This is a genomic window from Streptomyces yokosukanensis, assembly GCF_001514035.1.
Classification (GTDB): domain Bacteria; phylum Actinomycetota; class Actinomycetes; order Streptomycetales; family Streptomycetaceae; genus Streptomyces; species Streptomyces yokosukanensis.
This window is the reverse complement of sequence record NZ_KQ948229.1, coordinates 1-55622: the sequence shown is the minus strand read 5'-3', so window position 1 is coordinate 55622 and position 55622 is coordinate 1. Positions and strand designations below refer to the sequence as shown.

53 protein-coding genes and 12 pseudogenes (1 of these 65 running past the window's edge) are annotated in these 55622 nt (G+C 68.7%); 30 read left to right on the top strand and 35 right to left on the bottom strand.

Translation table 11 applies throughout. The features are described 5' to 3' along the window. From AQI95_RS38840 to AQI95_RS38815, 6 genes are all read left to right on the top strand, one after another. A protein-coding gene (locus AQI95_RS38840; protein WP_067135325.1) for an alpha/beta hydrolase crosses the window boundary here: on the top strand, positions 1-726 show its 3' portion. The gene continues 399 nt to the left of window position 1, outside the view; only the last 726 of its 1125 coding nucleotides appear in the window; the start codon falls outside the window, past its left edge; it ends in the stop codon at positions 724-726. Positions 727-1257: 531 nt separating this feature from the next. Then, on the top strand, positions 1258-2235 hold the full coding sequence (locus tag AQI95_RS38835; protein WP_067135323.1) for a metal ABC transporter solute-binding protein, Zn/Mn family: 978 nt from the start codon (positions 1258-1260) through the stop codon (positions 2233-2235). Between the two features lie 8 nt (positions 2236-2243). Next, complete coding sequence (locus tag AQI95_RS38830; RefSeq protein ID WP_079071818.1) at positions 2244-3185, top strand: metal ABC transporter ATP-binding protein; 942 nt, start codon at positions 2244-2246, stop codon at positions 3183-3185. Further along, entirely contained in the window at positions 3172-4080 is a 909-nt protein-coding gene (locus AQI95_RS38825) for a metal ABC transporter permease (protein ID WP_067135321.1), read from the top strand. Before AQI95_RS38830 ends, AQI95_RS38825 begins: the two co-directional genes overlap by 14 nt. Beyond that, positions 4077-4946: a metal ABC transporter permease gene (locus AQI95_RS38820; RefSeq protein ID WP_067135319.1), complete on the top strand. Its 870-nt coding sequence runs from the start codon at positions 4077-4079 to the stop codon at positions 4944-4946. The genes AQI95_RS38825 and AQI95_RS38820 overlap by 4 nt, the downstream gene beginning before the upstream one ends. Before the next feature lie 13 nt (positions 4947-4959). Continuing rightward, positions 4960-5418, top strand: a complete 459-nt coding sequence (locus AQI95_RS38815; RefSeq protein ID WP_067135317.1) for a Fur family transcriptional regulator — start codon at positions 4960-4962, stop codon at positions 5416-5418. A gap of 60 nt (positions 5419-5478) precedes the next feature. On the opposite strand, the gene AQI95_RS38810 is transcribed toward AQI95_RS38815, so the two are convergent. Then, complete coding sequence (locus tag AQI95_RS38810) at positions 5479-6186, bottom strand: cation efflux transmembrane domain-containing protein (RefSeq protein ID WP_067135494.1); 708 nt, start codon at positions 6184-6186, stop codon at positions 5479-5481. Positions 6187-6188: 2 nt separating this feature from the next. Beyond that, positions 6189-6524: an ArsR/SmtB family transcription factor gene (locus AQI95_RS38805; RefSeq protein WP_067135492.1), complete on the bottom strand. Its 336-nt coding sequence runs from the start codon at positions 6522-6524 to the stop codon at positions 6189-6191. Positions 6525-6633: 109 nt separating this feature from the next. Between AQI95_RS38805 and rpmF the strand changes: the two genes are divergently transcribed. The 3 genes and pseudogenes from rpmF to AQI95_RS38790 all read left to right on the top strand — a co-directional run bounded on the left by rpmF (position 6634) and on the right by AQI95_RS38790 (position 8929). Then, positions 6634-6804, top strand: coding sequence for a 50S ribosomal protein L32 (gene rpmF / locus AQI95_RS38800; protein ID WP_067135315.1), 171 nt, complete (start codon positions 6634-6636; stop codon positions 6802-6804). Between the two features lie 6 nt (positions 6805-6810). Then, positions 6811-7984, top strand: a pseudogene (locus AQI95_RS49965) (GTP-binding protein). Positions 7985-8356: 372 nt separating this feature from the next. Further along, complete coding sequence (locus AQI95_RS38790; protein WP_244188998.1) at positions 8357-8929, top strand: AAA family ATPase; 573 nt, start codon at positions 8357-8359, stop codon at positions 8927-8929. Here AQI95_RS38790 and AQI95_RS38785 read toward each other — a convergent pair. The 8 genes from AQI95_RS38785 to AQI95_RS38765 all read right to left on the bottom strand — a co-directional run bounded on the left by AQI95_RS38785 (position 8916) and on the right by AQI95_RS38765 (position 14420). Further along, complete coding sequence (locus AQI95_RS38785) at positions 8916-9401, bottom strand: DUF5994 family protein (protein ID WP_067135311.1); 486 nt, start codon at positions 9399-9401, stop codon at positions 8916-8918. The two genes, AQI95_RS38790 and AQI95_RS38785, sit on opposite strands and share 14 nt — an antisense overlap. A gap of 283 nt (positions 9402-9684) precedes the next feature. Then, the gene (locus AQI95_RS38780; protein ID WP_067135309.1) at positions 9685-9957 is read right to left on the bottom strand and encodes a hypothetical protein; all 273 of its coding nucleotides are present in this window, start codon (positions 9955-9957) and stop codon (positions 9685-9687) included. A 43-nt stretch (positions 9958-10000) separates the two neighbouring features. Next, a complete protein-coding gene (locus AQI95_RS38775) occupies positions 10001-10198 on the bottom strand; it encodes a hypothetical protein (protein ID WP_067135307.1) in 198 nt (65 codons plus the stop codon). 7 nt (positions 10199-10205) lie between these two features. Then, positions 10206-10742, bottom strand: coding sequence for a DUF5994 family protein (locus AQI95_RS45630; RefSeq protein ID WP_079071817.1), 537 nt, complete (start codon positions 10740-10742; stop codon positions 10206-10208). 237 nt (positions 10743-10979) lie between these two features. After that, positions 10980-11735, bottom strand: a complete 756-nt coding sequence (locus AQI95_RS49395; protein WP_244188986.1) for a transposase — start codon at positions 11733-11735, stop codon at positions 10980-10982. A gap of 262 nt (positions 11736-11997) precedes the next feature. Further along, a complete protein-coding gene (locus AQI95_RS49390) occupies positions 11998-12285 on the bottom strand; it encodes a transposase (protein WP_482255596.1) in 288 nt (95 codons plus the stop codon). Between the two features lie 84 nt (positions 12286-12369). Further along, entirely contained in the window at positions 12370-12705 is a 336-nt protein-coding gene (locus tag AQI95_RS49385; protein ID WP_079071815.1) for a hypothetical protein, read from the bottom strand. Between the two features lie 176 nt (positions 12706-12881). Continuing rightward, positions 12882-14420: a flavin-containing monooxygenase gene (locus tag AQI95_RS38765; protein ID WP_067135305.1), complete on the bottom strand. Its 1539-nt coding sequence runs from the start codon at positions 14418-14420 to the stop codon at positions 12882-12884. Between the two features lie 192 nt (positions 14421-14612). Between AQI95_RS38765 and AQI95_RS38760 the strand changes: the two genes are divergently transcribed. Next, positions 14613-15635, top strand: coding sequence for a Rieske 2Fe-2S domain-containing protein (locus AQI95_RS38760; RefSeq protein WP_079071814.1), 1023 nt, complete (start codon positions 14613-14615; stop codon positions 15633-15635). 312 nt (positions 15636-15947) lie between these two features. Here the strand turns inward: AQI95_RS38760 and AQI95_RS49375 are convergent. After that, positions 15948-16094: pseudogene (locus AQI95_RS49375) on the bottom strand (ATP-binding protein); the annotation flags it as partial. Between the two features lie 584 nt (positions 16095-16678). Between AQI95_RS49375 and AQI95_RS50455 the strand changes: the two are divergent. From AQI95_RS50455 to AQI95_RS50450, 3 genes and pseudogenes are all read left to right on the top strand, one after another. Continuing rightward, positions 16679-17097, top strand: a pseudogene (locus tag AQI95_RS50455) (PP2C family protein-serine/threonine phosphatase); the annotation flags it as partial. A gap of 148 nt (positions 17098-17245) precedes the next feature. After that, on the top strand, positions 17246-17965 hold the full coding sequence (locus AQI95_RS46830; protein ID WP_425264956.1) for an IS3 family transposase: 720 nt from the start codon (positions 17246-17248) through the stop codon (positions 17963-17965). Next, a pseudogene (locus AQI95_RS50450) lies at positions 17962-18057 on the top strand (hypothetical protein); the annotation flags it as partial. The gene AQI95_RS46830 and the pseudogene AQI95_RS50450, both read left to right, overlap by 4 nt. 216 nt (positions 18058-18273) lie before the next feature. Here the strand turns inward: AQI95_RS50450 and AQI95_RS38745 are convergent. The 3 genes and pseudogenes from AQI95_RS38745 to AQI95_RS38735 form a co-directional block, all read right to left on the bottom strand. Then, positions 18274-19149 carry a CPBP family intramembrane glutamic endopeptidase gene (locus AQI95_RS38745; protein WP_067135297.1) on the bottom strand — a complete coding sequence of 292 codons (876 nt, stop codon included), beginning with the start codon at positions 19147-19149 and terminating at the stop codon, positions 18274-18276. Positions 19150-19310: 161 nt separating this feature from the next. Further along, complete coding sequence (locus tag AQI95_RS47600) at positions 19311-19970, bottom strand: hypothetical protein (protein ID WP_159056662.1); 660 nt, start codon at positions 19968-19970, stop codon at positions 19311-19313. A 132-nt stretch (positions 19971-20102) separates the two neighbouring features. Then, positions 20103-20372: pseudogene (locus AQI95_RS38735) on the bottom strand (transposase); the annotation flags it as partial. Between the two features lie 482 nt (positions 20373-20854). On the opposite strand from AQI95_RS38735, the gene AQI95_RS38730 reads away from it, so the two are divergent. After that, a complete protein-coding gene (locus AQI95_RS38730; protein ID WP_159056661.1) occupies positions 20855-22153 on the top strand; it encodes an alpha/beta fold hydrolase in 1299 nt (432 codons plus the stop codon). A 577-nt stretch (positions 22154-22730) separates the two neighbouring features. Here the strand turns inward: AQI95_RS38730 and AQI95_RS38725 are convergent. Both AQI95_RS38725 and AQI95_RS38720 read right to left on the bottom strand, forming a co-directional pair. Continuing rightward, positions 22731-23297, bottom strand: a complete 567-nt coding sequence (locus AQI95_RS38725; RefSeq protein ID WP_067135291.1) for a dihydrofolate reductase family protein — start codon at positions 23295-23297, stop codon at positions 22731-22733. Positions 23298-24131: 834 nt separating this feature from the next. Next, entirely contained in the window at positions 24132-24971 is an 840-nt protein-coding gene (locus tag AQI95_RS38720) for a patatin-like phospholipase family protein (protein ID WP_067135289.1), read from the bottom strand. A 138-nt stretch (positions 24972-25109) separates the two neighbouring features. Here AQI95_RS38720 and AQI95_RS38715 point away from each other — a divergent pair, with 138 nt between their 5' ends. Then, positions 25110-25766 (top strand): TetR/AcrR family transcriptional regulator, encoded by a 657-nt coding sequence (locus tag AQI95_RS38715; RefSeq protein ID WP_067135287.1) that lies wholly within the window; start codon positions 25110-25112, stop codon positions 25764-25766. Positions 25767-25840: 74 nt separating this feature from the next. Here AQI95_RS38715 and AQI95_RS38710 read toward each other — a convergent pair whose 3' ends face one another. Continuing rightward, on the bottom strand, positions 25841-26563 hold the full coding sequence (locus AQI95_RS38710) for a LuxR C-terminal-related transcriptional regulator (RefSeq protein WP_079071811.1): 723 nt from the start codon (positions 26561-26563) through the stop codon (positions 25841-25843). Next, complete coding sequence (locus tag AQI95_RS38705; protein WP_208614372.1) at positions 26551-27795, bottom strand: sensor histidine kinase; 1245 nt, start codon at positions 27793-27795, stop codon at positions 26551-26553. The genes AQI95_RS38710 and AQI95_RS38705 overlap by 13 nt, the downstream gene beginning before the upstream one ends. A 112-nt stretch (positions 27796-27907) precedes the next feature. On the opposite strand from AQI95_RS38705, the gene AQI95_RS38700 reads away from it, so the two are divergent. Next, a complete protein-coding gene (locus AQI95_RS38700) occupies positions 27908-28846 on the top strand; it encodes a CPBP family intramembrane glutamic endopeptidase (protein WP_079071810.1) in 939 nt (312 codons plus the stop codon). A 114-nt stretch (positions 28847-28960) separates the two neighbouring features. On the opposite strand, the gene AQI95_RS38695 is transcribed toward AQI95_RS38700, so the two are convergent. Continuing rightward, positions 28961-29638 carry a TetR/AcrR family transcriptional regulator gene (locus AQI95_RS38695; RefSeq protein WP_067135488.1) on the bottom strand — a complete coding sequence of 226 codons (678 nt, stop codon included), beginning with the start codon at positions 29636-29638 and terminating at the stop codon, positions 28961-28963. A gap of 65 nt (positions 29639-29703) precedes the next feature. Here AQI95_RS38695 and AQI95_RS38690 point away from each other — a divergent pair, with 65 nt between their 5' ends. The 3 genes and pseudogenes from AQI95_RS38690 to AQI95_RS38680 form a co-directional block, all read left to right on the top strand. Beyond that, positions 29704-31131: an FAD-dependent monooxygenase gene (locus tag AQI95_RS38690; protein WP_067135284.1), complete on the top strand. Its 1428-nt coding sequence runs from the start codon at positions 29704-29706 to the stop codon at positions 31129-31131. Between the two features lie 298 nt (positions 31132-31429). Beyond that, positions 31430-31636, top strand: a pseudogene (locus AQI95_RS50445) (IS5/IS1182 family transposase); the annotation flags it as partial. A 251-nt stretch (positions 31637-31887) separates the two neighbouring features. Next, a pseudogene (locus AQI95_RS38680) lies at positions 31888-32211 on the top strand (LLM class flavin-dependent oxidoreductase); the annotation flags it as partial. Here AQI95_RS38680 and AQI95_RS45605 read toward each other — a convergent pair. From AQI95_RS45605 to AQI95_RS45600, 4 genes and pseudogenes are all read right to left on the bottom strand, one after another. Continuing rightward, positions 32153-33144: pseudogene (locus AQI95_RS45605) on the bottom strand (IS5 family transposase). The pseudogenes AQI95_RS38680 and AQI95_RS45605 overlap by 59 nt on opposite strands. A gap of 44 nt (positions 33145-33188) precedes the next feature. After that, positions 33189-33719, bottom strand: a complete 531-nt coding sequence (gene pyrE, locus AQI95_RS38670; protein ID WP_067135278.1) for an orotate phosphoribosyltransferase — start codon at positions 33717-33719, stop codon at positions 33189-33191. Positions 33720-33889: 170 nt separating this feature from the next. Next, positions 33890-34636, bottom strand: coding sequence for a nucleotidyltransferase family protein (locus AQI95_RS38665; RefSeq protein ID WP_067135276.1), 747 nt, complete (start codon positions 34634-34636; stop codon positions 33890-33892). Beyond that, positions 34636-34858: pseudogene (locus AQI95_RS45600) on the bottom strand (IS256 family transposase); the annotation flags it as partial. The gene AQI95_RS38665 and the pseudogene AQI95_RS45600, both read right to left, overlap by 1 nt. Positions 34859-35214: 356 nt before the next feature. Between AQI95_RS45600 and AQI95_RS46820 the strand changes: the two are divergent. After that, a pseudogene (locus AQI95_RS46820) lies at positions 35215-36026 on the top strand (IS5 family transposase). Positions 36027-36738: 712 nt separating this feature from the next. Here the strand turns inward: AQI95_RS46820 and AQI95_RS38650 are convergent. Both AQI95_RS38650 and AQI95_RS47595 read right to left on the bottom strand, forming a co-directional pair. Then, a complete protein-coding gene (locus AQI95_RS38650; RefSeq protein WP_067135272.1) occupies positions 36739-36933 on the bottom strand; it encodes a lamin tail domain-containing protein in 195 nt (64 codons plus the stop codon). Further along, entirely contained in the window at positions 36934-37104 is a 171-nt protein-coding gene (locus AQI95_RS47595; protein WP_159056659.1) for a hypothetical protein, read from the bottom strand. Positions 37105-37632: 528 nt separating this feature from the next. Here AQI95_RS47595 and AQI95_RS38645 point away from each other — a divergent pair. Further along, positions 37633-39714: an alkaline phosphatase family protein gene (locus AQI95_RS38645; RefSeq protein WP_067135270.1), complete on the top strand. Its 2082-nt coding sequence runs from the start codon at positions 37633-37635 to the stop codon at positions 39712-39714. Positions 39715-40024: 310 nt separating this feature from the next. Here the strand turns inward: AQI95_RS38645 and AQI95_RS38640 are convergent, their stop codons facing one another. Further along, complete coding sequence (locus AQI95_RS38640; protein ID WP_067135268.1) at positions 40025-40774, bottom strand: SDR family NAD(P)-dependent oxidoreductase; 750 nt, start codon at positions 40772-40774, stop codon at positions 40025-40027. A 60-nt stretch (positions 40775-40834) separates the two neighbouring features. Between AQI95_RS38640 and AQI95_RS45590 the strand changes: the two are divergent. After that, positions 40835-41011, top strand: a pseudogene (locus tag AQI95_RS45590) (TetR/AcrR family transcriptional regulator); the annotation flags it as partial. A gap of 117 nt (positions 41012-41128) precedes the next feature. Here AQI95_RS45590 and AQI95_RS38635 read toward each other — a convergent pair. Both AQI95_RS38635 and AQI95_RS49365 read right to left on the bottom strand, forming a co-directional pair. Continuing rightward, positions 41129-41881, bottom strand: coding sequence for a hypothetical protein (locus AQI95_RS38635; protein ID WP_244189003.1), 753 nt, complete (start codon positions 41879-41881; stop codon positions 41129-41131). Then, the gene (locus tag AQI95_RS49365) at positions 41878-42168 is read right to left on the bottom strand and encodes a hypothetical protein (RefSeq protein WP_244188984.1); all 291 of its coding nucleotides are present in this window, start codon (positions 42166-42168) and stop codon (positions 41878-41880) included. The genes AQI95_RS38635 and AQI95_RS49365 overlap by 4 nt, the downstream gene beginning before the upstream one ends. Before the next feature lie 243 nt (positions 42169-42411). On the opposite strand from AQI95_RS49365, the gene AQI95_RS38630 reads away from it, so the two are divergent. Together AQI95_RS38630 and AQI95_RS38625 are read left to right on the top strand one after the other, a co-directional pair. Continuing rightward, positions 42412-43536, top strand: a complete 1125-nt coding sequence (locus tag AQI95_RS38630; protein ID WP_067135266.1) for a glycosyl hydrolase family 18 protein — start codon at positions 42412-42414, stop codon at positions 43534-43536. A gap of 169 nt (positions 43537-43705) precedes the next feature. Beyond that, entirely contained in the window at positions 43706-44785 is a 1080-nt protein-coding gene (locus tag AQI95_RS38625) for a MerR family transcriptional regulator (protein ID WP_067135265.1), read from the top strand. Between the two features lie 508 nt (positions 44786-45293). Here AQI95_RS38625 and AQI95_RS38620 read toward each other — a convergent pair. The 3 genes from AQI95_RS38620 to AQI95_RS38610 all read right to left on the bottom strand — a co-directional run bounded on the left by AQI95_RS38620 (position 45294) and on the right by AQI95_RS38610 (position 48404). After that, on the bottom strand, positions 45294-46220 hold the full coding sequence (locus tag AQI95_RS38620) for an NADP-dependent oxidoreductase (protein ID WP_067135263.1): 927 nt from the start codon (positions 46218-46220) through the stop codon (positions 45294-45296). Between the two features lie 69 nt (positions 46221-46289). Next, positions 46290-47414 (bottom strand): FAD-dependent oxidoreductase, encoded by a 1125-nt coding sequence (locus AQI95_RS38615; RefSeq protein ID WP_067135260.1) that lies wholly within the window; start codon positions 47412-47414, stop codon positions 46290-46292. Positions 47415-47510: 96 nt separating this feature from the next. Beyond that, on the bottom strand, positions 47511-48404 hold the full coding sequence (locus AQI95_RS38610; RefSeq protein WP_067135259.1) for an NADP-dependent oxidoreductase: 894 nt from the start codon (positions 48402-48404) through the stop codon (positions 47511-47513). 71 nt (positions 48405-48475) lie between these two features. On the opposite strand from AQI95_RS38610, the gene AQI95_RS38605 reads away from it, so the two are divergent. The 5 genes and pseudogenes from AQI95_RS38605 to AQI95_RS50440 form a co-directional block, all read left to right on the top strand. Continuing rightward, positions 48476-49060 (top strand): TetR/AcrR family transcriptional regulator, encoded by a 585-nt coding sequence (locus tag AQI95_RS38605; protein WP_067135257.1) that lies wholly within the window; start codon positions 48476-48478, stop codon positions 49058-49060. A gap of 240 nt (positions 49061-49300) precedes the next feature. Continuing rightward, entirely contained in the window at positions 49301-49471 is a 171-nt protein-coding gene (locus AQI95_RS46810) for a hypothetical protein (RefSeq protein ID WP_159056658.1), read from the top strand. Between the two features lies 1 nt (position 49472). Continuing rightward, a complete protein-coding gene (locus AQI95_RS46805; RefSeq protein WP_067135253.1) occupies positions 49473-49877 on the top strand; it encodes a M1 family aminopeptidase in 405 nt (134 codons plus the stop codon). Positions 49878-50067: 190 nt separating this feature from the next. Beyond that, the gene (locus tag AQI95_RS38590) at positions 50068-50412 is read left to right on the top strand and encodes a VOC family protein (RefSeq protein WP_208614371.1); all 345 of its coding nucleotides are present in this window, start codon (positions 50068-50070) and stop codon (positions 50410-50412) included. Positions 50413-50570: 158 nt separating this feature from the next. Then, positions 50571-50792, top strand: a pseudogene (locus tag AQI95_RS50440) (transposase); the annotation flags it as partial. 103 nt (positions 50793-50895) lie between these two features. Here AQI95_RS50440 and AQI95_RS38580 read toward each other — a convergent pair. The 3 genes from AQI95_RS38580 to AQI95_RS38570 form a co-directional block, all read right to left on the bottom strand. Continuing rightward, the gene (locus tag AQI95_RS38580; RefSeq protein ID WP_067135248.1) at positions 50896-51405 is read right to left on the bottom strand and encodes a hypothetical protein; all 510 of its coding nucleotides are present in this window, start codon (positions 51403-51405) and stop codon (positions 50896-50898) included. A gap of 433 nt (positions 51406-51838) precedes the next feature. Next, positions 51839-52291, bottom strand: a complete 453-nt coding sequence (locus AQI95_RS38575) for a nuclear transport factor 2 family protein (RefSeq protein WP_067135246.1) — start codon at positions 52289-52291, stop codon at positions 51839-51841. Next, positions 52288-53136: an NmrA family NAD(P)-binding protein gene (locus tag AQI95_RS38570; RefSeq protein ID WP_067135244.1), complete on the bottom strand. Its 849-nt coding sequence runs from the start codon at positions 53134-53136 to the stop codon at positions 52288-52290. Before AQI95_RS38570 ends, AQI95_RS38575 begins: the two co-directional genes overlap by 4 nt. 110 nt (positions 53137-53246) lie before the next feature. Here AQI95_RS38570 and AQI95_RS38565 point away from each other — a divergent pair, with 110 nt between their 5' ends. Then, positions 53247-54185, top strand: a complete 939-nt coding sequence (locus AQI95_RS38565; protein WP_067135241.1) for an AraC family transcriptional regulator — start codon at positions 53247-53249, stop codon at positions 54183-54185. A 348-nt stretch (positions 54186-54533) separates the two neighbouring features. Here AQI95_RS38565 and AQI95_RS38560 read toward each other — a convergent pair whose 3' ends face one another. Further along, complete coding sequence (locus tag AQI95_RS38560) at positions 54534-55148, bottom strand: superoxide dismutase family protein (RefSeq protein WP_067135238.1); 615 nt, start codon at positions 55146-55148, stop codon at positions 54534-54536. Positions 55149-55622: the final 474 nt, after the last annotated feature.

Sequence of the window (55622 nt, the reverse complement as noted above, 5' to 3'; positions counted from 1 at the left end):
TTCGTGTACCTGCCCCCGGAGTACTTCCAACCGCAGAACCGCGCGCGTCGGTTCCCGGTGTCCGTCGTTCTCACCGGTTACCCGGGCACGGCCCAGGCGCTGGTGGACAAGCTGCACTACCCGAGCACGGCGCAGCAGCTGGCCAAAAGCGGGAAGATGCAACCGATGATCCTGGTGATGATGCGGCCGACCGTGGCGCCGCCGCGGGACACCGAGTGCGTGGACATCCCGGGCGGGCCGCAGACCGAGACGTTCTTCGCCAAGGACCTGCGCGATTCGGTGACGGCCCACTATCGGGTCGACAAAACGCCCGCCAGCTGGGGCATCGTCGGCGACTCGACCGGCGGCTACTGCGCGCTGAAGATCGCCATGCACCACCCGAAGGCGTACGCGGCCGCGGCGGGCCTGTCGCCGTACTACCGGGCGCCGCTCGACCCCACCACCGGGGACCTCTTCCGCGGGAACAAGAACCTGCAGAATCGTGCCGACCTCTTCTGGGACCTCAAGCACCTGACCGCGCCCGAGACGTCGCTGCTCGTCACCAGCAGCAGGGTCGGTGAGCACAACTACAAGGACACGCTCAAGTTCATCAAGAGCGTGCAGGGCACGAATGTGACCAGGATTTCGTCAATCATCCTTCCGAGCGGCGGGCACAACTTCAACACCTGGCAGAGGGAGATCCCGCCGATGCTGCAGTGGATGAGCGAGCGGCTGGTCGCACACTGAGCCACGGCGGTGAGGCCACGCCCAGGGTGCGCGTGATCAGAGGACTTCCGAGACCCCGGCCGGCACACCGCCACCATCGAAGCACTCAGCAAGACGATCAAGGACTGCAGCCGACGGCACGCCCGCCACCAAGAGGTGCTGCCGCACAAGCAGCTCCCGACTCCGGAGCCGCCCCAGCCGTCGCCACCCAGTGGATCCACGACGCACGACGGGACAGGGCAGCGGCATAGCCGCCGAGGATGCCAACGACCTGATCGTCGCCGTTGATCCAGGGGCTGCCGCTGGTGCCGTGGGCGAAGGCGGGGCAGTCGACGGGCTGCTGAGCCTCCCCTCCTCCGGTCGGTTCACCCCCTGAAACTCCCTGAGTGAGCGGAAGGCTATGGATGGCCGACGTCGTACACCCAGTCAAAAGATGGCAACGGTTTTCATCTCTCATTGATCTGAAAATCATTCCCATCTAGCGTCGCGAGTGTCGTCACCCCGGCCGACGCGTGTCCGCCGCGCGCCTGGTACCGCCCGAAGGAGTTCCCCATGTCCCCCGCCGCCGCCTCTCGTTTCGCCCGTCCGTCCACGAGAATCGCGCTCGTCACCGCGATGGCCGCTCTGACGGCCGCGACGGCGACCGCCTGCTCGACCTCTTCCTCGCACACCAGCGACACCGCTACGACCGGAGGCGGCGGTGGCTCCGGCAAGGCGATCCAGGTGGTGGCCGCGGAGAACTTCTGGGGCAGCATCGCCTCCCAGCTCGGCGGCAGCCATGTCAAGGTCACCAGCATCATCACCAACCCGGACACCGACCCGCACGACTACGAGCCCACCGCCGCCGACGCCCGCACCGTGGCTGGCGCCCGGTACGCCATCGTCAACGGCATCGGCTACGACGCCTGGGCCGACAAGCTCCTCGCCTCCAACCCCGGCAGCGGACGGATCGAGCTGAAGGTCGGCGACCTGGTCGGGATCAAGCCGGGGGGCAACCCGCACCGCTGGTACTCCCCGGACAACGTCCACCAGGTCATCGAGAAGATCACCGCCGACTACAAGAAGACGGACCCGGCCGACGCCTCCTACTTCGACCAGCAGAAGACGACCTTCGAGACCAAGACACTCGCCGGATGCAACAAGCTCATAGCCGACATCAAGGCGAAGTACGCGGGCACCCCGATCGGCGCCTCGGAGTCCATCGTCACGCCGCTCGCCGAGGGCCTGGGACTGAAGATGCTCACGCCGGAGACGTTCCTGGACGCGATGAGCGAGGGCTCCGACCCCACGGCCAAGGACAAGGCCACCATCGACCAGCAGATCAAGAACAAGCAGATCAAGATCTACGTCTACAACTCCCAGAATTCCACGCCCGACGTGCAGGCACAGGTCAAGGCGGCCAAGGCGCAGGGCATCCCGGTCGCAACGGTGACCGAGACCCTCGCTCCCGCCGGGGCCACCTTCCAGCAGTGGCAGACCACCGAACTGCGGGGCATCGAGCAGGCCTTGGCCAAGGCCACCGGGAAGTGAACTGAGCCGTGAACCCGATAGCGAAGGCTCGCGAGGCCGTCAGCACCCACGGCGCTCCGGCCATCCCCAAGCATCGAACCGCAGGCCACGACTCCTCCGCGGACACGGCGAACACCTCAGTGGTCGCGCTGCGCGGCACCGCCGTGCGGGTCGGCGGCCGGACACTCTGGTCGGGGGTGGACCTTCGCATCGGGGCCGGCGAGTTCACCGCCGTACTCGGCCCCAACGGTGTCGGCAAGTCCACCATGATCAAGGTCCTGCTCGGCGCGCTGCCCGCGGCGGCCGGTGACGTGCGGGTCCTCGGGGCCCGGCCGGGACAGGCCAACGACCGCATCGGCTACCTTCCCCAGCGCCGAAGCTTCGACGCCACCCTGCGCATCCGCGGCATCGACGTGGTGCGCATGGGCCTGGACGGTGACCAATGGGGCGTGCCGCTGCCGTTCCCGAGCGCGCGTCGGCGGGCCGACCGCGCACGCATGGACGAGGTGATCGAGTTGGTCGGGGCGACGGCGTACGCGCACCGGCCGATCGGGCAGTGTTCCGGCGGCGAGCAGCAGCGCCTACTGATCGCCCAGGCGCTCGTCCGCAGGCCCGAACTGCTGCTGCTGGACGAGCCGTTGGACAGCCTCGACCTGCCCAACCAGAGCGCGGTCGCCGCGCTGATCGGGCGCATCTGCCACCAGGAGGGCGTGTCGGTGGTCATGGTCGCCCACGACGTGAACCCGGTACTCCACCACCTGGACCGGGTGGTGTACCTGGCCGAGGGCGGGGCCGCCACCGGCACTCCCGGCGAGGTCATCACCTCCGGGACGCTGACCCGGCTGTACGGCACACCGGTCGAAGTGCTGCGAGCCTCCGACGGCCGACTGGTCGTGGTGGGCCAGCCGGAGGCGCCCGCGCTTCACATCGACCGGCACGACACCCCCGGGAGCAATCATGACGCTCGCTGAGACGGGGGCGCCGGCCTGGTCGTGGAACCTCCTCTCCGACTTCCAGGAGATGTGGTCGTACCCGTTCATGGTCAACGCCTTCCGCGCGGGCGCGGTCGTGGCCGTGGTCTCCGCACTCGTGGGATGGTTCGTGGTGCTGCGGCGCCAGACGTTCGCCGCGCACACCGTCTCCCTGGTCGCCTTCCCCGGCGCCGCGGGAGCAGTGCTGCTCGGAGTCAGCGCGGTCTACGGGTACTTCACGCTGTGCGTGGCCGCCGCCCTGGTCATCGCGGCCCTGCGCGGCGGCGGTGACCACCATGAGTCCGCACTCACAGGGACGGTACAGGCGTTCCTGATGGCTTCCGGCTTCCTGTTCATCGCCCTGTACAGGGGGCTGTTGGAGGGGCCGCAGACCATCCTCTTCGGCACCTTCCTGGGGATCACGCCGTCGCAGGTGACCATACTGATGGCGGTCGGTGCGGTGGTGCTCGCGGTGCTGGCTGTGATCGGGCGGCCGTTGCTGTTCGCGTCCATCGACCCGCGGGTCGCCGCCGGGCGCGGGGTGCCGGTCCGGGCCCTGTCGGTGGTCTTCCTCGTCCTGCTCGGAGTAGCCACCGCCGAGGCGAGCCAGATCACCGGGACCCTCCTGGTCTTCGCCCTCATGGTGATCCCGGCCGCCACCGCGCAACTCCTCACCGCCCGCCCGGCGCTGAGCCTGGCCCTGGCCGTGCTGATGGCGTTCGCCGCCACCTGGCTCGGCCTGACGGCCGCTTACTACTCGCCGTACCCCCTGGGCTTCTTCGTGACGTCCATCGCCTTCGCCGGATACCTGCTCGCGCTGGGCTGGCGTTCGCTGCACGCCCTGCTCGCGAGCCGGATCGGCGCCCGGCTCACCTCCGCGCAGGTGGGGGCATGACCGTCCTCCTCGCTACCTCCCCACTGTCCCAGCCGTTCTTCCAGCACGCCCTCCTCGCCGGGACCGCCATCGCGGCCGCCTGCGGACTGGTCGGCTACTTCCTCGTCCTGCGCGCGCAGGTCTTCACCGGCGACGCGCTCAGCCACGTCGCCTTCACCGGCGCGATGGCCGCCCTCGCCTTCGGCGCGGACCTCCGCCTGGGCCTGTTCGCCGCGACCATCGCGATGGCGCTGCTCTTCGGCACCCTCGGCCGCCGCGCCCGCCCCGACGACGTGGTCATCGGCAGCGTCTTCTCCTGGATCCTGGGCCTGGGCGCCTTCTTCATCACCCTCTATACGACCTCCCGCAGCACCACCAACAGCACCGCCGGCGTCAGCGTGCTGTTCGGCTCCATCTTCGGCATCTCGTCCCCCAGCGCGGTCATCGCCGCCCTGGTGGCCGTCGGGGTCGGCCTGCTGGTGGTCCTCATCGCCCGACCGCTGCTGTTCGCCACACTCGACGAGGCCGTCGCCGCAGCCCGCGGGGTACCGGTCCGCCTGCTCGGCTACGGCTTCCTCGCCCTGGCCGGGATCAGCACCGCCGAAGCCACCCAGGCGGTCGGCTCCCTGCTCCTGCTCGGCCTCCTCGCCGCCCCCGCGGGCGCCGCGATCCGGCTCACCGACCGCCCCTACCGGGCCCTCGCCCTCGCCGCCGCGCTGGCGGTGCTGGAGATGTGGGCCGGGCTGTTCGCCTCGTACGCGGTACCGAGAATGCCACCGAGCTTCGCCATCATGGCCGTCGCCACGGCCGTCTACGCCGCGACGTTCCTGATACGACGGCCCGCCTCCGGTCGTCGTACGCGAACCGCCGTCCCCACCGGCACATGAGCGAAAGCACCCGATGGAACGCAACCGACCAGCCGCCCCCACGCCCTTAGCCGACGTTACGCTGATCGGCCGCCACACCCAGCAACGCGCGGTCGTCGTCAAGGCGTTCATCCGGGCCGAGGGATTCGTCGGCGCCCAGGCACTCCACAACCGGCTCGCCGCCGACGGCTCACCGGTCGGCCTGTCCACCGTCTACCGCACCCTGACCGCCCTGGCCGACGCCGGCCGGGCCGACATGGTCCGCGACACGAGCGGCGAGCGCCTCTTCCGCTACCGCCCCGGCCCCGACCACCGCCACTACCTCCTCTGCACCGAATGCGGCCTGAGCCGGCCCGTCGACTCCGGCCCGGTGGAGGACTGGGCGGACACCATCGCACGGACCTCCGGCTTCGCGAACGTGCGGCACACGGTCGAACTTTCCGAGGTGTGCCCGGACTGCGGCCGACAACGTGCGACGGCCGAACACCGCTGAACGCGAGCGTCAGGCTCTCTCCGGCGTAACGCGCCCGGCGTTCTGGGCGTCCGTCGGAGGTCAGTCGCAGCAGCCGAACGCTTCGCCCGGCTCCGCACGGACAGCCGGCATCCCAGCGGACACAGAAGGGGCGCAGCAGCCCTTCCCCCGCCAGGCGTCACTGCCTTCCTTGACGGCGACGGCGGCGATGACGAGGGCGGCGATCGGATCGGCGGAGGACCACCCGAGTGCGGCGTTGAGGACCAGGCCGGCCAGGAGCACCGCGGACAGGTATGTGCACAGCAACGTCTGCTTGGAGTCCGCCACCACCGAGGCCGAACCGATTTCGCGCCCGGCCCGGCGCTCGGCGGCGGACAGGACCGGCATGACGGCCATGGAGAGGGCGGCCAGCACGATGCCCGGCAGGGAACGGTTGGCCTCGCCCATGCCGGTCATGGACCGTACGGCGTCGGCGGTGACGTAAGCGGCGAGCACGAAGAACGACAGCGCGATGATCCGCAACGCGGTCTTCTCCCTTGCGTCGCGCATCGCGTGATCGCGGGCGGAGAACTGCCAGGCGACAGCGGCGGCGGAGGAGACCTCGACGACAGAGTCGAGGCCGAAGCCGATCAGCGCGGTGGAAGAAGCCGTGGTTCCGGCCGCGAGGGCAACGATCGCCTCGACGGCGTTATAGGTGATGGTCGCGGCCACCAGCAGCCGTATCCGCTTGGCAAGGGTGCCTCGCCTGGCCGGGTCGGGGCCGAGAGGCATGGATGTCGCTGCGCTCATCGTCAGCAGCACCCCTCTTCGTCGGCGTCGGCACACGTCCGGTCGCCCTCGACGGCGACCACAGCGGTGCGCAGGTCGTCGAGCGCGTGACCGAGGCGTTCGTCGGCGAGTTCGTAGCGGGTGCGGCGGCCGTCGGGGACGGTGACGACCAGGCCGCAGTCGCGCAGGCACGCCAGGTGGTTCGACAGCCTGGTGCGGGAGACGTCCAGCACGTCGGCGAGGTCGGCGGGGTAGGCGGGTGCTTCACGCAGGGCCAGCAGGACGCGGCAGCGGATCGGGTCCGCGAGCGCCCGGCCGAACCTGGCCAGCACCTCGACGTCGGAAGCAACAGTCAGCACGTTCCTCACTGTACATAGATTCCTGAATTCATGAATCTATGAATCCTTGAATGGTAATGGTATTCGTTTTCATGTAGCCTCGACGTGCTCACCAACTAGGAGGACCTCCATGGCTGTTCCCAAGCGGAAGATGTCCCGCAGCAACACCCGCCACCGCCGCGCCCAGTGGAAGGCGGCCACGCCGACGCTCGTCCCGGTCGTCGTCGATGGCGTTTCGTACCTGGTGCCCCAGCGGCTGGTAAAAGCGTACGAGCGCGGGCTGCTGCGCCCGGAGGGCTGATCGTTCATGCCGTCCGACCGACTGCCCGTCACTGTCCTGTCCGGATTCCTCGGCGCGGGCAAGACCACCCTCCTCAACCACGTCCTCGCCAACCGCGAGGGACTGCGCGTGGCCGTCATCGTCAACGACATGAGCGAGGTCAACATCGACGCCGCCCTGGTGCGCGGCGGCGAGGCGGCTCTGTCGCGCACCGAGGAACGCCTCGTCGAGATGACCAACGGCTGCATCTGCTGCACCCTGCGCGACGACCTGCTCCAGGAGGTCGACCAGTTGGCCCGTGAGGGCCGCTTCGACTACCTGCTCATCGAGTCGTCCGGTATCTCCGAACCCATGCCGGTAGCCGCCACCTTCGCCTTCGCCCGCGACGACGGCGCCGCCCTCGGAGAGATCGCCCGCCTGGACACCATGGTCACGGTAGTCGACGCCGCAGGCTTCCTGCCCGAACTGGCCGGCGGCGACGAGCTCGCCGAGCGCGGCCTCGACCAGTACGAGGACGACGAACGCACCGTCAGCGACCTGCCTCATGGACCAGATCGAGTTCGCCGACGTCATCGTCCTCAACAAACTCGACCTCGTCGACAAGGCGACGGCCGACCTGCTGGGAGCGACGCTCACCCGCCTCAACCCGGCCGCACGCATCATCCCGGCCGTCCACGGCCGCGTGAAGGCCGGCGACGTGCTGGGCACCAGGCTGTTCGACCTGGAGCGCGCCCAGCAGGCTCCCGGCTGGGTGCGAGAACTCAACGGCGACCACGTCCCCGAGACGGAGGAGTACGGCATCTCCTCGACCGTCTTCCGCTCCGAACTGCCCTTCCATCCCGGCAGGCTGTGGACGTTCGTGACCGAGAAGCTCGACAGCGGCGCGTACGGGCAGATCCTGCGCTCCAAGGGCTTCTTCACGCTGGCCAGCCGTCCGCACGTGACGGGCCTGTGGTCACAGGCCGGCTCCGTCGCACGCTTCGAGCCCTCCGCCGCCCGCGACACCGGCAGCCCGGACGCCCAGGAACTGGTCTTCATCGGCACGCACCTGCACTCGGACGCCCTGCACGCGGCACTGGCCGACAGCCTTATGGCCACTGGCGAGCACCTGCCGCCCACGGACCCGTTCCCCGCCTGGGACACCTACGGCATCGACGACACCTGCGAGCACGAGCATCCGGAACTCGTGGCGGGCGCCTGAGGACCCCGGGTCGGGCGGTGAACGCAGCCACGGCACCGCCCGGCCCGGCACGGACACCAGCGCCCGGCTGTGCCGGCAGCCTTCAGGGCTCGGCGGATGTCGTCGGGCGACCGCGCCGATCGCCTGGTCCATCACGGCATGCGAGGTGACGGCCTCCTGGAACCGGCCCCGCGGCAGATGCTCGCTGCCTGTATCCCTCCGCCAGTGTCATGCCCTGAGGGGTCACCGGCAGAGGTCATGTCGACGCCCTGATGGGGCAGACTGCGGTGGCTTACCACCGCCTGAGTTCGATGTCAGATCCCGCGGCTGTCCCGCAGCCGTCTCTGCTATCGGGAGCTGTAGGGCAGGCGTGCCATCTCGCGTGCGTTCTTGATGCTGGCCCATCCCGAACTGGCCGCCCAGCACGGAGTGGAACTGCCACGGGCGGTGATGCTGTTCGGCCCGCCCGGGACCGGCAGGAGCACGTTCACGCACGCGATCGCCAACCGCCTGGGATGGCCCTTCCTCGAACTGTTCCCCGCCCGTCCGGCCGCCGAGTACGGCCTGGCGACCGGGCTGAACCGGCGCTTCGACGAGATCGCCCGGCTCGACAACGTCCTCGTCTGCATCGACGAGGTCGGGGAGATCGCCGGCGAACGCGGCGGCGCGGACGCGACCGCTGTCGGCGTCGTCAACGAACTGCTGAAGGCGATCGTCCGGTTCCGAAGCCAGGACGGACGACTGCTCGTCCAGCGAGGGATCCACCCCCGCCGACATCGCCCATGCGGTGCGCACCGTCTCCCAGGCCCAGCTCGAGCGCACCTTCGACACCGGAACCCGGACCATCCCATCACCGACGACCATCTGAACACGATCCGCGACACCACGCCTACGGTCAGCGCCGCCATGGCACAGGGATTCTCAGTAGACGGAGAAATCCGCGACGGAGGCTTCAGGTCGGCGTAGGTGGCATGTCGCCACCCGTGTCGATGAGGATCTGCTTGGCCTCGGTGACGTTGTCGGCCCGTACGGCCCTGGCCATCGCGGCGCGTGCCGCGTCGGGCGACGTGTCCGGAGGGACCAGCATCAGGGAGAAATGGTCCCGCTCGCCCCGGGTGATGAGGACGGTGTCGTCACCGACCGGGAAGGAATCGATGTGGACGACTCGGCCGTCGACCATCACCCGGGTAGGCAGTTCGTCCCAGGCGCTGCCGTCCAGACCGACCCGGGTGACAGGTCCGAGGTGCTCGGTCAACGCGGAGATCAGCGAGGGGAGCTCGGCACCGATGTCCCGGGACCGCGGCCACCATGCGCCGTCCAGGATTCCCTCGCGTGCGTGCGTCGTCTCCAGCCGCAGCAGGGCCGTCCCGGGTTTCACCGACCGGTGGACGGCATCCGGCAGAAGCCTGGGGAGGTCGGGGGTGTCTGAGTCGGCCATGGTGTCCGCCCGTCCGCAGAGAGCAGTGCGACCGCAGAGCGTGCGACCGCGATACGGCCCTGTTACTCACGGTACTCCGTACGACGCTTGCGCGAGCGCTCCGCCGCAGGGCGCGGTTACGGAAACAGGCAACGGCTCCGGCGTAGACCCGCCGGAGCCGCCCTTCCGGGTCATTGCACGTGAGAGTGCGCCGACCCGCTTTCCACGGTACGCCAAAGGGATTAATCCGACATGAACAATCCTCGCGAAAGTTCACTTCGGTCCGAGAAGCCGACGCGGCTGCTCAGCCACGCCCCTCCTCTTCAGTCTCCATCTGGCGGATCCCCTGGTGCGTCAGCGTGATCATCGCGGGCGTGTTGCCCCTCCCCCAGTCCACGACGACCCAGCCTTCGCCCGCCAGGTACATGCAGGCAGCGGCCATGTCCTGCTCAGGAATACCGAGGTCGTTGCGGAGCTTCGCCCCATCGACGCCCAGGAGGCGATTGCCCTCGGCGGCTTGGTACAGGGCCTGCATGATCCTCTCGCGGTACGTCTTCCGGTCTCGCAATATCGCCATGACATGCCTTCCTCCACCGCCCCCAGCCGGGCCCGAGCCGATGTCAACCGCGGTCGCTGTCACCGTTGGGCATGTCGGCGGCCCGTCGGCGGTGCCTCCGGAGCCGGCGGCCGATCCCCGGCAGAGCATCGCTGTAGTGGAAGGCAGCGATCCGTTCGCTGTGCTGAGCGTTGAGCCGGTGGATGAGAACGACTCCGACGGCGATCACGACAAGCAACACAGCCACGGCAATGACAGTCATGGTCCTCTCACCTCCGCTCGCCGGCGGGCAAACGCCCTGTCGAACCGATGGGCCGGGGCAGGGACGACGGCCGACCTGCTCCGCCGTCGGTCTCCCACGCTTCTTCCCTGATCCGGGCATCGATCCTGTCTGCTTCTTCCGCCCGGGCCGGGGCATCGATGCCGTGGCCCGCCATCAGCTGCGCGGCGGCATCCGCACCGGTTTCCGGTGGAATCACCAGCACGTCTCGGCGGCCATCGGCGGAGAAGAAGGTCAGTCTGTGCGGATCCTGCTCTTCGGTGGACCAGCCCACACGCACCGTGCGTCCGGCGACGGACACCCGACGCGGGATCACGGGCCAGTAGGCCGGGTGCACCGTGATTCGCGTAATGCGACCCCAGAGGTCGCCCAGTGCGGCTGTCAAGGGTGGCAACTCACGCGTGAGGGCACGGGAACGAGGCCACCACGTGCCGTCCAGCCCGCCCGGCGCGGGCGTCAGGGACAGGCGAGCCGGCAGCGACGGCGCGCGCCTGCCCGATGTCGTACGGTCGATGGTCACGGACATGGCGCGAACCTGCCCCCGGGCTCGCGATCGGCCCGGCGTTTTCGATCGCCGGAAACGGCACCCGCAGCGTAGCCGGTGCACGAAGAACTCCCGGTGCCTTCACACTACTCCGCCCACTGACCCAAGAGGCCGCGGATGACCTGGCATTTTCCTGCCTTCGGGACCCGGTCCCGGGTGCCCGAGGCGCACCTTGTCCGTGCCAGTCCTTGACTCTGTCGGGGATCTTGACAGTCGAGGTCAGGTGCCGGGGGTTCGCCAGGACTTCGACCGGTGGATCCCCTGCTGGTCCAGGAAGGTCTGGAAGGCGGTCGGCGGTCTCGGGGAAGAGGTTTCCTCGGTCACTGGCCGGCCGCTGAGTCGTTCGATGTTCACGGCGACGGCCGTGAGTACGTGCTGCAGGTGGGCATTCGGCTGTCCTCGGGAGCGGCAGCGGCGCATGCCGTGTCCGTGGGCGAACTCGTCGATGGTGCCCTCCACTCCGGAGCGGACCGCGTAGCGCACCTTCCACTCGGGTGTCTGCTGCTCGGTGCGGACGCGGCCTTGCAGGTCGCGCAGTTCTCGCGGAGGAAAGCCCACGTTGCGGGCGCTCTCGCGGGTGGGGTTGCCCGGCAGCGGCCCGCTGACGGTGACCCGGTGTTCCCGCTCGGCTCGTTCCAGGTGGATGAGAGAGGCGTCGCCGCCGTCGACCAGATGCTCGGCGGGCAGCAGTCCGCGCCGCGCCAGCCGGGTATGGATACCGGGCAGGGCCTGGGCATCGTTCGTGGCGGCCGAGGTGGTGGCCACGTCCGTGATCACATTGACGCTGTCGGAGGCACACGTCTCGGTGACATGGGCCGCGAACCCCTTCCAGCTGATGATGTGCCCGTGCCGGAAGTAGCGCGCCGTAGTGTCGTAGGGAGAGACCATCGCCGAGGAGGAGAGCGGCAGCCCGCCGTCGTCAGCAGTGCGCCAGCGCAGGCGGCCCGTCTCGTCACGGTAGTAGTTCTGCACCATGATCTGCCGCAGGGCCTGGACCCCGGGACCGAACGCACGGCCGGTGCGCCGTGCCAGCGCAGATGCTCCAGCAGCCGGACGGCGTCGTCGCCGGTGGTGTCGATCCTGGTCTTGGGCCGGGTGGGGTTCTTGCCCAACCGGACCGCACGGCCGTAGCGGCGCCCCCAGTCCTCGTCGACCAGACCGACCAGCAGATGCCCGGCGGTGCGGGCCACTTCTTCGAGCGCGGCCCGCACCGCCTCGATGACCAGCTCCAGTCGAGTCAGGTCGCGCACCGCGGCCAGGACGTGGGTGGAGTCGGTGCGCTGCGTGCTGCGCTCGCGCACCAGTCCGGCCTCCTTGAGCCGCGCCAGTGCGAGGTCCCGGAGGCGGTCGGCCCGGTCGCCTCGGCCAGGCGCTCGCGGAAATCGGCCAGCACGCTGTGGTGGAATCCCGGATCGTCCAGCTCATAAGCCATGGCGTACTTGGAGTCGATGCGGCGGCGCACCGCCTCGGCCGCCTGCCGGTCCGACAGACCGAGCAGGAACTGCAACACGCAGACGGTGGCCAACTGGGCGGGCGAAAGGCCGGGGCGTCCGTCACGCGGGTACCAGCCGACGAAGTCCTCGTCGTGCCACAGTCCGTCCAGCCGGTCTCACACCCACATCGCCGTCGTGCCGCCCGGGTTGCTCGCCCGCGCGATCTGCGCGGTCAGGGACGGGACTTGCTCACCGGAACGGGGACAGACAGTGAGCAGCTGCTGTCCGCAGCAGATGTCGACTTCGTCACCAACCTCCACAACGAAGCGATGCCCTTGGTCGTTCTGCTGCAGCCGCGAGACACGTCGGACCTGGTCGCCCGGACGCGGCCGTGCACCTGAGTTGTCGGAGGAACCGCTGTCCGGGGCCAGATAGAGGCCGACACCGGCCGCCAGCCAGTGCGGCGACTCCGGAGCCAACACTGTGGAGCAGGCCGTCGCGGCGCTGGCCACCCGCGCCCTTCGCCCCTATGCCGTGGACAACGTACGCGATGGCATCAGCGCTCTGCGACACCGCGTGACACCGGTACGGCCCCGCCTGTCGACGGCGACGCGCCCTTCACCGTCTGGCGCCGCTGGGATTCGCCAGTCCTGCCCGCCACCGCGATGTCGACGGGCGTAACCGGGACCTACTGGAGTCGGCTCGAAGGGCGAGCCGACAGCCCATCCCGCTCGGCGCCGACTTGGGCCGGCAGTGGTAGCGACCAGGTGTAGACCGCCGGGTCGAAGGAGTGCAGGCGCTTGACGAGCCTGGCGGTCGACCAGGGCCAGCAGAAGGTGTTGATGCCCGGGAGGCCGAAGTAGTAGCCGGCGGGGCCGGCGGCGTTGTAGACAGTGTTGCGCAGCGCCTCTTGCAGGGCCTGCTGGTGGGCTGCTTCGGCCTCGGGCTTGACATCCAGCGTGGTCGCCCCGCTGGTGCGCAGGTGGTTGAGCGCGGTGGTGATGTAGCGGAGTTGGGCTTCGAGGACGGTGGGGACGGCGGTGGTGCCGGTGAGCAGATTCGGGCCGATGAGCAGGAAGAGGTTGGGGTATCCGCTGACGCTGGTGCCCAGGTAGGCACGGCGGCTGTCGGCCCAGGTCTGGGCCAATGTGCCGTCGGTGCCGTGCAGATGGGGGGCCAGCGGGATGTCGCCGATGTGGTATCCGGTCGCGAGGACGATGATGTCGGCGTGGGTGCGGGTGCCGTCGGCGCCGATGACGTCGGAGCCCTCCACGGCGGTCACGCGGGTGGGATGCAGCCGCACGTTGGGCCGGGTGAGGGCGGCGTAGTAGGTGCCGGAGGTGATCAGGCGGCGGCCGCCGAAGCGGTAGTCCGGAGTGAGGGCCCGGCGCAGGGCGCGGTCCCTTACCGAGGTACGCAGATGGAAGCGGGCCAGGGCTTCCAAGGGCCGCAGCAGGTGGGGGTGACGCAAGGGTACGCCGATGGCCTCCTGGGTCCAGTGGTGCAGGCCGCGTAGTGCGCGGCGTGCTGCCGGGTGGTGTTCGAAGAAGCGGTGGAGCCCCGGAGGGAGGGGGTAGTCAGGTTTCGGAAGTACCCACTGTGGTGTGCTCTGGAAGACATCGACATGAGCCGCCTTCGGCTGGATCTCGGGCAGGAACTGGACGGTGGACGCTCCGGTGCCCACCACTGCCACGCGCCGTCCGGTCAGGTCGACTTCGTGGTTCCAACGGGCGGAGTGGAAGGCGGTGCCCGGGAAGGTGTCGAGGCCGGGAATGTCGGGATGGCGGGGCCGATGCCAGGGGCCGGTGGCGACGATCAGGGCGCGGGCGGTGTACGTGCCCGACGTGGTCTGCAGGTTCCAGCGGTGCGCTTCCGGCTCCCAGCGGCTGCTCAGCACCTCGGTGTCGTAGCGGATCGCCTCGTCCGCGCCGTGTGTCACCGCGGTGGTGTCGAGGTAGCCGAGAATCTCCGACCGGTCGGCGAAGCCCCGGCTCCATGAGTAGGGCGCGAAGGAGTATTCGTACAGCACCGACGGTACGTCGCAGCCGCATCCGGGATAGGTGTTGTCACGCCAAGTCCCGCCGAGGCGACCGGACTTCTCCAACACGACGACGTCGTTGAAACCGGCCCGGCGCAGCGCGATCACAGCGGCCACGCCGGAGAGGCCGGCCCCGATGACGACGACTTCCGCTTCATGACGAAGATTGTCGATGCTGTCGTCGGCCACCAGCGTCCGCCCCTGTCTGCCTCGGGAGCATCCCGGCGCTGATGCCGAACCGCCCCCAACCACCTACTCAGAGCGACCGATCGTAGTGTCACCCGCGATCACCTGTGGTGATATGACCGGTAGATACCTCATAAGAGTGATCTTGCTGTGTGTGCTGAATGCAGTGCGTCTTCCTGTGTTTGGCTGCCGACCATGACGATGAGGGACGAACTGCCCAGGTCTCGCAGTCCTCACGCCGCCGTCGACGAGCCAGCGCGGCATCTGCCCTACCCCAGTGGCTGGTTCTGCCTGGCGCGTTCACGAGACCTGGCCCCCGGCAAGGTCCTGACCCGCCGATTCATGGACGAGGACATCGTCCTCTACCGCACCCGCGACGGCCGGCCCCGCGCAGTGCATCCCTACTGCCCACACCTGGGTGCCCATCTGGGAGCGGGCGGCACGGTGGAGGGCCAGAACCTGGTATGCCCTTTCCATCGCTTCGCCTTCGCTCCCGATGGCACCTGCGTCGGCACGCCCGACGGCCCGCCCCCGCGCGCCCGTCTGCAGCACCACACCATCAGGGAGCGCAACGGCTTCCTCTTCGCCTGGTACGAACCGGATGGCGCTCCACCCGCCTGGGAAGTCCCCGGCACCGCCCAGCCCGGAGTCGTTCCGACAGCCGCCTGGAGCACAGAAGTGCACACCTACGCCCAAGAGATCATCGAGAACACCCTCGACTACCGGCATCTCCCGGTCCTGCACCACGTCGCCGTGCAGGAACTCGACCCGCCGACGGCCCAAGGCCCGCTCCTGCGCATGCGTCTGCGCCTCGGGCCGGACCGGCCTCCTGCCCTCAGACAGAAGGTCCAGGCCGACCATACGTTCCTCATGGCGGGGCTGGGATATCTCCGCGTCGAGCTACCGCTGCCCCCGCTCGGACTCGTCAGCTACCTGTGGGCCATGCACACACCGACCGGGCCCCGACGCACCCAGATGCTGGTCGCGACGGCCTGTGCAGACATCCATAGGCAGGACGCCACTGGAGTGTCCCTCCCGCGGCGCGGCCTGCACCGGGCCTTTGCCCACGCGATACTGCGCACCGCGGTCAGCAAGGTCCATCAGGACCTGAGGATCTGGAACACCAAACGCTACGAGCCACGACCCCGCCTCGCCGCGAGCGACGATTCCATCGGCTTGTTCCGCCACTGGGCCCGCCAGTTCTACCCGGCGCCGTGAGGGAACCTGATGGTGCCCGCGGATGGCTTGTCCCAGTGGCCGCAGCAAGGTAGACACTCCACCCGGTGCAGCGAACGCCTTGGCACGCCCTGCCGGCCCAGCACGGGATGCCGGCCCCGGAAAGGGAGTCGATGATGCCCTGGGCGCGGGCCGTACGGACGTCATCGACTATCGGGCGGTACGGGCGAGGCCCGGGCAAGATTCAGGAACGCACGGCCTCTGCCCGGTGCATGCAGCCGTTGCTGGATCTGCGTGATACCCCGCTGGCTGAAGCCGAGGATGAGCGTGGGCGCTTTTCGTGTTCGAGGTCGGCTACGCGGCGCAGCGGGGGATGTCCTGTTCGGTCCAGATGCATTTGCCGCCGTGCAGGTAGCGGGCACCCCAGCGTTCGGAAAGGGCGGCGACAAGTTGCAGGCCGCGGCCGCCCTCGTCGGTGTGGGCGGCGTGGCGGATACGGGGCCCCCATCGACGACCGGCTGCTGGCCGTCAACAGCCGGCCCACTGACAGCACCGGAGGTCCGCCCGGCAGCGCGACCACCCTGCGCGGCGCCACGGAACTACGCACACTTACCGGACGCGTGGAGGTCGCCCGAGGCCGCCTCGAACTGCCGTGCGACGCCAGCGGGACCATCAGGACCACCCTGGACATCGAGCGTACCGCCGACGAACTCGCGCAGACCCTCGTACCAGGCTTCGCCGACTACACCACCGTCGGCCTCGCCGAACCGGTCCTCGACGGTGACGCCCCCGTACCCGCCGCGCTCGGCGCCGCGGTCAAGCTACGCCGGGTGGCCGTGCGGGGCATCCGCGACGATCACCCCTTCTACCGCAAGGGCGAACTCATCAGCTTCGCCGCGCCCAGTCCTCCCGCCCGAGGCTGCAGGAAATCGCCCGCCCGCGCATCGATCTGCATCGACAACGCCCACCGCTGCACCCGCGAACACAACACCGCCGTCACACTCCAGCACAGCCTCCTGCCCCGCAGCGTGCCAGAGCAGAACGCCCTCGACATCGCCCACCGCTATCCGCACGCCGCTGCCACCATGACCCGCCTGCGCACCGCCGTACAGAACTTCTCGGCCCTCGACATGCCACCCGACGAACTCCCCGCCCGTCTCGACGATTTCGTCATACTGCTCGACCAGGAAAGCACCGCGGCCGGTCGCGAACCCGTCATGATCGGCGCCACCCGCCGCTACGCCCTCTACGCCCTCTACGCCCTCTACGCCCTCTACGATCCCACCACCGGCATCTGCGAGCTCGCACGCGCAGGCCACCCACTGCCAGCCCTCGTCCGCCCCGACGGCACCGCGGACTTCCCCAGCCTGCCCGCCGGCCCCCGATCGGCCTTGGCGGCATGCCCTTTCAGGGCGCCCGGCTCCGCCTGCCCGAAGGCAGCAGCCTCGTCCTCTGCACCGACGACGTCGTCCAGGGCCGCCAGCGCGACATCACCACCGGCCTGACCGCTTTGCGCACCGCGCTCACCCGCACCGGGCGCACACCACAGCAAACCTGCCAGGAAGGCATCGCCCACTGGGACATCCCCCTCCGACCCCGCCGCCGTCTCCGTCGCCCGGGACGACGCCACCCGGCAGCTCGCCGAGTGGGGCGTGCCGGAAGCCACGTCGGTCAGCGGGGAGCTCATCATCAGCGAACCGGTCACCAATGCCATCCGCAACGGCACCGCTCCGATCACCCTGCGCCTGCTGTACGACCGCGTGCTCACCTGGGAAGTCTCCGATACCAGCAGCACCGCACCCCACCGAAGAACGGCCGCCGGACCGGGCCCTGCTGATCGACATCGATGGCATTCCCGCGATATGACTCGGTGCCCTCGCACTTCTGAGAGAGACGACGAAGTAGCCGTGCGCTACGCGTTCATCGACGCGGTGAAGGCCGCCGAGACCTACCCCAGTGATCACGGTGCCACCCTGACGTGCAGGGTGCTGGGCGTGTCTCGCTCGGGCCATTACGCCTATGTCGCCGCGCGTCCGGCGGCCGAGGAGCAGGCCCGCCAGGAACACAAGCTGGTCGCCGAGATTCGGCACATTCACGACGCGTTGCGGCGAGCCTACGGAGCCCCGAGGATCACGGCCGCGCTGCGGAGGAACGGGCACCACGTCAACCACAAGCGGGGCGAGCGGATGATGCCTGAGCACGGCATCCGTGCGATCACCCGCCGCCGACGCCGCGGCCTGACTCGGCCGGACCGGAAAGCGGCCCCGTCACCTGATCTCGTCGGAGACTCCACCTCCGTCCAGCCCGGCGCGAAACTGGTCCCCGACATCACCTGCCCATGCCGGCCCGCTGGTGACATCTCGCCACGGTGATCGACCTGGCCACCCGTGAGGCCGTCGGCCGTGCGACGGCTGACCATCATCGGACCGAGCTCGTCGTCGACGCGCTGAGGATGGCCGTCGGCCGGGGCGGGCTGAAAGAGGGCTGCATCGCGCGCTCGGATCGCGGTTCGGAATACACAACCGCACCCGCCCGTGGCAACATCCCGTCCACGGATACGTCACTCCGATCGGAACCAGGGTCCGGGCAGCACAAGACGTCGCCCCCGCAGCGTAACCACCCCCTGTCCACGATCACGGGGGGAAGCCCGACTTCAGCGTCCGCGATTTCCCGTGTGGAGTCACCGCCGACGGCGGTCTCGGATATCCAGGGCGAGCATGACGACGACTCCGATACCGGTCAGCGTGATGGCCGCGTAATGCCAGCCCGCGGGGCCGTATTTCCCGCCCGTGCTGAGCGAAATAAGTGGGATGGCCGCAAAATTATAGGCACTGTGGATGCCGATGGCTCCCCAGATGCCGTGCCGGTACAGCACATAGAGGCCCGCGAAAGCACCGAACACCAGGCCATGCAGGACCGCCAGGGTGGTATTCGCGTCCACCAGCAGATGCAGACAGCCGAACAGCAGGGCCTGAACGGTCACCGCCTCATAAGGCCCCCAGCGTTGGGCCAGCAGCGGCAACATCCAGCCCCGGAAAATCACTTCCTCAACACCCGCCTGGAACGCGGTCACCACCATCCACAAGGGAGCGAAGGCGAGAAGTGTCGACGGCGGGACGCTCCCGCTCACCACGGTCCACCCAGCGGCGACCGCGACGACCATCGCGCCGGCGGTCCAGGCCAGCCCCAGCCCATAACCCCGGCGGAACTCACTGCTGCGTCCCGGCCCGCGCAGGCCGAGATCGACGAAGCATCGACGCTCGTGATGCACCACCCGGAAGGCCACCAGTGCCAGCAGCCCGCCGAACACGACAACGTCGCTCAGCGCCGACGCCACAGCGCCACGCAAGCTCCACAGCGGATACTCCAGGCCGTGCGTGATCGGCCGGGCCATGGTCCACGCCAGCCAGCCGAGCAACGCGTCGGCACCGAACAGAAGGAGGTAGAAGCGCAGGAACCGCCCCTGTCCGGGCGGCACCGACGCGCTGCGGTCGCGCTGTGCCCGGGAGCGGCGCGCGTGAGCGCCCCGAGGGGCGGCGACAGCAGGCTGGTCCATGATGGTTCTCCCGTCGCGGGCGAGGTGCCCGGCCCGATCGATGTCCGGTCGGACCGCGCACCTTCCCCCTGTCGTCACGCTGAACGAGGACTCTGATCAGGCGCATCAGCAGGTGGTTATGCCCCGAGTACGGGGGCTGACCCCGCGTGCCGACAAGCCGCTCAGCGAGCCCAGTCGGCGGGGATCATCGACCCGTTGTCGCCGTCCAGGTCGAACACGGGGCTTTCATTGGGGTTCGGTTCCGGGTCCGAGGGCCAGTTCACATCGTCGTCCGGAGCCATCTCCTCGTACGGCTGCTCGACGGGAACGTCGTCCGCGTAGCCGTTGTCCGAGCCCGGGAATGACACGGTCTCGTCGTCGGGGTACGCAGACTCGTCGTCCGAGTTGTTCATGTAGGCGTCGGCTTGGTGGGCCACGCTCTCGACCGTCTTCTGGGGGAGGCTGTGCGTCGGGGTAGCCAGCGGAGGCTCCCCGTCGAGGCCGAGGAGTGACTTGCCCGCCGACCAGAGACCGTCCACGATCCTCTGAGCCCCCTTTCCACTGCCCTTGAGCTGGTGACCGTCGACGGAGTTCCCGGCCACCGGGCTGCTGGCCGGCGCAGTCTCAGCCGCATGTGCGGTCGTGGCAACGAGTCCAAGACCCGTGACGCCGAGGGCGGCGGTAGCGACGCCCATACCCATGCGTCGTTGTATCTGAGAATTTGACGGCTTGCGATGTCTTGCCATGTCGTTCGTTCCTTTCTCAATGCCGACGCTCGCAATATTCCTCGCCGCGCCGGCGAACAGTGCATGCTCAGCTAAAAGGGCTCTGACGTCTTCCACAACCCAATCCGCCTACCGCCACGGTGGAAGCCAGGGCTTTGCCGGCCATGCCTGCGGAGGCCGTCGCAAATTCCTACGGAGCCAAGTGCTACAAGGGCTTAAGACCGTGTCCTACGTGGTGAGTTTGAGGAGCCGCTGGCCCAACCGTTCGCTGGACTCGATCCCTTTGCGGGCGATCCGGACTCCGATGCGCTTGCCGCGTAACTATTTCCGCAGGGCCGGGCGGTCGTATGCCTTATCCGCGTGGAGGCGCTGGGGCTTGAAGTACCGGCCGCGGTGAGGGTCGTGTTTCGTTTGGTGACCCTCGACCATCGGCTCCAGCCCTTCGCTGTCGTGGGTGTTGCCGAATGAGACGCCGACGACCAGGGGCAGTCCGTTCGCGTCCGACAGGATGTGCATCTCTCCCACAGCCCGTCCGGCACGAACCAGCTCCACGCTCCCCGCCCCATACCGGGTCAACGTCCGCCTCACCACGTAGGACAGGGTCATAGTCGATGCCTGTGCTTCAAGCGAAAGAAGCGTGCCGTGTCATCACACGCCTGGGCCGGTTGACCGAGGGTCACCGCCAGCTTTCGGCGTGGCCTGACACCCACGATCCCCACCACGACGCGGCACGGCGTCCGCCACCTGGCACAGATGTCCCACCAGCCCTCACAGAATCGCCTGGAACAGATACATCGGGTAAATATGGATGAATGATGATGCATTCCCGGACAACTCTCTCCGGTCTGTGTGCTGTCTTCGCGCTGCTCCTCGCCGCAGGGTGCGCCCCCAGCCCGACGGCTTCCTCGGTCCAGCGGCCCTCAGCGCAGCAGTCCGAGCGCAGCGGCCTCGTCTGGAAGGGCTGTGCGTTGCCGGGGCAGCCGACACGACGGTGCACGACGGTGAGTGTGCCGGTGAACCCGGCGGATCCGGAGGGACGCAAGATCGGGATCGTCGTGTCGCGGCTGCCCGCTGCCGACAGGAGCAAGAGGATCGGGGCTCTTGTCTGGAACCCCGGCGGGCCGGGGATCGCGGGGTCGTACGTCCCGGCGGCGCAGTTGCCGCCGGAACTGGCCCAGCGGTTCGATCTGATCGGTTTCGACCCTCGGGGCTCGGGACGGAGCGGGGCCGTACCCGGGTGCGGGGAGGACAACGCCGTATCGGAAGCCCTGGAGGGCGGCCAGGGCGCGGCCGCGGGCACCGCAGCGCGTAGGTACGCGGAGGCCTGCACGAAGAAGCTCGGCGCCCTGGCTGGGTACTTGGGTACGCGCGCCATGACGGAGGACCTGGACGCGATCCGTGCGGCGCTCGGTGAGGAGCGGCTGAGCTTGCTGATGGGCTCCTACGGCACACTGCTCGGCCAGCAGTACCTGGTTGCGCATCCTCAGCACGTCCGGGCCGTGGTGCTCGACGGAACGATGGACCCGGCGCTTTCGGGTGTACGGGCGGCCCTGGACGCCTCGGGGACCGCCGAAGACAAGGCGTACACGGGCGGCAACGCCGAGGAGGTGGCGCGCCAGCAGCTTCAGTCCGTGTTGTCCGGATTCACCCTGTGGTGCAAGAACAACGCTTCCCACTGCTCTGTGTACAAGGACCCGGTGGGCCGCGCGCTCGCCGCCGCCGGTGGTGATGACAAGGGCCGAAAGAAGGTCCTTTCTGCGGCGGCCGCGGCCGGGTATGTTCCGGAGCGCTGGCCGGAACTGGCCGACGCCCTCGATGCCGCGGGGCACGGCGACCGCACGGCCTTGGGCAAGCTCGCCGACAAGGGGTTCCCCGAGCAGCTGAAGTCCGAAGCAGGCTCGACCCTTGATCTGGGCTACAACCTGGGTGTCTATTGCACGGATTTCGCGTGGCCGGGCACCCCGGCCGCCATCGCCGACGCCTTCCACAAGGCCGACAAGGACTCGTCCTTCACCGCGGCCGAGTATCTGCCCTGCGCCTTCTGGCCGGGCAGGGGCGCACCACTCGGCGCGATCAAGGTTCCGCCGGCCACGCCGCGCCCGCTGGTCATCAACGGCACGGATGATCCTCGTACGGGAATCTCAGGTGCCCGGACGGTGTCGCAGCGCCTCGGCGCGCAGCTGGTGGTCTTCAAGGGGCGCACCCATGTCGCGACCCAGGGCGGAGTGGAGTGCGCGCAGCGGGCGGCGGCACGCTACTTGGTGACAGGAAGCACTCAGCGCATCCCCGGGTGCCCGTAGATGTACTGCTGGCCACCTGGAGGCACAGCCGCCGGCAACTGCGACGACGCCGATGACTGCGGGCCAGGCCACGGGCTGTGGGCACGGCCGCGGGCGGCCGAGCTTGCGAAGTCGTGTTCCCGAGGGAGAGGTCGGTCAGCGGGGGCCTCGCGTTGCTCACCTATCCCCTAACCCTCCAGGCCCGGGCAGGCACCAGACGGTCCTCACCGGCCCCGAGACCCCGGGCAGGCCGCTGCAGGACACCCTAAGGACCTGGCACAGCCGCTTGACGCCGAAGTCGGCGCGGTTGTCGGCGATGAAGTCCCAGCGGCAGGTCTTCACAAAGATCCAGATGCCACAACTGAGCCGCAAAAAGTGGGTGGTGGGGCCTCCCGATGAGGGAGCCTATGAGCCACTCCGAATGGTCAAGGGCGCCTACGGCGGCGCTCCCCGCTGGGCTCCGCCCATCCTGGACAACTCCGTCCCGGCCCGAAAATCGGCAGCTACCAGCCGGCCCCCAACGAGTGGCACCCGGCCTTTGTACGTGATCTTGTACGGACCTCTGCGCATGTCCTTGTACGCCGACAGGTGCTGCCGTTCAGCGCCTCGTCTCGTACCTGGTCAGGACCACGCCGCCGGGAAACGTCCGCGTCTCCACCATGTTCAGGTTCACCCAGCTGTCCAGCGCGGTGAAGAACGGCGTGCCGCCGCCCACCAGGACCGGATAGGCGGCGATCACGTACTCGTCGATCAGCCCGGCGCGCATGGCCGCCCCGGCGAGCGTTGCGCCGCCGATGTTCATTGGGCCGCCGTCCTCGGCCTTGAGCCGGGCAATCTCGGCGATCGCGTCGCCGGTGACCAGGCGGGTGTTCCAGGCGACCTTGTCGATCGTCGAGGAGAACACCACCTTCGGCGTGTCCCGCCAAGTCCGCGCGAACTCGATCTCCGCCGGGGTGGCGTTGGGCTGCTGGTCGCCGGTCGGCCAGTAGGCGCTCATCGTCTCCCACAGCTTGCGCCCATACAGCGACAGGCCACTCGCCCGCTCGTGGTCGAGCCACCACTGGAACAACTCGTCGCTCGGCGGTCCGCTCCAGCCGATGTCGTCGCCGGCCGCGGCGATGTAGCCGTCCAGGGTCAGGTTCATGCCGTAGATCAGTTTCCGCATGGCCCAGCCTTCCGTCCGTGGGTGTCCGGCGTATGGACCAGCGCGGCGCGGGAATCTCATCGGTGCGCGATCCGGGCTCGCCGGTAGCCCTCGTGCTCGGGGCCCAGCGTGGTGTACTCGGCCGACTCGGACAAGCCGCCTGATCTCGACCCCGCCCTCGCCGTCGCGAGGAAATGCCACGGATTTGAGACTGATCATGGGTGACAAGGCCGTGAGACAGCCAAGAACGCCCAGGTCACGCAAGATCGACATGTCACGAGCAGCGATACCCTACAACCAGTGTGGGATCTCGGATTCCGTGGCCAAATCTCACGCCCGGTGGCCACCGGGCAGCCAATCGGCCACAAACATGAAACGCGCTGGTCAGCCTGTTCACTCCTTCGAATGCGTCAGTGATGCAGACCTCCCCTGGGCAGTCTCCGTCGTGTCCGCAAAGTGGTTGGCGCGTTGGTCTGTTCATGGTGCGTCGTCATGAGCTGACTGATCAGGCGTGGGCGTGATCGAGCCGTTGCCGGCTCCGCCGCGGATGGGTGCCCTTCGAAGAACGCCCGGACATGTGACTCAACGGCCTCCGCGGCCAACACCCTCACGTCACTCACCACGCGATCATCCCACCGCGATCGACCGCCCCTGACGGCTCACTCAGCGTCATGGGGCTGCCGACGTCAGCTACGAATACGCGACACCTCAACATGCGAGCCCACCAGTCTCGCCCCCCTGCACCGTGAAGTGACCTGATCCGTGCACAGGGGCGGCGTCCGTGAGCTACCGTGGCGCCGCCTCGGTGCCAGGCTCGTTGTCGGTGGCAGCTGATAGATGGCAGATCGGCCGCAGTCACCCCTGCCAGACGTCGGCCACCGAAGGGGCCAACGCACTGGCCTGGGCGTGACCCGCGCGGGCGGCAGCCGACCGGCGGGTGTCGTCCGCCATGTTGCGGCCCATCATGCGGCGCGCAGCACGGTCCGGGGACAGCAGGACGACACGCGCTCCGTCGTCGGACAGTTCCGCGGCCTGCTGCGAGGCGCTGCGATGCGGCCCGACCGCCCGGGGCACCGGCACAACCGCCAGCACCCGGCGGTACCCGCGTGCGAGCTGGAGGTTGGCGGTCGAACGACTGCCACCATCCATCCAGCGCCGGCCCGCCACGGTGACCGGCGGCCATACGACGGGCACGGCGCAGCTCGCCGCGACCGCTTCGAGGAGGGTGGCTCCAGAGTGCGAGTGGAACACCTCGGTCTGTCCGCTCTGCGTGTCAACCGCGGCGATCCGCAGCTCCCGCTCAGGCCAGTCGCGTATCTCGCCAAGAAGCGCGCCGACCGTGTCGAAGACATCCGACTCCGGGCCGGTCCGGGCGCGGAGTGCTGCCCGGGCGAGGCGTTCGATGGACCGCTGGGGATCGCGGGAGCCGAGCGCCGCCCAGAGGAAGCGCGCCGTCTGGCGCGCTGTCACCGGCAGACGGACCGCGTCGGCTCCGGAGAGCTGACGCCCGTAGAGGTCTGCGGCCGAGACGCCGGACCGAAGCCGGGATCCGAAGACGGCACCGGCGGAGGTGCCGATCACGACGTCGGCGCTGCCGAGGTCGATCCCGGCCTCGGTGAGCCCGGCGAGCACCCCGGTCAACCAGGCTCCACCCACCGGTCCGCCGCCGCCGAGCACGAGTGCACTGCCAGGCATGCTTCCCCCTCCCCGTGAACGACCGCGGACGTCCCGCCCGCGGGAAGTAAAGCAGGGAACAGTCCCCGTTTACTCGGGCGACGATAGCATCGGTACCGGGGAGCGCTCCCCGGTACGGGGCGAGCAGAGGGAGACGTGATGGGCGACCGTTCACCGGCAGGGCGCCGTGATGCGCTGCGCAACCGGAAGCTGCTGACGGACAAAGCCCGCGAAGTCTTCGCCGAACAGGGCTTGGACGCCCCGCTCGATGCGATCGCCCGGCGGGCGGGCGTGGGCAATGCCACCCTCTACCGCCACTTCCCGACCCGTGCCGCGCTCGTCGACGAGGTCTTCCGGGATGCGCTGTCGGAGACCGCAGCAGCCGGCGAACGGGCACGGACCGCCGAGGACGCATGGACGGGACTGACGCAGTACCTACGAACAGTGTTCTCGAGCCTGGCCGCAGACCGCGGCACCAACGACCTCATGACCACGAATCTGGAAGGCGTCACTTCCCTGAAGGCGATCCACGCCCACAACCGCGAAACCATCGACGAGCTGCTCCGGCGCGGTCAGGAGCAAGCCACCATCCGCCCGGACCTCACCACCGAGGACCTGCTCCTCACCCTGGCAGCACTCGGCAGGGCCGTACCCGCGCTCACCACGGTCGCCCCGGATGCCTGGCTCCGCCCGCTCGCCCTGCTCCTCGACGGCCTTCGCACCAACCCGACCGCGCCCCCTCTGCCCGCGTCGGCCCTCACTTCCGACCAGCTCGGCAAGGTGCTGCTCGATCTCGGCCCCCACAGGCGGCGTTGAGAGGCTCCTGACTCACGCGGCTGCCCTGCTAGACCAACCCTTCACCAGGAACTTCTCCGTCTCGGGCCTCGCGATCAGGTCGGAAAGGGCTCCGCCGAGGACGCGCCGCGTGATCCGCGCCGAGAACACTCCCTGGGATGGAAGGCAGAGGCGGCTCTCTGAGGAGCGCCGAGGTAGGTGAGAACTGCGAGGACGCGCCGGTGGCCGCTGTCCTCAGGTGGGAGGTCGAGCTTCACGAAAATGTTCCCGACGTGCTTGTGCACGGCCCGCTCGGTGACAACGAGGCGATCGGCGATCTCAGAATTCCCGTATCCCTGGGCCATCATCGCGAGTACTTCGCGTTCGCGCTCCGTGAGCCGCGCCAGGGGGTTGCCGCGCGTCGCGAGCAGCTGCCGGATCACGTCAGGGTCCAGCGCCGTGCCGCCGGCCGCCACCCGGTGCAGCGCCTCGAGGAAGTCGTCGACGCGGGCGACCCGGTCCTTGAGCAGGTAGCCGACGCCGGTGCCATCCGCGATCAGCTCTCGGGCGTAGGTGTCCTCGACGTACTGCGAGAGCACGAGGATCGGGAGGCCGGGGACACGTTCCCTGGCACGCAGCGCCGCCCTGATGCCCTCGTCGGTGAAGGACGGGGGGAGGCGGACGTCCACCACGGCCACGTCCGGCCGGTGGGCAACTGCCGCCATCACGAAGGACTCGGCGTCCTCCGTCGTGGCGACCACCTCGTTCCCCAGGGCCTCCAGCATCGCGGAAAGTCCCTGCGCGAGCAGCGCGTTGTCCTCTGCGATCAGGATGCGCACGGGCACTCCACGGTGATCGCTGTGGGTCCGCCGAGCGGGCTCTGCACCCACAGCGCGCCGTCAACTGCTTCGACGCGCTGCCGCATGCCGCGCAACCCGGTGCCGCGGCCCTCGACCGCCCCGCCCCGGCCGTCGTCGGTGACCTCCGCGCGGACCGTGCCGCCGGCCCTGGCCAGGCTGACCGACACGGAAGCGGCCTGGCCATGCTTGGCCGCGTTGGTGAGCGCCTCGGTGATGGCGAAGTAGACGGCGACCTCGACCTGCGCCGGTACGTCGCCGAGTTCGCCGAGTTGCACGGTGGCGGGTATCGGGCAGCGGGCGACGAGCGCCGAGACCGCGCCGGCGAGGCCCCGGTCGGCCAGGATCGGCGGGTAGACGGAGCGCAGTACGTCGCGCAGCTCGGCCATCGCCTCCTCGGCGCCCTCCCGCGCCCGGGCCAGCAGCGGGCCCACCGCCGCAGGGTCGGAGCCGAGCGTCCGCTCGGCGAGCCCGAGCTGCATGGCGAGGGACACCAGCCGCGCCTGGGTACCGTCGTGCAGGTCCCGTTCGATGCGGCGCAGCTCGCTGCCGTGCGCGTTGATCACCCCGGTACGCGTCCGGTCCAGCGTCAAAACGCGCTCGGCGAGGATCGCGGCGGCCGACGGGGCGAGCAGCCACCGGCTCACAGACGCCGCCAGCCTGGCCACCAGGGGCGGGCCGAACAGCGCGAGCAACACGCTCAGCACGAACTGAGGCACTCCGGCGTAGACCGCGGAACCCCAGCCGTCGATCGGGACGTTCAGCATCAGCCTGAGCGGCTCGTCCACGGGGAACAGCCACCACAGGCCAACGAGCACGAGCACGGCCGCCGGGAACAGGAACAGCGCCGCACCGATGAGCCCGAGCACGCTGCCGGCGACCATCATCACGGGCGCCCAGCGCAGGTCGCGGCCGGTCGCCGGGTCCGACAACACCGCCATCAGGCGCCTTCGCGCGTGCGGTCCGGCCGGTGCCGTGGATGTCCCCGCCCACCGTCCCAACCGGTCGCGCTCGCCGTCCGCCAGCCGGCGCAGCAGCCGGAGCTCGAGCGGCAGGACGAGCAGCCCCACGCCGACCAGGCAGAGCACAGCCGAGTACATCAGCACGGGCACCAGCACGACCAGGGTCAACCCGCGGACGAACACGACCGCGCAGTACCCGGCGGCACGGACCGAACGCGACGCGCTCATCCGCGCCATCGATAACTCATTCACGACGGGCAGTCTTCCCCTCCTCGGCCTCCCGGCGCAGTGGAGCGCGCTACACCATTGGTCGGCGAGCGTGCACGATCGCCCCGGTCACCCCGCGGTTCGTAGCGTCACAGCCATGAAACGAACGACCACCCCACGCAGCTCGCGCCCCGGTCTCGTCCCCTTCATGGCGATCAGCTTTGTCGGAGCATGGATCACCATGATCCCACTCTGGCTCGACGGCCTCCGTCGGACGAGCGCCACGCAGGGGACGCCGCGGCTCGCGGCGCTGTGCATGATCCTCATGATGCTGGTGCCGGCGCTGACCGCCTTCGGTCTCACCGCGCGTCGCCGCGGGCCACGCGAGGCTCTACGGGTCCTCGGACTGGCCAGGGCCACACCGTGGCGGCACGAAATCCACTCCGTCGCGATCGCGCTCACGATCCCGCTGGGCCTCACCGCCGTCGGCCTGGCCGTTGCCACGCTCGCCGGGTGGTACACCCCCGCGCACCTGCCCGGGCTCGCCACGATCACGCCGCTCGGGCTGAGCGCGCTGGTGTCCGTTCCGCTGTACTTCGGCGAGGAACTCGGCTGGCAGGGCTACCTGCTGCCCCGGTTGCTGAGCCGCGGCAGGACCCGCGGCCTACTGATCGGCGGCGCGATCTGGGGGGCGTGGCATGCCCCGATGACCGCACTGGGCGGAAGCTACCCCGGCCATCCGGTGCTGCTGGGCATACCCGTCGCCGTGGTGACCGCCATGCTGCTCGGAACGGTGATCGCCACCGTCCGGCTGTCCACCGGGTCGGTGTGGGCGGCCGTCGCGGCGCACCTGTCGCTCAACGAGTTCGCGCTGCCGCTGACCCGCGACATCTCGGGCCACCTCGTCGACCCGCTGCTCGCCGGGCCGCTGAGCATCTCGACCTGGCCGGCGAGCGCCCTCGCCGTGCTGGGCATCTGGCTGACCCACCGGCGGCGCGCCGGGCACCGTGCGCCCGGCGCCGGCGCAGCGATCAAGTTCGGTGAGAAGACGGCTTCCGGGGTCCGCTCGCCGTCGCCTGACCGGGGTCAGGACTGACCGCATCGGGGTGCGGCTGCGGTCGGCGTCGGGGAGGACGGCTTCAGGATGCTCGACACGTTCAGCCGTACCTCGCCATAGGGCCGCGCTTGCAGTCGTTCGAACTGGTGCGGGTCAGGAATAGGCTTGCCCGCTGGAATCCCGGAGGGATCCCAGTCCGTCGCGCAGCAGGTCGAACGCGTGGTTGGCGGCTCGGGCCGCTTCCGGGTACCGGTCGGCGGCAGACGTCCCGCCGGCCAGGGCCTGGTGGTTCTGGTCGGCGAGTTCACGCATCACCGTGATCACCTGTGCTGCCGCCAGGCGCGCGGTGAGCGGATCGAAGGCCGCTTCTCGCAGTGCGGCGGCCAGGGCGTCGATCCCGCGTGACGTGTAGTGCGTCAGCCTGGCGGCCAGGCTCTCGGTGCCGCTGACCAGCTGGTAGAACGCCAGGCTCTCGGCGCTGTCGTTCAGGCCGGTGTTCGAGTCGCGCCGCTGCAGGGAGTCCAGCAGTGCTTCCCGCAGCGCGTCCAGTGGTGGCTGCCCCGATCGGCGTGCCCGGACAGCCCGGGCGGCTTCGTCCTCGTGGTCGGCGAACAGCTGCAGAACGAGGTCTTCCTTCGTGGGGAAGTACGTGAACAGGGTTCGCCGGGAGATCTCCGCCTCTTCGGCGATCTGCGTGATCGAGACCTTCTCGAACCCCGACTCCAGGAACAGGCGCAGTGCCGTGGCGGCGATGGCCTCGCGGGTGCGCGCCTTCTTCCGCTCCCGCAGCCCCGCCCCGCCGGCCGTCTGTATCGCTTGCCTGTCCCTCATGTCGTCCATCTTACTCTACGCTGCACCCAGTGCATTTTTGCATCTAGTGCATTCAGGAGGATGCGATGCAGACAGAGGTGATCGTGGCCGGAGCCGGCCCGACCGGGCTGATGCTGGCCCATGAACTCGCACTGGCCGGGATACCGGCCGTGGTGCTGGAGAAGGAGCGCACGCCCAACCCGCAGTCCCGGGCCGGACAACTCCAGCCGCGCACCGCGGAGGTGCTCGACCTTCGCGGGCTGCTGGATCCGCTGATCGAGGACATGCCATCCGGCAACCAGTCCGGCGGCCATTTCGCGGGGCTGCCCGTCGAGCTGGACTGCCGACCGTGGCGGACCCGCCACCCGTACCCGGTCGCGGTCTCGCAGGCCCGGCTCGAGGCATTCCTCGAACAGCGCCTGGCCGGCCTGGGCGTGCCCGTACTCCGCGGACACGAGGTGACAGTGGTCGAGCAGGATCGCGACGGCGTCAGCGTCGGGGACGTCCGCGGCAGTTACCTCGTCGCGTGCGACGGCGGGCACAGCACCGTCCGCAGGCTGCTGGGCGTTCCCTTCCCCGGCCGGGCAGGCAGGACGACCTCCGTGGCCGCCGACATCACCCTGGCCTCCCGATCCGAGGACGTTCCCGCCGCGGCCGGGCATGTGAGCCGGTACACCAGGTCCGCCGGCGGGTACTTCACCGTCCTTGCTCCCCTCGGCACAGACCTGTACCGGCTGATCTTCGGGAAGCTCACCGGAGACGGCCCGGACCGGAAAGTTCCGGTCGCCGCCGAAGAGATCCGCGAAGCGCTGCAGGCCGTGTACGGGCCCGAGACGGAACTGGGCGAGCTTCGCGCGGCATCACGCTTCAGCGACGCCGTACGCCAGGTGGACCGCTACCGTGAAGGGCGGGTCCTCTTCGCCGGAGACGCGGCCCACATCCACATGCCCATCGGTGGCCAGGGCGTGAACCTGGGCATCCAGGACGCCGTCAACCTGGGCTGGAAACTCGCCGCCACCGTACGCGGTTGGGCACCAGCGGGGCTGCTGGACAGCTACCACACCGAACGCCACCCCGTCGCCGCGCAAGTCCTGCAGCACACCCGGGCCCAGGCCGTACTGCTGAACACCGGGCGGGACGAAGAGGTCGCCGCAGTCCGCGACATGGTCACCGACCTCCTCCGACTGCCCGAGGTCAACCGCCACGTCGCGGGCATGATGGCGGGCCTCGACGTCCAGTACCCCGGGCTTGGCCCCCGCATGATCGACCTGGACCTGCTCACCCAGGCCGGCCGGACACGGGTGAGCGCGCTGATGCACTCCGGCCGCGGCCTGCTGCTGTCCCTCGACGGGAACAACCGAACGACCGGAGGACGGGGCGACCGGGTCGACCACGTCACAGCCGAGTCCGACGACGACATGGACGCCGTGCTCATCCGGCCCGACGGGCACATCGCCTGGACCGGCACCGACAGCACCCCGCTCGAAACCGCCCTCGCCCGGTGGTTCGGCTGAACGTGGCGCCGTCGCCCGCCATCAGCTGTCCCCACACCTGGTAGGGCGTGGCGTGGCCGACGACAGCTGTCCAGTAGTGGTCGCCGCTGAGGGCGACCGGCAGCAACAGCAGAAGCACCATGCCGGTGACGATGGTCGTCGCGCTGTGCCGGATGACCGCGCCCAGGCCCATCCCGACCAGCCCGGACACCGGCGCAAACAGCGCCGCCCCGGCCATGGCGCGCAGCGCGGCTGTACTCGCCGGTGACGGTCAGCGTGCCGATGACGCTGATCGCCGAGGACCACGCTCATCCCGGTGAAGTCGCTGAAGGTGCACCTCGCCCGCAAGGGCACCGACTCCGGCGAACGACTCGGCCGACGCCGCTTGGACATCGAGCGGACAATCTCCTGGCTGAGCGGGTACCGCAGACCCGACCACCGCTACGGGCATCACCCGGACGACCACCTGGCCTTTCTCGGCTTGACGGCCGCCCGCTGCAGTCACGAACGCCTCCGCCGCCTCACCATGTGGGGCACGTTCCCAGGGCGTGTCCGGTGGGTCGCGTGGGTGCAGAGCCCTGTCACGTGGCCGTCGATCGGTATCTGCGTGTGTTGGAAAGGATGTTGCCGGGGCTCGACCGACCGCGATACCGCCGTCGCACTCTAAAGATCACGCTCTCTGGAGACGTAGCCGCAGAACGGGAGCGAGCTCGCGCACGGCGCGCGCTGCCACGGAGGGACGGCAGCTGGTCCGGTATGCCCTCCGGAGGTTTTCCCATGAAGATCGGTCTTGGTCTTCCCATCGATGATCCCGCGCTGCTGCTGCCCTGGGCGCAGCGTGCCGATGTCGGCCCCTTCAGTACGCTCGGCCTGCTCGACAGGCTTGTCTTCGACAATCCTGAGCCCCTCATTGCCCTCGCGGCGCTCGTCGGCACCACCTCGCGCATCCGCCTGCAGACTGAGGTTCTGATCGCGCCCGTCCACAACACAGCCGTGCTCGCCAAGCAGACCGCGACCCTCGACCGCATGTCCGGCGGCCGGTTCACGCTCGGCATAGGCATCGGCGGTCGCGAGGACGACTGCCTGGCTGCGGGAACCGACAGCGGCGCCAGATGACCAGGGCTGCGACAGTGACGGTGCCGAGGAAGATATATGCGCGTTTCTCATAGCGCGTCGCGACGGCTCTGTGTGCCTTGAGTTTGTTGATGGCGCGTTCGACCGTTTTGCGTTTTTTGTAGCGTTCTTTGTCGAAGCCCGGTGGCCTGCCACCGTCTGAACCCCGGCGCAAGCGGGCGGCCTTGTGGTCCTTCTTCTCCAGGATGACATGGCGGATGCCACGTCTTCGCAGATAGGCGCGAATGGTGCGGTTGCTGTACGCCTTGTCCGCGCTCAGGCTGTCCGGACGCCGGCGCGGGCGGCCGAGCCCGGCCCGTGGCACACGGATCTTGTCCATGACCGGCTCGAACTGGGTGGAGTCCGCCCGCTGCCCGGGGGTGACAGTGAGAGACAGCGGGCGGCAGCGACCATCGGCGCTCAGGTGGACTTTGGTGGTGAACCCGCCGCGGGAGCGCCCCAGGCCCTCGCCTGCCGCACCACCGCCACCACACGGCCGAGCAACCTCAACCAGGGCCTCTTGCTCAGGTGTTCCACCGCGGCGACCCCCTTTGAACCACTCGGCGCCGACGGCGGGGTTCTACGGGCCCCGGCGGCGTGCTGGTGGGCCCGCATCACGGTGGAGTCCACCGAGATGTCCCAGTCGATCGCGCCGTCCGCGTCGGCCGCGCTCTGGACCTGCTGGAACAGGCGCTCCCAGGTGCCGTCGGCCGACCAGAGCCGATGGCGTTCATACATGGTCTTCCACGGGCCGAACCGTTCCGGCTGGTCCCGCCACGGCACCCCGGTCCGCACCCGGTGCAGTATCCCGTTGACCACCTGACGGTGGTCCCGCCACCGCCCGCACCGGTTGTTACTCACCGGCAGCAGCGGCTCCAGCTGCGCCCACTGCCCGCCCGAGAGATCTCCCCGCCCCGTCATGCTCCGGACAACGCTGCAGGCTGGCGGCCGGACACGGCCTGGCGTCAGGACGCGGCAGCAGCCCGCAGGTCTTCGGCCGTCAGCAATGACAACAGGCTGATGCCCTCCGCCTTGAGGGCATCGGCACCACCTTGCTCCCGGTCGATCACGCACAGCGCCTCATCCACCTGCGCGCCCAGGTTCCGCAGGTCCGCGGCCGACAGCACGATCTGCCCACCGCTGGTGACGACGTCTTCGATGACCAGCACCTTCCGGCCCGCAACCTCCGCACCCTCGGCCAACCGGCACGTGCCATACGGCTTGGCCTGCTTGCGCACGAACGCGCAAGGAAGGCCCGTGTGTCGGCCGAGCGCGGTCACTACCGGGATGCCTCCCATCTCCAGGCCGGCCAGCACCTGCGTGCCTGACGGCACCAAAGGGGTCATCCGCCGGGCGATCTCATCCAGCAGAACGGGATCCGCCTCGAACCGGTACTTGTCGAAGTACTCCGCGGCAGTACGTCCCGACCGGAGCCTGAACTGGCCGGTCAGATGAGAGGCGGCATGGATACGGAGAGCAAGATCAGAATGAGTCACAGGCAATCACTCTCCCATCCACCTCACCTGACCAGCACACCAGCTCCCTCCACGACTCCAATACAAAATCGGCCGGACACGACCTAGAGGGCGCCTGAAGAGCCAGTCGAGCAATAGTCAATACTCGTGGTTTGGTCCACGATGTTCGTGACCACGGAGGCAGTGTGGGATCATCCGGGGTTCATGTAGGCGTGGATTTTCCGTACGCGGCTGGTGAGGCCGCGTCGCTGGTTGACGGCGAGTTGCAGGTCCAACGGCGCGACTGGCACGTCGTGTCCGCGCCACCGGACGTGTTCCAGTCGGGCGGCGGCGGCAGGTCCCTGCTCGTGCGGCTCGGGCTCGTCGACGTCGGCGTGCACCCCGGCGACCCATTCGAACAAGCAGCCGGAGAATGCTCTGCCACCGCTGTCGGCAAGCCAACCGGTCATTGCGGTGACCGGCTCGACCAGCAGGTCCTCAAAGAGGGTTCCGGCGAGTTGGGCGCTGTCGACACAGAAGTCGAGGTCGCCGGGCCCGACATCGATCCCGCGCAGAGCCAAGGCGCCGGAGCCGTATAGAAACCAGCGTAGTTGGCTGCCTTCCGCGCGCTCCAGAAAGTCCTCCAGTGCCTGGCACCACGGCACGGGGCGCCGTCGAGCACTTTGCAACAGCATCTCCTGTAGATGGCGGGCGAAGTTGGCATGCGTGCGCAGTACATCACCGGTTGCAGACAAGCGGCGGACGAACCGGTCTGCGGCGGCGGGAGCGAACCCCATGTGCAGCAGCTGTTGCTGGTAGAGCTGATCGCCGGTGTGCACCTCGTAGATCGCCTGCCTGCGGCGGATCTCCACCGATGTTGCCAACCTCGCGGCTGGGTGAAGAACCTGACAGACAGTCGGCTCGGGGGCCACGTCTCGGGCGGAGTCGTCCCGCTCCATCACGCCGCCTCCTTGCCGTGTCGCTTGATTGGTTTGCCGTTGACGAATACCGCTCCGGTGCGGACGAGGGCGACGAGGCGGGGCGCGTTCACGGGCTCGCCATCGCTGCTGGGCGGACTCGACGAGTTTGAAGACCATGGCCAGGGCAGCGGTGCGGGAGCCGGCGCCGCGGGTGACCTTGGTCCGCAGCCGGACGGTGGAGAAGGTCGACTCGATGGGATCCCCGGCATCGTCGCGGACCGGTCGATGGTGCTGTGTGCGCCTATCCAGGCAATCCCTTCAGGCATGCTCGTCACGCTACAGAGCGTGGGAGAGAGCTGCTCAGGATGGACTGAACAGCAGGAAGGGGCGTTAGAGGGGTTCGTCGGGGTCGGAGGCTTGCATGGGGGCTCCTTCCCTCACGACGGCGTGGGCGGGGTCTCCGGCGAGTTAATGACGTCGCCAATGACCCGATTTAGTAAGGTAGTTCGGCCGCCGCGCCATGTCGCCTTGATAGGGTTCTGCTGGGTCGCGTCCTAGGCAGTGTCTTCAAATGATCTTGAGTAGCGGATCACGGTCCGGTTAGACGTCGCCATGAATTGTCCGATGCCGAGTGGGAGTTCGTCCGGCCGTTGCTGCCCGTGTTGGTGCGGGGGCGCAGGCGGCTGGACGACCGCAGAGTCCTCAACGGGATCGTGTGGAAGTTCCGTACCGGGACGGCCTGGCGGGATGTGCCTGAGCGGTACGGACCGTGGGCCACGCTGCACACCCGTTTCCGCCGCTGGGCGGCGGACGGCGCGTTCGAGCGGATGCTCCGCGCCGCCCAGTCTCAGGTGGACGCCGCCGGCGATGTCGACTGGCCGGTGTCGGTCGACGTCGCCGTCGTCCGTGCCCACCAGCGTGCCGCCGGCGCCCGAAAAGGGGGCTCCACAGTCCAGCTCTCGGACGCTCCCGAGGCGGCCTGACCAACAAAATTCACCTGGCCTGCGACGGTGTCCGCCGCCCGTTCGCCTTCACCGTCACGGGCGGCAACACCAACGACTGCACCCGGTTCACCGCCGTGACGGAAGCGATCAGGGTGCCCCGCACCGGCCAGGGACGGCCCCGAGTGCGACCCTCGCGCGTCCTGGGCGACAAGGGCTACAGCTCCAGGGCATACGCGCCTGGCTGCGTCGGCGCTGCATCAGCCACACCATTCCCGAGCGAGCAGATCAGGTCCGCAACCGGCTGAACCGCGACAGCCGTGACGGACGACCCCCGGCCTCGACCGCGATACCTACAAGCGGCGCAACGTGGTGGAACGGTGCTCACCAAGCGGAAGCAGTGGCGCGGCATCGCCACCCGGTACGACAAGACCACCGAGTCCCACCAAGCAGCCGTCACCCTCGCAACCCTGCTGATGCGGGCGTGACGTCTGACGACAGAAACTAGGCCTGCCATGGGGTGGGTTGCCAGCAGGTGGGCAAGTACCGATCCAGGTGGCCAGGAGGTGTCGGAGCAGGTCCGGGGCTCGGTAGAGGATCGGGCGCCGCCGACACTCCGGCGAGTGACGCCGAGAGTTCTGCCGGTCCGCGGCCGCGCTTGAAGCCCGGCTTCAGCCTGCCGCAGCCGCACCGACGCCGACCCCGGCGCACTGGCCTGGATCGTGGAGTAGGCCAGTCGGCCGTGCGAGAGCCTTCCGAGGGCGCCGAAGCGTCCGGGACACGGCCCCGCGCGCGGGAGGACAGGGCCTCGATGCGGGTGTCACCAGAGCGCCAGCGACTGGCTTGTGCGTCGATCTGTCGCCAACTGGTCATCAATGTCAGCGGTCGATGGGGAGCACTCGGTCCAGGCCGCTCTCGCCCATGATCTGCCGGACCGTGTCGTCCAGGGTGCTCGCAGCGTCGATGATCAACTATAGCGTGACCCGTCTCCTATGGCTCTACAGATCATGGGCGGGAGCGCTTCCGCAACGTGGGCGGTCGACCACTTCTGTTGGCGAGCATGCGGCGAACGGGCTCCGGGTGCCAACGTTCGCTGCGATTTCGGCCGATGAATGAGCCGCATGGTCGCCTGCCACGAGCAGTAGCGACCGCCGCGATCGCGCCGATGCACCGGGCCGCGGCTCCCCAAGGCAGGCATGCTCACACGAAGCGGCAGGCCACCCCTGCACCAGGAATGGCGTTTGAGCGGGTGTCCCGGCCGATGCCGGTGTGGACGCGGACGGTCGCGCGGGGAGTGAGGCGGACGTGGTGGAAGGTGTAGGTGTGCCCGGCGTCGTCCCGCACAGTACAGCGGTCGAGGTTCACCACCTCGCGGGTGCTGTTGGTGACATCCACTCACTCGGCGTTCATCGAGCGGTTCGAGCGGACGTCCCGTCCCGGGAAGTCGTACTGCACCTTGCCGATGTGCACCGACGCGCGAGCCGGGTGGCCCGGCTGCTGGGCGGCCGCAGCCGGGAACGCCACGGCTCCGGCAACGGCGGCCGCGATCGCGCCGACAGCGCTCATGCGACGGACGGAAGACGAAACGGACACGAGGTCCCTCTTCCCAAGCGTGCCCACCACCCCCGGCCCGTCGCGGCGCCATGAAGCCGCAAGCCGGGCGGGGTGTTCTGCGCCCCAGCCCGTTGCCCGGCCACCGGCTTCCCGTCCACAAGTCGGAGCTGGGCATGGTGTTCACCCGCCCGCACCACCTCAGCCAGACGTGGCGACGAACCGCGGTCGGGAAGTGAACTGCGCGCAGCTCATGCTTCGCCAGCCGCTGTAGGCGATGGGTTTCATCGTTCCTGATGTACCTCGACAACGCGGGAAGAACGCCGTGCGCTGGGCCAGTAGTGGTCGATGTCCATTCACTGAACGGACACCTGCGCCGGGATAACTGGAGCCAGCTTGTTTGGACAAGTTACCTCTAGTTCCCAGTCGACGCCCTGCTGATCACCGATCGGTCGGTGTTCACACAGGGTTGGCGTCCGCTCGCTTCGATGAGCGGGTTACAGCAGCCATCCCCACCCATCCACGTTCGTGTGAGGAGCTCCCATGGCCAGCGATCCGATTACCCCGACGCCCGAGTCCGAGCTTGACGACAGCCCCGGGATGGCGATCGGCACTACCCGCCGTCGGTTTCTTCAGGGAACGGGGGCCGCCGCTGGAGCACTGGCGCTCGGCGCGACTGCCGCGGCGGGCGAGGCGTATGCCGCTGCGAAGCCAAGGTACGCCTTCCCGAAGGGCTTCAAGGGCAACATGTCCGACCTGAAGCATGTCGTGATCCTGATGCAGGAGAACCGGTCCCTCGACCACTACTTCGGCACATTCCCCGGCGTACGCGGCTTCAACGACAAGCAGGCGCTGCGGTTCCAGGACGGCACCAGTGTCTTCCAGCAGAAGGACGGCAACGGCAACGTCGTCACCCCGCAGGTCGACGACGGCACCTGGGGCAACGACCACGGAGCGTGGGGCGACGTCGACCATCGCAAGTGGGATCTGTGGGTGCAGCACAACGGCGCCAGCTGCATGAACTACCACAGCGACGCCTACATGGGCTTCTACCACTCGGTCGCCGCGCAGTACACGATTGCTGACCAGAACTTCTGCTCCGAGTTCGGTCCGACCGACCCCAACCGAAAGTACCTGTGGAGCGGTACCGCCAACAGCGAGACGGGCAACATCGATGAGTCCAACTACTCCCGTTCCTGGATCACGGTGGCCGAGCAGCTCCAGCAAGTCGGCATCGACTGGCGGCTCTACTCCGACAACAGCGGCAACGGGCGACAGGGTTACATCAGCACCTGGGTCGGCGACTACGGCGACAACGAGCTGAAGTACTTCAAGGGGTTCGACCCGGAGGGGCTGAGCGCCGACGACCCGAAACTGCAGCCCGGTACCGGGCTGATCTGGCGTGGCAACGCCACGTACTACTCCGGCATGACCTCGCCGAACGACGACTCCGACGACAACCTCGACGCGGTCCTCAAAAGCCTCCACGACGCCTGCCAGCCGGGTGCGGAGCACCCGCTGCCGGCGGTCTCCTGGATCGTGGCGCCGTACGGCTGGTCCGAGCACCCGGGCGCGGACAGCCAGCACGGCGAGCGCTACACCAAGAAGGTACTCGACATCCTGCAGAGCAACCCCGATATCTGGAACCACACCCTCTTCATCCTCAACTACGACGAGAACGACGGGAAGTTCGACCACGTGCTGCCGCCGTGGCCTGAGCCGGGCACGGCGCGCGAGTACGTCGGCGACTACCCGCTCGGCTTCGGTCCGCGAGTGCCGATGCTGCTGGTCTCGCCGTGGACCCGCGGCGGGCACGTCGCCTCGGAAGTCTTCGACCACACCTCGACGATCAAGTTCCTTGAGACCTGGGCGGCCCACCTCGGCAAGCCGTTCCGCTGCCCCAACATCAGCGACTGGCGGCGCTCGATCGCGGGCGACCTGACCAGCGCGATCGACTTCGCCCACCCGCAACCGGGGCCGGCCACCTTCCCGGACCCGCTCACCGAGCAGTCGCTGTCCATCGCCGCCGACCACATGAAGCCGCGCCCGCTGAGCTTCCATCCGCACGCGGTGATCTCGCAGGACCGGGCATCGGGGACGGTCACCGCCAAGATGACCCTGACCGGCGGCCCGAAGGACAAGGCATTGAGCTTCCAGGTCTTCCCCGACAAGTACCAGGCTTTCTCCAACACGCCGTTCACCGTCACAGCGAGCAAACCGCGTGAGTACACTTGGGATGCCAAGGCCACCGACGGCAAGTACGCGTTCTCGATCTACTCCAACGATGGTTTCGTGCGCTCCTTCGCCGGCCAGGTCGCTCCCGCTGGAAAGTTCGACGGTGGCCTCCCGCGCGTGGAGGCCCAGCTGCTGAGGGGCGAGGGCACCAGGCACGAGGCTCGGGTGAAGCTCACGTTGCACAACGACGGCACCGAGTCCGTGCACTACACACTCACCGCAAACGACTATCTCCACCGTACCCAGAGCATCACGGTGGCTCACGGTGAGACGAAGCTCGTCATGTGGCCGACCCTGGAGGGCTACTACGACGTGGTCGTCACCGTCAACACCGACGAAACCTGGACGCAGCGCTACGCCGGCCGGATCGCCACCGCCGGAAAGGACTGATCTGCCATGAGATCCGTGGCGACGTCGGCCGTCCTGGCCGCCGTCGCCACGGCGCTCGCCGTGCTGGTCGCCGAACCGCGCCCGTAGCCAGTTGCCCGACGACGGACGCGGGCGTGCAGTAGCCGGCTCCACCGCCCACGACCCTTGAGAAGCCTTCCGCTTACCAGTCAGCGGAGTTGTCTGATCCAACAGGGCTCCAGTCCGGGCCGGGTGGGCCGCGTCGATGCGTCCGGCTGCTGGATCGGTCATCGCGTCGGCGTCGTTCGGGATCGCCGCCGCGGGTGACCGCGCGGCGGGTGTCATCCGCGCGTCAGATCTGGTTCTCGCCACCGTCGATGTACAGGTTGGCGCCGAGGATGAAGTTGCTTTGGTCGGAGGCGAGAAATGCCACGACCGCGGCAACTTCCTGCGGGCGTCCCATCCTGCCTACCGCAGCAGTTGTGGCGAGGTGCGCCTTGACGTCAGCTGCGTTCTCCTCGCCGAAAGTGGTCGCGATTCCGGGGGTGTCGATCGGGCCGGGCGAGAACGCGTTGACCCGTATGTCGCGGTCCTTGCGTGTGTTGGCCCAGGTCCGCGCGAAGGACCGGATGGCGGCCTTGGATGCCGCGTACAGGCTGAACGATTCGGCACCATGGTCGGCGGCGGTGGAGGAAGTCAGGCTTACCGAAGCGCCGTCGTTGAGCAGCGGCAGCGCCTTTTGCTCGGTGAACAGCGTGCCTCGCACGTCGACTCCGAAGGTCTTGTCGAAGTCCTCCTCGCTGATCTGCCCCAGCGCCGCCGGCGAGGCGGTCGCCGCGTTCGCGAACAGCGCGTCCAGCCCCTGCCCCCGGGCACGGACGGCGTCGTACAGCCGGTCCAGGTCGGCCAGGTTCGAGATGTCCCCCGCCACCGCAGTGGCCCTCGCCGAGCCGATGGTCTCAACGGCAGCGTCCAATTCGGCCTTACGCCCGCCGGTGATGAACACGTACGCACCCTCAGCTGCCAGCCGTACGGCGGCGGCCAGTCCGATCCCGGTACCGCCGCGGGTCACGACGGCAGTCTTGCCTTCAAGCTGTCCCAGCGGAGGGCGCCCATCGGCCGGCCAAGAGGATTCGACGCCGAGGAGGCCCTTGAACAGGCCATGCGGGTCTTCTGGGAACGGGGCTACGAAGGGGCCACTCTCACCGACCTGACCACTGCCATGGGCATCACCCGCACCAGCATGTACGCGGCGTTCGGCAACAAGGACGACCTGTTCCGCAAGGCGCTGGAGCGCTACGCCGAAGGCCCCGCCGCGTACGGAGCCCGGGCCCTGCGGTGGATCGCTGCCTTGCGCCCTTCACATCTGCGCGGCCGTCGAGGTGGGGTCATGCACACAGGTAGGCGGGCTGCCATGAGATGCCACGGTCCTCGGCAGGCTCTCGGGGCGGAACTGTCAACTGTTCCGGCGTGCCCACCGCGCGGCCCGGACCGTTCCCTGCTGAATGTCCCGCCGGGGCAGTTGGAGGTCGAAAGCGTCCTCCAGGGCGTGGAAGTACAGCTCGAACTCGCTGGTCAGTTCGGGGTGGTCGAGTTCGGCGCGGCGTATGGCCTGGTTGAGGAAGTCGAGCTGACCGCCTCGGAAGTAGGGGGCGCGGCCGCGGTCGTACCAGATCAGCTCCAAGACGCCCCAGTCGTCGTCGATGCTGCGGCCGTCGCGCATGTAGGCGAAGGTGTATATGGCCTTCGCGGAGGTGGCGCTCAGGTGCACCGTCTCGGTGACGCCGAGCCGGGCGAGAGCCTCAACATCGGGCCCGAAGCCGGGGGTCTCGTGGTACATCAGGAACGCCCAGCCGCCGGCCTGCCCGAAGCAGCAGGTTTCCCAGACGATGTCCCAGTAGTCGAAGGTCCCGCCGTCCATGCTGCGCAGATCCGCAAGACGGGTCCCGGCGGCGATCTGTGCGGGGTCGGCTCCGTGGAGCAGGGCGATCTGTTCGGCGCTGATGCTCTCGCCGCGGAAGAAGGCGAGGTGGGTGTAGGGGTCCTGCTCGCGCCAGCTGTCGGCGATCCAGGCGAGGCGCTCCAGCGGGTCGCGTCCGCACGCGGTGGAGGGCTGGGTCCCGTCCATGCCACCGTTGCGGAATCTGCTGCCCCAGGCGGGGTTGATCCGGTCCAGCAACTCGGCCTGCCCGGAGACGAGATTGGTCACCGGGCCGCGATGTGCTCGGCGAGCTTGCGGACCGCGTCCTCGGCGGCGAAGTACAGCACCTGATCCAGATCCTGAGTGACGAAGACCTCTCGGTAGGGACCGGTGTGGCCGCGCACCGTGCCGTCGTCGTCCAGGACCAGGAAGAGACGACCGTGCGACTCCCCCACATGCTGCTCGTACTGGTCGGGAGAGGTGCCGGTGGGCGGGAGCATCGCGTCGTCGAGCACGTCAGAGCCCGCGGCCACCTGGTGCCAGGCCCGCTTGAGTGCGTACGCCGATATCTGCATGGGCGTCAGTATGCGACCGGACACTGACCCGGTCGGCTGATCTGCGATGACTCGGTTGGATGGCAAAGATCAGCGTCGCCTGGGTCCGATGGCTGCAGACAGCACGGAACCTGTGCCAGAACCAGGGTTGGTCCGAGTAAGTCGGTATTCTCCGAAGCCACCGCGTCGTTACCGGATCCACGGCATGAGCATCGTTCCTTGATCCGCCACCTGCGCTTTTCCTCCCTCACCCGAGAGGTACCCATGCCCTCCACCAGCCCCCAACGCAGGCGGCGTGCCCTGTCACGCCCGGTACGGATAGTCCTCGGCGCCGCGCTGGCCGCTTCGGCCGTCGCCTGCCTGCCGGTCGCCGACGCCACCACCCCCGCGTCCCGTTCCACGCACCAGCAGGGCAAGGCCGCCGCACCGGCCCTCCAGGCGTGGATCTACCCGGGGTCGCCCGGCGAGCCCACCTGCGACGCGGTCCGCGAATACCGGGACGGCCGGCTCAAGAACGGCGTACTCAAACCCGAGTACTGGGACGTCAAGTCCAACGGCACCTTGGCCCTGCAGACCACCGACCTCGTACCCTGCAACGGCTACAGCGCGGCCAACGCCTCCGACGTCAAGGCGCACTCGGCCGAGCAGTACACCACGGTCTCCGCGATGGACCGGGCGACCGTCGCGGCCCTCGTCAACAGCCCGGCCCGGCGCGCGGCCGCCGTCGAACAACTCACCGCCCTGGTCAAGCGGACCGGGTTCACCGGTGTCGACATCGACTTCGAGGACTTCTGGAGCTGGTCGGCCGCCGAGGAGAAGGGATACGAGACCTTCCTGGCCCAGCTGGCCCGCAGCCTGCACGCCGACGGGCGCAAGCTGCAGGTCGACGGTCCGGCCGAACTCCAGGACGGTGACTCGCCGTTCAGCTTCGCCAAGGTGATCAAGACGGGCGTCGACCAACTGGTCATCATGGACTACGGCCGCCAGTTCAACACCGACGGCGCCGAGCACTGCTGGGCCATCGCACCCGACAAGTGGGTGCGCGACGTTGTCCGGTACGCCCAGTCCCAGGTACCCGACAAAGACAAACTGGTCATCGGCCTGCCCTCCTACGGCTACATCGCACCCGACCCGTGCGACACGAACAAGGTGCAGGACACCGTGCCGCTGTCGACCATCAGCAAGCAGCCGGGCTACTCCACCGACCCGGCCGTCGTCCGGTCCCGCCGCGAACCCGGTTCGCACGAGGTGCGCTGGACCCGCGGTGGAAGGATCTACGACTACACCGACCGGGCGGGCATGGACGCCAAGCTCTCCTTTTTCAAGGGACTGGGCGTCACCCATGTGTCGGTCTGGGCACTCGGCGGCAACCCGTGGTTCTCCCGGTAGGACGCCAGCCGTGTGCCGGTGTCCGGTGCCGGGTCCTGGGCGTCGCACCGGAATCTTGCCGCGTCTGCCCGCCGGCACCCCTCTCCCGGCCGATGGTTGACCTTCACCCTGGGGGAGCCCACAGCATCGGTGGGGCCGGGCGAGGTGCCCGGCATGAGGAGGAGCGGACATGGGGTTGCTGACCATCGGGGCGTTCGCGAAGGCGTCCCGGCTTTCGCCGAAGGCCCTGCGCCTCTACGACGAACTCGGCCTGTTGACCCCCGCTCGCGTCGACCCGGTGACCGGCTACCGCCTCTACGCACCGGAACAACTCGACCAGGCTCGACTGGTCGCCTGGCTCCGGCGTCTGGGGATGCCGCTCGCCCGTATCCAGCACGTCCGCACGCTGGAGGCAGGCCCGGCGGCTCGGGAGATCCGCGCGTTCTGGGCCCAGGCCGAGGCCGACACCGCCGCACGGCGGGACCTGGCCACCTTCCTCATCCACCACCTGTCCAGGGAGGACCCCACCATGTGCCCGACCGCCATGCCGCTGGAAATCCGATACGCCGCTCTGTCCGACACGGGCCTCGTCCGCGAGAGCAACCAGGACGCCGCCTACGCCGGTTCCCGCCTGCTCGCCGTCGCCGACGGCTGCGGCAGCGGAGGAGCCCCCGCGAGCGCCGCCGCCATCGACGCGCTCAAGCACCTCGAAACCGACGGCGTCCCGGCCGGCAATCTCCTCGACCTCCTCGAAGACGCCGTCGGACAGGCCGAACGGGCCGTGCACGGCGTCGCCGGAACCAGCTCTTCGTCCGAAGACACCGGCACGACGCTCACCGCGATGCTCTGGACCGGATCACAGCTCGCCCTCGTTCACATCGGTGACTCGCGTGTCTACCTCCTGCGCGACGGAGAACTGTTCCAGATCACGCACGACCACACCATGGTGCAGTCGATGGTCGACGAAGGACGCCTCAGCCCCGAGGAAGCCGCCTCCCACCCCCAACGATCGCTGCTGGTACGAGCCCTGGGCCACGGCGCCGACGCCACCCCCGAGCTGCGCCTGCACGACGCCCAACGGGGAGATCGATACCTGCTCTGCTCCGACGGCCTGTCGACCGTCGTGCCCACCGAGGAGATCCGCCGGGTGCTCTTCGAGACCGACGAGCCCGAGCGCGCCGTCCGTGAACTCATCGTCCTCGCCAACGCTTCCGGCGGCCCCGACAACGTCAGCTGTGTGGTCGCCCACGTGATGAAGAGCGGGCAATAGGAACGAACGGCACCCGGACCATTCGGTCGTCGTGGCAGCGGCAGGCGCGGGCGGGAGCGGAGGCCGCCGCCCGCGCACGCCTACGGCTGGAAGAGGACGAGGTGCGGCCCCCGAAGTGGGGCTGGATTCTCGATCCGTCCCCCGGGGAATGGGACCGTATCAGCAATGGCATCCCAGCCATTGCCACTGGAGGGAACGCGCGGCTGCGGGCGACGAGCCGGTGTGTGACATGCATGGGGACTCTCGGCAGCGGCTGATGACTTGCGGGGCGTGCTGTGCTGTGGGGTAGCTGATCAGAGGGCCGATGGCCTGCCATCGGCGGCGGTGACTCCGAGGAGAACCTTCCGTTGACACAACGGCCAGAAGCACTGGTCGGGGCGCCGCGCCGATCTCGACAGTGTGCCGATCGGGGAGGCTGCTGAGTCGGACTTTCCCCTCCACCACGGCCTTCGGCACAGACGGCTGCGCCACAGGCGGGAGGCGGCGATCGCGAGCAGGCCCACGACTGTCAGGGCACGGTGATGACAATCTTGCCGCGCGCGTGGCCGGTGGCGCTGACGTCGTGAGCCCTGGCGGCCTCCTTCAACGGGAACACGGCGTGCAGTGGGACGGTGAGGCGTCCGCGGTCGGCGAGGTCGGCCGCGAGTGGCAGTCCTGCCCAGCCCGGCGACTCTCCTGCTGGGGAGCGGGAGAACCGCACTCCGTGCCGGCCGGCGTCGAAGTCCGCGATGGTCACCACGCGGTGCGGGTCGCCGGCGATGGCCACCAGTTCGCCAAGAGAGCCTTTACCGGCCGCGTCCAGGACCACGTCGACCCCGTGCGGAGCCAGTGGGCCAAGGCGATCGACCAGCCCCGCCCCGTAGGCGACCGGAACGACGCCGAGTTGGTCGAGGAAGCCGCGGTTGGCTTCGCTGGCGGTGCCGATCACGGTGAGGCCGCGGGCTTGGGCGAGTTGCGCAGTGATGGTGCCGACGCCTCCAGCGGCACCATCGATCAGCAAGGTCATTCCTTCGGCGGCCTCCAGTGCCTCCAGTACACGCGTGGCTGTGTCGATGTTGCCCGCGGCGCCACCCGCTTCCTCGAAAGACCACGAGTGAGGCTTGGGTGCCCATGCCTCAAGGACGGCGTACTGGGCCGCGGCGCCTCCCTGGTCCACGAAGGGGACGAGGCCGAAGACCTCGTCTCCCACGGCGGTGCCGGTGACCCCCTCTCCCACCTCGTCGACCACTCCGGCGGCATCCATGCCGGGGATGTGGGGGAAGTCCAGAGTGGCGATGTCCCTCAGCATCCCCGAACGCAGGTACCAGTCAGCAGGGGTGACACCGGTGGCACGCACCGCGATGCGGACCTGACCGGGCCCGGCGTGCGGCTCTTCGACCTCCTCCATGCAGAGGACTTCGGAACCCCCGTAGCGGTGGTACTGCACAGCAAACACGGACAACCTCCGTACGCGTAGTAAGTCGTTCAGCAGGCGAGCTTGCAGTCGCTCACCTCTGCGGGACTGTCAGATTCCCGCCTGGTCGCGGTCGGTGAAGAAACTGATCACGTCCTGAGGCGTGGGGTTGTGGGCGACTTCGGCGGCGGCCGCGGCGCCGCGGGGGAACAGCGCTTGTTCGTATGAGGTGAGGGCGGTCTCGATGTCATCGGGGTGTGCGGCCAGGGCCTTTCCGAGTTCGGCACCGTCCTGCATGGCCAGGTTGGCGCCTTCACCGTTGGGGGTCGAAAGATGGGCGGCGTCGCCGAGCAGGGTCACTCCCGGCACCCGGTCCCATCGGTGCCCGACCGGCAGGGCGTAAAGGGGGCGCAGGACCGGCGCGGTCTGGCCGGCGGTGATCAGGGCGGTGAGTTCCGGTGCCCAGCCGTCGTACTCCTCCACGATCCTCTGGGCGACTGCGGCGGCATCGGTGAAATCGATGGTGGCGAACCAGTCCTGCGGCCTGGCCAGTGTGATGTAGGTGCGGAGGACCCCGCTCTTCTCCCGGTGAGCCACGAGCCACTTCCCGTTCCCCCCCGGGTCGAGCGCGACGAGTGTCCCGCCGCCGACCGCTTTCGCGGTGGCCGGGTGCCGGGTGTCGGCATCGTGCAGGCGGGTCTCGACAAAGGACCGGCCGACGTATTCGGGTGTGGCGTCGGAGAGCAGCGGTCGGACTCGTGACCATGCGCCGTCCGCGCCGACCAGCAGGTTCGTGACGACGGCGGCGCCGCCCGCGAAGGTCACCTCGTGGCGGCCCGCGGTGAGGGCGCGGACGCCAGTGGCCTTGTGACCCCATCGGACGGTGCCGTCGGGGAGTGCGTCCAGCAGGATCTGTCGCAGCTCGCCGCGCTGTACCTCGGGGCTTTCGCCCGTGCCGTCGTCGGCCTTGTCGAACAGGACGGTTCCGTTGCGGTCCAGGAGCCGTATCGCCTGGCGGCCCTCCAGGACGAGGCCGCGGAACTCGTCCATCAGTCCGGCTGCCTTGAGGGCGGGTTGGCCGTTGTAGTCGTGGATGTCGAGCATCCCGCCCTGCGAACGCGCCGTCGGGGAGGACTCCGCCTCGTAGACCGTGACCGGGATGCCGTGGAGGTGCAGGACGCGGGCCAGGACGAGGCCGCCGAGTCCGGCGCCGATGATCGCGACAGGAGTGTGCATGGGGCTCCTTGCGTGTCGCATACCTGTCGGGTGGGACCCGACAGGATCGCTGGAAGGAAGGCAGCTCTCCGGGCCGTGCGACCGGCAGGCAACGGCTCAGACGACGATGACCCGGCGCCCGCGCGTGTGACCGGCCCGGCTGTCGATGTGTGCCGCCGGGGCCTCGGCGAGCGGGTACGACTGTTCGACCGGGATGTGGAGCTTTCCCTGCTCGATGAGGCGGACGGCCTCGGCGAGGGCTTGCTGAACGTTCCCGGTCACGCCGGAGTACCGGGCGCCGAGCTCTGGCGCACCGAGGTCGGCGATGGAGATCACCCTCCGCGGGTCCCCGGTCAGCTCGACGAGCTCGCGGATCACGCCCGAGCCGGCCAGATCGAGCGCCGCGTCGACCTGTCCGAGCCGCCGTACCCGCTCGACCCAGCCCTCGCCGTATGTCGTGGCGAGGGCACCCAGGCCACGCAGATACTCCTGATTCGCGGCTGTGGCCGTGCCGATCACCGTGATGCCGCGGTCGCGGGCGATCTGCAGCACCGCCGATCCGACGCCCCCGGACGCGCCGCTGACCAGCAGCGTCTGCCCGGACCGCACACCGGCCTGACCGATGATGCGCAGCGCGGTCTCCACGACGGAGGGGTACCCGGCCGCCTCTTCGAAGGTCAGGCTCTCGGGCATTCGGGCCCAGGCCGCGAGGACGGCGAACTCGGCATACGTACTTGAGCCTCGCCCGAATACGCGGTCACCGACCTCGACTCCTTCGACGTGCTCGCCGATCTGGTCCACCACCCCGGCGGCGTCCTGCCCGACTCCGGCAGGTAACTCGAGCGGGCGGTCCTTCTGGAACTGCCCTTCACGGATCCGCCAGTCGACCGGGTTCACGCCCGCCGCCCGGACGGCGACGCGTATCTGGCCGGAGCCCGCGTGGGGTTCCTCGGCGTCTTCGAGGTGGAGAACGTCGGGACCACCGAACTCGGCGAAGCTCACTCTCTTCATGCGGTCGACCGTAACACTAACGGTTATGGTTTTGGAACTGCTACTTCCTTGGATTTGATAGTGTCAGCGGTATGACCGTGCCGACAACCGGACGCCGTGAACGCAAGAAGGCCGCGACCCGTCAGAAGATCGCCGACACCGCCCTGCGACTCTTCCTGGAGCGCGGGTACGACGCGGTGGGCATCCGTGACGTGGCCGCCGAGGCCGACGTGGCCGTCACCACGCTCTTCTCCCACTTCGCCTCGAAAGAGGCCCTGGTGTTCGAGCAGGACGAGAACTTCGAGCAGCGCCTCACGCAGGCGGTCACCGGCCGGGGGCCGCACGAGCCACTCATCCCCGCGTTGCGCCGCGAGATCCAGGCCATGGTCCGGCACTGCACGGGGGACGGCGCCGCCCCGATCTACCGCATGATCGACGCGTCACGCGCCCTGCGGGAGTACGAGGAGTCGATGCGGCTGCGCCACGCGGAGTCGCTGGCCACGGCCCTCGTCGCCGATCCCGACCTGCCGCAGAGCGAAACGGCCTGCCGGACGATCGCGAGGTTCGTGATCGACGCCTATGCGCTGGCCCGCGATGCGGCCGACCCGGACGCCGCGCTGGACGAGATCTTTCACATGATCGAGGCGGCCTGGGAGGTCACCTCACCTTCTAGTTGAGGCTGCTGCGGGCAGTGAATCCAGAGCCGGACGCGGCCTCAGCACGAACTCCGCTTCCGCACGAGCCAACTCGTCTCGGAATGACATCCGATCCGATCAAGACGGGCCGTCGAGGAAACGAAACGAGATGGAGACTCCACCGTCCGACACGACGTGATGCTGCGGAAGAAATTGCAGGTCACGAGGGCGATCCCCGACACGAGCCGCGAGACCTACAACCAGTGTGGGACCTCAGATGCCGTGGCCACATCCAGCAACCATCACCCGTCGGACAAGGCCACGTACGACATCACGGTCACGGCGCCCAAGGACGAGGACGGCGACTCCTACGACGTGATCAGCAACAGCACGCTGATCGCGGAGAAGGACAAGGGCAGAACGGTGAGCCCACAAGGGCTGGACGGACGGTGACGTGCCCGTCTACGTCGCAATCGACCCCGACGAGGCCGAGGTCTCCGCCGATGTCGCAGACCTGGTGCCCGAGATCGTCGACTTGGCCGGCACACGCTTCGGCCCCTACCTCTTCTCCTCGACCGGTGCCGTCGTCGACCACCTGCCGGGGCTCGACTACGCCCTGGAGAGCCAGACCAAGCCCTACTTCGCCGAAGCTCCGGACGAGGCTCTGCTCGTGCACGAGCTGGCACACCAGTGGTTCGGCAACTCCGTCACCCCGCGCCATTGGAAGGACGTGTGGCTCAGCGAGGGTCTGGCCACCTACGCGGAATGGCTCTGGGAGGAGAAGCGGGGCGGCAGGAACGCCGACGGGATCTTCGAGGACTTCTACGACGGCACGGACGCCGAGAGCGAGGGCATCTGAGCCTTCCCACCCGCCGATCCGCCGACCGGGGATCAGTTCGCGGACGGTGGGGGTGATGTCCAGGCCGTGGGCCCGCCACCTGAAGGAGAACCGGGCTACCTTCCTCCGATGAGTTGTGGTCACGGAGGTGGTCCACCTTCCGAAACGACTGTGAGGGGTGATCCGAGTGGACCTGTACAGCGTCATGTGCGTGAGTGACCGGACCAAGGCGCTGAAGTGGTTCGAGGCGTTCTTCGGACGCCCAGCGGACGAGATCATCGGCGAGGAATACCTGTGGCAGCTCGGTGAGAACGCGTGGGTCGTCGTAGACGATCGGGATGTGCGCGCTGAGCGAGTAGGCGGAGCCATGATCACGCTCGGCGTGAACGGCCTCGACGACATCCTGGCCCGACTCGCCGCACACGGGATCGACCACGAACCGGTCGAGACATACAGCAACGGCGTACGCCACGTCGTCGTGCTGGACCCCGACGGGAACAGCCTGTCGCTCGCCGAGGCGCCCACCCGGTGTCGATCGTCATCATCGGAGACATGACCTGGCACGACGAGACCTTCGACGCGGTGAACCAGTGACGCGCAGGGTTCGCTGCTTCTGGTACGAGGAAACCGTCTGACTCTGCAGGGACATCGGCCTGCGGCCGATCCTGTCTCGCCGGACGGCTGGTGGGCCCTGTCTGTGGCGGCAGTGGTCACAAGCTGGTCACGGACTTGAAGGTGATCTACACCGCCCCGACCGAGCAGGCCGCCGAGCAGGCCCTTGCCGACTTCGCCGCAGGCGAGCTGGGCCGACGGTATCCCACGATCGTGCGGACCTGGCAGGCCGCGTGGCGCGAATTCACCCCCTACCTCGCCTTCCTGCCGGAGACAACGAAGGTCGTCTGCTCGACGAACCTCATCGAGTCGATCAACGCACGTTCCGTTCAGAAGCGGTTCTGGCTCAGGTTCTGTGGTGGGGCCACGCCGAGTGGGTGGATCAGCTCGCGGGTGACCGATCCCGGTGGCGAGAACGGGCTGGTGGTCAGTCCCCTGCCTCGGCTGCCGGTCCCTCGCTGAGGAACTGCTTCGCGGCATCAACCGCTTCCCTGTTGAGTTCCTCGACGGAGACTGCCCAGCTCTCCTCGCAGCCCTCCAGGTTGTGCGCGCAGTGGACGAGGGGTTCCAGTTCTATGGGGTAGCCGAGGTCATAGGCGATGTCTGCCCGGATGAGGTGGGTGCCGACGGCGGGTTCCAGGGATCCGTCGGCGATCTGACCGGCGACCCAGTAGGCCATGGCCCACTTCGCGGCCCGAGGGTCAGCGGGCGGGTGGAAGAGCAGTCCCAACTCTTCGAGCACCTGGTCGAAGAGTGCCGGAGCCTCGGGCTCCTCGCTCCGGAGGAGGCCGGCCAGCATGGCGAGGGAGGGACTCTCGACCCCGGCGATCAGCGCGTCCAGCCCAGCCTGGATGAGCCGGTCAGACCCGACGTGCCTACCGAATGCCCTCTCGCGCACGATGTGGCTGAGCTGCTTGAGAACGTCGTCGCGGGTCATCACAGTCTTCTCGATCGGCCGTCTGGGAGAAGGAGACTCGCACATTTCCAGACGGTGCTGCCATCGCGTTCCTTCTGTGTCTTCGGTGATCAGGACATGAGAACCCGTTTCCGTGGGGCGGAGGTTCCATCCGGCAACTGAGCGGGGCGATGGTGGCCGGGCTGCCACCGGGCGTGGCGATGTGCGTTTGAGGTGGAGGTAGGCGCGGACGCGTCCGTAGCTCCCCTGGTAGCCGAGCCCGATGTCGACGACAGTCCAGAAACCCACGCGCCGGTCGGCGTTGCGCGGTTGTGCAACTCAGCGTCATTTCGAAGCCGCACGCCCGCGTCGGCTGCCAGCCGGGACGCGGGCGTGGGACGGGGCTCAGGTGTTGAGGTGGCTTGGTGAGGCGGCCGATGTCCTGGGCGGCGGCCTCAGAGGCCTGCACCGGCTCTTACGAGCCACCGCCCTGTGGCCATCCCTGTGCGTCGAACACGGCAATGGGGTCGAGGTAGTCGCGCCAGTGTGTGACCTTGCGGTCCTTGATGGTCACGACGGAGACGAAGCGGTTGTCGTAGGGGCGCCCCGTCCGGACCGAGGTGCCGTGGACTTCGTACTCCAGGACGACCACCGAGGTCTCGGGGTCCCGGTGCACGCGGAGGTTGCCCGCGCTGTGCAGCTTCACGTAATCGCCGTAGTCGCTGTACAGGTCGACGATCCCCTGGCGTCCCTCGACCCGCCGGGGATACCCCGGCACGGTGATCACGTACTCGAAGACCACGTCCTCGGCCAGCAGGTCGTAGTAGTCCTCCCCGTCGACCAGGCCGTCCAGCCCCTCCTTGATGATGCTGAAGAACGGGCTGTTCGCCCCGACCAGGGGGGTGTCGTCGCTGACGGTCTTGGTCACTTCGCCCCCAGGGTCCAGGCGTGGGCGTTGCGCTCGGCGAACTCGCGGAAGGTGGTGGCCGGCCGGCCGGTGACCTTCTCGATGTCGCCGGTGGGCGTGGCGCCGTTACCGGCGACGATGGCGCTGGTGAGCCAACGCAGCATCACCGCGTAGTCGGCGGGGACGCCCGCGGCGACGGCGCCGTTGATCCACGCCTCCTGGTCGATGTCGCTGTAGGCGACGGGGCGGCCGCTCACAACGGCGATGGTGTCCGCGACCTCACCGAAGGTGAGGGCCTGCGGGCCGGTGAGCGAGTAGGTGGCGCCGGCGTGGGCTTCGGGGTCCAGCAGCGTCTCGGCCGCGACCGCCGCGATGTCGGCTGCGTCGACGAAGGCCTCCCTGCCGCCGCCGCTCGGGGTCGTGATCACTCCGTCGATGAGCGGGATGTGACCGTCGGCGAAGTTCTGCATCACCCACGCGGGGCGCAGGACCGAGTGCGTGATGCCGTGCCGGGAGGCGAGATCGGCCTCGACGGCCGCGATGTCGACCTGCGCCGGCGCCTGGTCGGCGTTGTAGACGCTCAGGTAGGTGAGGTAGCGCACGCCGGCCACCTCGGCGAGGTCCACGAAGGCGGCAACCTGGTCGGCGTAGTTCAGACGAAGCGTGGGTGTCACCAGGTAGAGGCGGTCGATGCCCGCCAGTGCGTCCGCGTGGGTGGCCGGGTCGTCCCAGTCGAACCGGACGTCGGCTCCGCGGCGCGCCGCGGTACGGGGGGTGATTCCTCGATGGGCGAGCCGGTCGGCCAGCAGCGAGCCGGTCCGGCCGGTGCCGCCCAGGATGAGTGCGGTGGGTGCTTCGTTGTTCATGACTCCATAGTCAAGGCCATGGGCGAGACAAACCATGCGCGCTTCGCTCGATATTTTACGTGAGACTCTCATGTCTTGAACATGAGGGCCGTCCGCCTCAAGCTGGTCCCATGGACCTGCTGTCTGACCACCTGGTGCGGGCACGCGCCACCGGCGCGGTGTTCGCGCGGACGGTCGCCGAACCACCGTGGGGGCTGCGCCTGGGCGGCTCGATACAGCTGTCGGTGCACACAGTCGTCCGCGGCCGGGGCTACCTCTGGCTGGACACGCCTGGCAGCACGGTGGAGCTCATACCGGGAAGCGTCACGCTGGTACGCGGCGGACCGAACCACTACATCGGACACGAACCGGGCGCGGAATGCCTGGAGCCAGAGGAATTCCGGACACGCCACGCCCACGTGGGGCCCGCCGACAACCCGCGGGCCACAGTGTTCCTGTGCGGCGCGTACCGGTTCTCCGGCGACGTCGGCGGCGGACTGCTCGACGCCCTGCCCCAGGTCATGACCCTCTCGACCGCCGACGACGACCCCCTGCGAGAGGTGATCACCCTGCTGTCGCGTGAGCTGGTCCGTGCCGAGCCCGCCCAGCAAATCGTGCTGGACCGCCTCCTGGACCTGCTGCTCGTCCTGGCTATCAGAAGCGATTTCCGGCACAGTGCGACCGCACCGCGCTGGTACCGGGCATCCGCGGACCCGCGGCTTGGCGCCGCGCTACAGGCCATGCACGAGAACGCGGCCCACCCGTGGACGGTCCCCGAACTCGCCGCGATGAGCGGTCTGTCCCGGGCCGCCTTCGCGCGGGTGTTCAGGGAGGTACTCGGCCAGGCGCCCATGCAGTACCTGACCGAATGGCGCATGACCCTCGCCCGCGATCACCTCCGCGCCGACGATCTCAGCCTGGCCCGGATCGCCGACACCGTCGGCTACGGCTCGCCCTTCGCATTCGCCGCAGCCTTCCGCCGACACCACGGAGAACCGCCCGGAACCTGGCGGCAGAGGGAACGAGCAGCCGCAGAGACGCGACTGCTGACCACGCACCCCGGCTCGTGAGTGCTGCCCGGCCCCAGGCATCCGAGCAGCGCGGCCCGGCCGACCCACCGCGAGACCCGGGCTGACGTCACAACACAGCGACACAGCAAACGGGGTCGGACGGTGATTCCCCCAAACAGCTCGGAACGACTCCCACACGCACTTACAAAGCCAGGTGACATACGTACAGCGGCAACCGACGGCCAGCGGCAGCCACGACGACTGGTGGGCGGCTGGGCCAAGGAGCCCGTTGAAGAAGCCGGTAAGCAGCGGCTGGGCGCTTTCGCGATCGCAGAGTTCGTCGCGGCCGAACCTGAACACCTCGTACCTGCCGAACTTCATCCAGCGTTTGCCAGGACGTGGGATCGCCTACGAGAAGGGGACGGTGAGGCAGGCGAGACGGTCGCCGGCCATGCCGGCCATGCCGGATTCAGTGCTGGTGCGATTCGCGTGGATCACCACTGAGTTCGCCTGGCCCTTGCGGAAGGCCCACGTCACATGCGAGGTCATGGTGGCCTCACCCTTGGCATTGGTCATGAAGTCCAGCCAGACCTCGTTGTTCTTGTTGGCGTACGCGCGGTCGGCCGAGGGCTGCACCGGGTCCTTCTTGTCCTGGTAGTGAGGACCGGAGTCGGCTGGCTTCGCCCCGCACGCCTTGGCGTGCACGTGGGAACCGTACATGCGGTTGGGGCGCAGCCCCGACACGGCGAGGGTGATCTCCATGCCCCCGTCCTTGGCCTTGGCTTTGATGGTGGCCTTCGCCCCGGTCGGCACGAGGCCGGTGTTGTAAGTGACCCCTGCGGGCTGCTTACCGGAGGCGGCCGGGGCGGCGAACGCGGCCGAGGCCAGCTGCGCGGCGCTGGTACCGGAGCTCGCCGTGGCCGTCGGTGTCCCTGCCCCGGAACCCGACGCGGCGGAGGAGCAGGCGGCCAAAACGCCGGTCATCACCATCGCCCCCGCAAGAACCACAACAGAATGGCGCATCTCTGTTCTCCTCGCGTGCACTGCGACCCATGACCAGTCGGGGCACCCGCTCCTCGCCGATGAGAACCCATCATGGAGGACCGGGCGGATGGGGGTCGCATGAGCTCCCGGGCACGACATCCCAGGGGCGTTTCCACCTTCCCTCCCCCGAGCCCCGCCCGCCCTTCTGGATACGCTGTCCAGGTGGTGCAGGGCGGCGACCGCGCGGACAGCCTGGAGGGTCCGATGCGCACCAGGCAGTCCGACGAGGCCCGAGAACGAGATCATCAGAGGTTCAAAGACGGTTTCTGAGGGCTCAGGCGGACTCCGCCTATGGCGGGACCCTCGTGGACTGGTCCCACACCTTCCTCGAGATCACCCTCAAGACGATGCCCCGCCGCACACACCAGGACGGCTTCGCCGTACTGGCGAAGCGGTGGCGTGTCGAGCGGGCGATCTCGTGGATCATGAGAGCCAGGAGAAACGTGCGCGACT

Bases quoted from the DNA above. Each gene is read 5' to 3' on its own strand.
- AQI95_RS38835 (WP_067135323.1), top strand. From the start codon at position 1,258: ATGTCCCCCGCCGCCGCCTCTCGTTTCGCCCGTCCGTCCACGAGAATC.
- AQI95_RS38825 (WP_067135321.1), top strand. From the start codon at position 3,172: ATGACGCTCGCTGAGACGGGGGCGCCGGCCTGGTCGTGGAACCTCCTC.
- AQI95_RS38820 (WP_067135319.1), top strand. From the start codon at position 4,077: ATGACCGTCCTCCTCGCTACCTCCCCACTGTCCCAGCCGTTCTTCCAG.
- AQI95_RS38815 (WP_067135317.1), top strand. From the start codon at position 4,960: ATGGAACGCAACCGACCAGCCGCCCCCACGCCCTTAGCCGACGTTACG.
- AQI95_RS38810 (WP_067135494.1), bottom strand. From the start codon at position 6,186: ATGAGCGCAGCGACATCCATGCCTCTCGGCCCCGACCCGGCCAGGCGA.
- rpmF (WP_067135315.1), top strand. From the start codon at position 6,634: ATGGCTGTTCCCAAGCGGAAGATGTCCCGCAGCAACACCCGCCACCGC.
- AQI95_RS38790 (WP_244188998.1), top strand. From the start codon at position 8,357: ATGCTGGCCCATCCCGAACTGGCCGCCCAGCACGGAGTGGAACTGCCA.
- AQI95_RS38785 (WP_067135311.1), bottom strand. From the start codon at position 9,401: ATGGCCGACTCAGACACCCCCGACCTCCCCAGGCTTCTGCCGGATGCC.
- AQI95_RS38780 (WP_067135309.1), bottom strand. From the start codon at position 9,957: ATGGCGATATTGCGAGACCGGAAGACGTACCGCGAGAGGATCATGCAG.
- AQI95_RS38775 (WP_067135307.1), bottom strand. From the start codon at position 10,198: ATGACTGTCATTGCCGTGGCTGTGTTGCTTGTCGTGATCGCCGTCGGA.
- AQI95_RS45630 (WP_079071817.1), bottom strand. From the start codon at position 10,742: ATGTCCGTGACCATCGACCGTACGACATCGGGCAGGCGCGCGCCGTCG.
- AQI95_RS49395 (WP_244188986.1), bottom strand. From the start codon at position 11,735: ATGGTGCAGAACTACTACCGTGACGAGACGGGCCGCCTGCGCTGGCGC.
- AQI95_RS38760 (WP_079071814.1), top strand. From the start codon at position 14,613: ATGACGATGAGGGACGAACTGCCCAGGTCTCGCAGTCCTCACGCCGCC.
- AQI95_RS38745 (WP_067135297.1), bottom strand. From the start codon at position 19,149: ATGGACCAGCCTGCTGTCGCCGCCCCTCGGGGCGCTCACGCGCGCCGC.
- AQI95_RS38725 (WP_067135291.1), bottom strand. From the start codon at position 23,297: ATGCGGAAACTGATCTACGGCATGAACCTGACCCTGGACGGCTACATC.
- AQI95_RS38720 (WP_067135289.1), bottom strand. From the start codon at position 24,971: ATGCCTGGCAGTGCACTCGTGCTCGGCGGCGGCGGACCGGTGGGTGGA.
- AQI95_RS38715 (WP_067135287.1), top strand. From the start codon at position 25,110: ATGGGCGACCGTTCACCGGCAGGGCGCCGTGATGCGCTGCGCAACCGG.
- AQI95_RS38700 (WP_079071810.1), top strand. From the start codon at position 27,908: ATGAAACGAACGACCACCCCACGCAGCTCGCGCCCCGGTCTCGTCCCC.
- AQI95_RS38695 (WP_067135488.1), bottom strand. From the start codon at position 29,638: ATGAGGGACAGGCAAGCGATACAGACGGCCGGCGGGGCGGGGCTGCGG.
- AQI95_RS38690 (WP_067135284.1), top strand. From the start codon at position 29,704: ATGCAGACAGAGGTGATCGTGGCCGGAGCCGGCCCGACCGGGCTGATG.
- AQI95_RS38665 (WP_067135276.1), bottom strand. From the start codon at position 34,636: ATGGAGCGGGACGACTCCGCCCGAGACGTGGCCCCCGAGCCGACTGTC.
- AQI95_RS47595 (WP_159056659.1), bottom strand. From the start codon at position 37,104: ATGAGCGCTGTCGGCGCGATCGCGGCCGCCGTTGCCGGAGCCGTGGCG.
- AQI95_RS38645 (WP_067135270.1), top strand. From the start codon at position 37,633: ATGGCCAGCGATCCGATTACCCCGACGCCCGAGTCCGAGCTTGACGAC.
- AQI95_RS49365 (WP_244188984.1), bottom strand. From the start codon at position 42,168: ATGCAGATATCGGCGTACGCACTCAAGCGGGCCTGGCACCAGGTGGCC.
- AQI95_RS38630 (WP_067135266.1), top strand. From the start codon at position 42,412: ATGCCCTCCACCAGCCCCCAACGCAGGCGGCGTGCCCTGTCACGCCCG.
- AQI95_RS38625 (WP_067135265.1), top strand. From the start codon at position 43,706: ATGGGGTTGCTGACCATCGGGGCGTTCGCGAAGGCGTCCCGGCTTTCG.
- AQI95_RS38615 (WP_067135260.1), bottom strand. From the start codon at position 47,414: ATGCACACTCCTGTCGCGATCATCGGCGCCGGACTCGGCGGCCTCGTC.
- AQI95_RS38610 (WP_067135259.1), bottom strand. From the start codon at position 48,404: ATGAAGAGAGTGAGCTTCGCCGAGTTCGGTGGTCCCGACGTTCTCCAC.
- AQI95_RS38605 (WP_067135257.1), top strand. From the start codon at position 48,476: ATGACCGTGCCGACAACCGGACGCCGTGAACGCAAGAAGGCCGCGACC.
- AQI95_RS38580 (WP_067135248.1), bottom strand. From the start codon at position 51,405: ATGACCCGCGACGACGTTCTCAAGCAGCTCAGCCACATCGTGCGCGAG.
- AQI95_RS38570 (WP_067135244.1), bottom strand. From the start codon at position 53,136: ATGAACAACGAAGCACCCACCGCACTCATCCTGGGCGGCACCGGCCGG.
- AQI95_RS38565 (WP_067135241.1), top strand. From the start codon at position 53,247: ATGGACCTGCTGTCTGACCACCTGGTGCGGGCACGCGCCACCGGCGCG.
- AQI95_RS38560 (WP_067135238.1), bottom strand. From the start codon at position 55,148: ATGCGCCATTCTGTTGTGGTTCTTGCGGGGGCGATGGTGATGACCGGC.